Origin of the sequence: Pseudomonas sp. 10C3, assembly GCF_036346185.1 — a bacterium.
GTDB lineage: Bacteria > Pseudomonadota > Gammaproteobacteria > Pseudomonadales > Pseudomonadaceae > Aquipseudomonas.
The window spans coordinates 1-57,671 of the sequence record NZ_JASJVE010000005.1; the positions used below are offsets into that span (position 1 = coordinate 1).

48 protein-coding genes, 1 tRNA gene and 6 pseudogenes (1 of these 55 running past the window's edge) are annotated in these 57,671 nt (G+C 56.4%); 10 read left to right on the plus strand and 45 right to left on the minus strand.

The window, feature by feature from the left end:
- The first annotated feature begins 754 nt into the window (after positions 1-754).
- Both QN399_RS05950 and QN399_RS05955 read left to right on the plus strand, forming a co-directional pair.
- The gene (locus QN399_RS05950; protein ID WP_330200688.1) at positions 755-1,558 is read left to right on the plus strand and encodes a hypothetical protein; all 804 of its coding nucleotides are present in this window, start codon (positions 755-757) and stop codon (positions 1,556-1,558) included.
- 422 nt (positions 1,559-1,980) lie between these two features.
- Positions 1,981-2,976: pseudogene (locus QN399_RS05955) on the plus strand (tyrosine-type recombinase/integrase).
- Between the two features lie 781 nt (positions 2,977-3,757).
- On the opposite strand, the pseudogene QN399_RS05960 reads toward QN399_RS05955, so the two are convergent.
- From QN399_RS05960 to QN399_RS05970, 3 genes and pseudogenes are all read right to left on the minus strand, one after another.
- Positions 3,758-4,087 (minus strand): annotated as a pseudogene (locus QN399_RS05960) (glycosyltransferase); the annotation flags it as partial.
- Positions 4,088-4,331 (minus strand): annotated as a pseudogene (locus QN399_RS05965) (IS5/IS1182 family transposase); the annotation flags it as partial.
- Positions 4,332-4,454: 123 nt separating this feature from the next.
- Positions 4,455-5,840 (minus strand): TAL effector repeat-containing protein, encoded by a 1,386-nt coding sequence (locus QN399_RS05970; protein ID WP_330200689.1) that lies wholly within the window; start codon positions 5,838-5,840, stop codon positions 4,455-4,457.
- Positions 5,841-6,920: 1,080 nt separating this feature from the next.
- Here QN399_RS05970 and QN399_RS05975 point away from each other — a divergent pair.
- Positions 6,921-7,901 (plus strand): annotated as a pseudogene (locus tag QN399_RS05975) (MFS transporter); the annotation flags it as partial.
- A 228-nt stretch (positions 7,902-8,129) separates the two neighbouring features.
- Here the strand turns inward: QN399_RS05975 and QN399_RS05980 are convergent.
- The 5 genes and pseudogenes from QN399_RS05980 to QN399_RS06000 form a co-directional block, all read right to left on the minus strand.
- On the minus strand, positions 8,130-8,528 hold the full coding sequence (locus tag QN399_RS05980; protein WP_330200690.1) for an AbrB/MazE/SpoVT family DNA-binding domain-containing protein: 399 nt from the start codon (positions 8,526-8,528) through the stop codon (positions 8,130-8,132).
- Positions 8,529-8,633: 105 nt separating this feature from the next.
- The gene (locus QN399_RS05985; RefSeq protein ID WP_330200691.1) at positions 8,634-8,987 is read right to left on the minus strand and encodes a hypothetical protein; all 354 of its coding nucleotides are present in this window, start codon (positions 8,985-8,987) and stop codon (positions 8,634-8,636) included.
- 261 nt (positions 8,988-9,248) lie between these two features.
- On the minus strand, positions 9,249-9,476 hold the full coding sequence (locus QN399_RS05990) for a hypothetical protein (protein ID WP_330200692.1): 228 nt from the start codon (positions 9,474-9,476) through the stop codon (positions 9,249-9,251).
- A 65-nt stretch (positions 9,477-9,541) separates the two neighbouring features.
- Positions 9,542-10,351, minus strand: a pseudogene (gene istA, locus QN399_RS05995) (IS21-like element ISPpu27 family transposase); the annotation flags it as partial.
- A gap of 1,199 nt (positions 10,352-11,550) precedes the next feature.
- Complete coding sequence (locus QN399_RS06000; protein WP_330200693.1) at positions 11,551-12,183, minus strand: dTMP kinase; 633 nt, start codon at positions 12,181-12,183, stop codon at positions 11,551-11,553.
- 202 nt (positions 12,184-12,385) lie between these two features.
- Between QN399_RS06000 and QN399_RS06005 the strand changes: the two are divergent.
- Positions 12,386-12,565 (plus strand): annotated as a pseudogene (locus tag QN399_RS06005) (IS21 family transposase); the annotation flags it as partial.
- A 588-nt stretch (positions 12,566-13,153) separates the two neighbouring features.
- Positions 13,154-14,497 (plus strand): OprD family outer membrane porin, encoded by a 1,344-nt coding sequence (locus QN399_RS06010; protein WP_322179302.1) that lies wholly within the window; start codon positions 13,154-13,156, stop codon positions 14,495-14,497.
- A gap of 271 nt (positions 14,498-14,768) precedes the next feature.
- Here QN399_RS06010 and QN399_RS06015 read toward each other — a convergent pair whose 3' ends face one another.
- From QN399_RS06015 to QN399_RS06025, 3 genes are all read right to left on the minus strand, one after another.
- A complete protein-coding gene (locus QN399_RS06015) occupies positions 14,769-14,933 on the minus strand; it encodes a hypothetical protein (protein ID WP_322183154.1) in 165 nt (54 codons plus the stop codon).
- 182 nt (positions 14,934-15,115) lie between these two features.
- On the minus strand, positions 15,116-16,081 hold the full coding sequence (locus QN399_RS06020) for a methyl-accepting chemotaxis protein (protein ID WP_322179303.1): 966 nt from the start codon (positions 16,079-16,081) through the stop codon (positions 15,116-15,118).
- Positions 16,082-16,312: 231 nt separating this feature from the next.
- Positions 16,313-17,314, minus strand: a complete 1,002-nt coding sequence (locus QN399_RS06025; RefSeq protein WP_322217768.1) for an AraC family transcriptional regulator — start codon at positions 17,312-17,314, stop codon at positions 16,313-16,315.
- 184 nt (positions 17,315-17,498) lie between these two features.
- On the opposite strand from QN399_RS06025, the gene QN399_RS06030 reads away from it, so the two are divergent.
- Genes QN399_RS06030 through QN399_RS06040 form a run of 3 tightly spaced genes read left to right on the plus strand, consistent with a single transcriptional unit; the run spans position 17,499 to position 20,158 of the window.
- The gene (locus QN399_RS06030; RefSeq protein ID WP_330200694.1) at positions 17,499-18,680 is read left to right on the plus strand and encodes an acetyl-CoA C-acyltransferase family protein; all 1,182 of its coding nucleotides are present in this window, start codon (positions 17,499-17,501) and stop codon (positions 18,678-18,680) included.
- A gap of 10 nt (positions 18,681-18,690) precedes the next feature.
- Entirely contained in the window at positions 18,691-19,542 is an 852-nt protein-coding gene (locus QN399_RS06035; RefSeq protein ID WP_322179306.1) for a 3-hydroxybutyryl-CoA dehydrogenase, read from the plus strand.
- Entirely contained in the window at positions 19,529-20,158 is a 630-nt protein-coding gene (locus QN399_RS06040) for a TetR/AcrR family transcriptional regulator (protein WP_330200695.1), read from the plus strand. Before QN399_RS06035 ends, QN399_RS06040 begins: the two co-directional genes overlap by 14 nt.
- On the opposite strand, the gene QN399_RS26785 is transcribed toward QN399_RS06040, so the two are convergent.
- Positions 20,044-20,295: a helix-turn-helix domain-containing protein gene (locus QN399_RS26785; RefSeq protein WP_369125130.1), complete on the minus strand. Its 252-nt coding sequence runs from the start codon at positions 20,293-20,295 to the stop codon at positions 20,044-20,046. The genes QN399_RS06040 and QN399_RS26785 overlap by 115 nt on opposite strands.
- Positions 20,296-20,782: 487 nt before the next feature.
- Between QN399_RS26785 and QN399_RS26790 the strand changes: the two genes are divergently transcribed.
- Positions 20,783-20,983, plus strand: a complete 201-nt coding sequence (locus QN399_RS26790) for a DUF2061 domain-containing protein (RefSeq protein WP_369124880.1) — start codon at positions 20,783-20,785, stop codon at positions 20,981-20,983.
- A 130-nt stretch (positions 20,984-21,113) separates the two neighbouring features.
- Here the strand turns inward: QN399_RS26790 and QN399_RS06045 are convergent, their stop codons facing one another.
- The 23 genes from QN399_RS06045 to QN399_RS06155 all read right to left on the minus strand — a co-directional run bounded on the left by QN399_RS06045 (position 21,114) and on the right by QN399_RS06155 (position 44,584).
- A complete protein-coding gene (locus tag QN399_RS06045; RefSeq protein ID WP_322179308.1) occupies positions 21,114-21,272 on the minus strand; it encodes a hypothetical protein in 159 nt (52 codons plus the stop codon).
- 35 nt (positions 21,273-21,307) lie between these two features.
- A complete protein-coding gene (locus tag QN399_RS06050; RefSeq protein WP_330200696.1) occupies positions 21,308-21,604 on the minus strand; it encodes a 2Fe-2S iron-sulfur cluster-binding protein in 297 nt (98 codons plus the stop codon).
- A gap of 92 nt (positions 21,605-21,696) precedes the next feature.
- Entirely contained in the window at positions 21,697-22,125 is a 429-nt protein-coding gene (locus QN399_RS06055; RefSeq protein ID WP_322216176.1) for a tautomerase family protein, read from the minus strand.
- 58 nt (positions 22,126-22,183) lie between these two features.
- A complete protein-coding gene (locus QN399_RS06060) occupies positions 22,184-22,939 on the minus strand; it encodes an SDR family oxidoreductase (protein WP_322216172.1) in 756 nt (251 codons plus the stop codon).
- Positions 22,940-22,997: 58 nt separating this feature from the next.
- Positions 22,998-24,053 carry a 4-hydroxy-2-oxovalerate aldolase gene (gene dmpG / locus QN399_RS06065; protein WP_322179312.1) on the minus strand — a complete coding sequence of 352 codons (1,056 nt, stop codon included), beginning with the start codon at positions 24,051-24,053 and terminating at the stop codon, positions 22,998-23,000.
- The gene (locus QN399_RS06070; protein WP_322179313.1) at positions 24,053-24,967 is read right to left on the minus strand and encodes an acetaldehyde dehydrogenase (acetylating); all 915 of its coding nucleotides are present in this window, start codon (positions 24,965-24,967) and stop codon (positions 24,053-24,055) included. The genes dmpG and QN399_RS06070 overlap by 1 nt, the downstream gene beginning before the upstream one ends.
- Positions 24,964-25,176, minus strand: coding sequence for a tautomerase family protein (locus tag QN399_RS06075; RefSeq protein ID WP_322179314.1), 213 nt, complete (start codon positions 25,174-25,176; stop codon positions 24,964-24,966). Before QN399_RS06075 ends, QN399_RS06070 begins: the two co-directional genes overlap by 4 nt.
- 24 nt (positions 25,177-25,200) lie before the next feature.
- Positions 25,201-26,004, minus strand: coding sequence for a 2-oxo-3-hexenedioate decarboxylase (gene dmpH / locus QN399_RS06080; protein WP_322179315.1), 804 nt, complete (start codon positions 26,002-26,004; stop codon positions 25,201-25,203).
- A complete protein-coding gene (dmpE, locus tag QN399_RS06085; RefSeq protein WP_322179316.1) occupies positions 26,001-26,798 on the minus strand; it encodes a 2-oxopent-4-enoate hydratase in 798 nt (265 codons plus the stop codon). The genes dmpH and dmpE overlap by 4 nt, the downstream gene beginning before the upstream one ends.
- Before the next feature lie 7 nt (positions 26,799-26,805).
- Positions 26,806-28,266 carry a 2-hydroxymuconic semialdehyde dehydrogenase gene (locus tag QN399_RS06090; RefSeq protein WP_330200697.1) on the minus strand — a complete coding sequence of 487 codons (1,461 nt, stop codon included), beginning with the start codon at positions 28,264-28,266 and terminating at the stop codon, positions 26,806-26,808.
- A 214-nt stretch (positions 28,267-28,480) separates the two neighbouring features.
- Positions 28,481-29,542 carry a phenol 2-monooxygenase domain-containing protein gene (locus tag QN399_RS06095; protein ID WP_322216166.1) on the minus strand — a complete coding sequence of 354 codons (1,062 nt, stop codon included), beginning with the start codon at positions 29,540-29,542 and terminating at the stop codon, positions 28,481-28,483.
- 15 nt (positions 29,543-29,557) lie between these two features.
- Positions 29,558-29,914, minus strand: coding sequence for a phenol hydroxylase subunit P4 (locus QN399_RS06100; protein WP_322179318.1), 357 nt, complete (start codon positions 29,912-29,914; stop codon positions 29,558-29,560).
- A gap of 64 nt (positions 29,915-29,978) precedes the next feature.
- On the minus strand, positions 29,979-31,499 hold the full coding sequence (locus tag QN399_RS06105; protein ID WP_322179319.1) for a YHS domain-containing protein: 1,521 nt from the start codon (positions 31,497-31,499) through the stop codon (positions 29,979-29,981).
- Positions 31,500-31,514: 15 nt separating this feature from the next.
- A complete protein-coding gene (locus QN399_RS06110) occupies positions 31,515-31,784 on the minus strand; it encodes an MmoB/DmpM family protein (RefSeq protein WP_322179320.1) in 270 nt (89 codons plus the stop codon).
- 9 nt (positions 31,785-31,793) lie between these two features.
- Positions 31,794-32,786, minus strand: coding sequence for an aromatic/alkene monooxygenase hydroxylase subunit beta (locus QN399_RS06115; RefSeq protein ID WP_322179321.1), 993 nt, complete (start codon positions 32,784-32,786; stop codon positions 31,794-31,796).
- 47 nt (positions 32,787-32,833) lie between these two features.
- Positions 32,834-33,127 (minus strand): phenol hydroxylase subunit, encoded by a 294-nt coding sequence (locus QN399_RS06120; RefSeq protein WP_330200698.1) that lies wholly within the window; start codon positions 33,125-33,127, stop codon positions 32,834-32,836.
- A gap of 10 nt (positions 33,128-33,137) precedes the next feature.
- Positions 33,138-34,067 carry a catechol 2,3-dioxygenase gene (locus QN399_RS06125; RefSeq protein WP_219061755.1) on the minus strand — a complete coding sequence of 310 codons (930 nt, stop codon included), beginning with the start codon at positions 34,065-34,067 and terminating at the stop codon, positions 33,138-33,140.
- A 454-nt stretch (positions 34,068-34,521) separates the two neighbouring features.
- Complete coding sequence (locus QN399_RS06130) at positions 34,522-36,201, minus strand: sigma 54-interacting transcriptional regulator (RefSeq protein WP_330200699.1); 1,680 nt, start codon at positions 36,199-36,201, stop codon at positions 34,522-34,524.
- A 122-nt stretch (positions 36,202-36,323) separates the two neighbouring features.
- Positions 36,324-37,811 (minus strand): methyl-accepting chemotaxis protein, encoded by a 1,488-nt coding sequence (locus QN399_RS06135; RefSeq protein ID WP_322179324.1) that lies wholly within the window; start codon positions 37,809-37,811, stop codon positions 36,324-36,326.
- Positions 37,812-37,834: 23 nt separating this feature from the next.
- Positions 37,835-40,234, minus strand: a complete 2,400-nt coding sequence (locus tag QN399_RS06140; RefSeq protein WP_322179325.1) for an MMPL family transporter — start codon at positions 40,232-40,234, stop codon at positions 37,835-37,837.
- Positions 40,234-41,247 (minus strand): YCF48-related protein, encoded by a 1,014-nt coding sequence (locus QN399_RS06145; protein WP_330200700.1) that lies wholly within the window; start codon positions 41,245-41,247, stop codon positions 40,234-40,236. The genes QN399_RS06140 and QN399_RS06145 overlap by 1 nt, the downstream gene beginning before the upstream one ends.
- A 235-nt stretch (positions 41,248-41,482) precedes the next feature.
- Complete coding sequence (locus QN399_RS06150; protein WP_330200701.1) at positions 41,483-42,838, minus strand: DUF1329 domain-containing protein; 1,356 nt, start codon at positions 42,836-42,838, stop codon at positions 41,483-41,485.
- Between the two features lie 33 nt (positions 42,839-42,871).
- Positions 42,872-44,584 carry a DUF1302 domain-containing protein gene (locus QN399_RS06155; RefSeq protein WP_330200702.1) on the minus strand — a complete coding sequence of 571 codons (1,713 nt, stop codon included), beginning with the start codon at positions 44,582-44,584 and terminating at the stop codon, positions 42,872-42,874.
- Positions 44,585-44,935: 351 nt separating this feature from the next.
- Here QN399_RS06155 and QN399_RS06160 point away from each other — a divergent pair, with 351 nt between their 5' ends.
- Positions 44,936-45,835, plus strand: coding sequence for a LysR substrate-binding domain-containing protein (locus QN399_RS06160; RefSeq protein ID WP_322179328.1), 900 nt, complete (start codon positions 44,936-44,938; stop codon positions 45,833-45,835).
- A gap of 29 nt (positions 45,836-45,864) precedes the next feature.
- On the opposite strand, the gene QN399_RS06165 is transcribed toward QN399_RS06160, so the two are convergent.
- The 10 genes from QN399_RS06165 to QN399_RS06210 all read right to left on the minus strand — a co-directional run.
- Positions 45,865-45,960, minus strand: a tRNA-Sec gene (locus tag QN399_RS06165).
- A 12-nt stretch (positions 45,961-45,972) separates the two neighbouring features.
- Entirely contained in the window at positions 45,973-47,886 is a 1,914-nt protein-coding gene (selB, locus tag QN399_RS06170) for a selenocysteine-specific translation elongation factor (RefSeq protein WP_330200703.1), read from the minus strand.
- Positions 47,883-49,313 carry an L-seryl-tRNA(Sec) selenium transferase gene (selA, locus tag QN399_RS06175; protein WP_330200704.1) on the minus strand — a complete coding sequence of 477 codons (1,431 nt, stop codon included), beginning with the start codon at positions 49,311-49,313 and terminating at the stop codon, positions 47,883-47,885. The genes selB and selA overlap by 4 nt, the downstream gene beginning before the upstream one ends.
- Before the next feature lie 67 nt (positions 49,314-49,380).
- Complete coding sequence (gene fdhE / locus QN399_RS06180; protein ID WP_322179331.1) at positions 49,381-50,307, minus strand: formate dehydrogenase accessory protein FdhE; 927 nt, start codon at positions 50,305-50,307, stop codon at positions 49,381-49,383.
- A 4-nt stretch (positions 50,308-50,311) separates the two neighbouring features.
- Positions 50,312-50,977 carry a formate dehydrogenase subunit gamma gene (locus QN399_RS06185; protein ID WP_322179332.1) on the minus strand — a complete coding sequence of 222 codons (666 nt, stop codon included), beginning with the start codon at positions 50,975-50,977 and terminating at the stop codon, positions 50,312-50,314.
- Positions 50,974-51,924, minus strand: coding sequence for a formate dehydrogenase subunit beta (fdxH, locus tag QN399_RS06190; RefSeq protein WP_322179333.1), 951 nt, complete (start codon positions 51,922-51,924; stop codon positions 50,974-50,976). Before fdxH ends, QN399_RS06185 begins: the two co-directional genes overlap by 4 nt.
- Positions 51,925-54,990, minus strand: coding sequence for a formate dehydrogenase-N subunit alpha (gene fdnG / locus QN399_RS06195; RefSeq protein ID WP_330200705.1), 3,066 nt, complete (start codon positions 54,988-54,990; stop codon positions 51,925-51,927).
- A 182-nt stretch (positions 54,991-55,172) separates the two neighbouring features.
- Positions 55,173-55,721, minus strand: a complete 549-nt coding sequence (locus tag QN399_RS06200) for a cupin domain-containing protein (protein WP_322179335.1) — start codon at positions 55,719-55,721, stop codon at positions 55,173-55,175.
- A gap of 141 nt (positions 55,722-55,862) precedes the next feature.
- The gene (locus QN399_RS06205; RefSeq protein ID WP_323565828.1) at positions 55,863-57,146 is read right to left on the minus strand and encodes an FAD-binding oxidoreductase; all 1,284 of its coding nucleotides are present in this window, start codon (positions 57,144-57,146) and stop codon (positions 55,863-55,865) included.
- A 54-nt stretch (positions 57,147-57,200) separates the two neighbouring features.
- Positions 57,201-57,671 carry the end of an aldehyde dehydrogenase gene (locus QN399_RS06210; RefSeq protein WP_330200706.1) on the minus strand. It continues 1,020 nt past the right edge of the window, so the window shows 471 of its 1,491 coding nt (coding positions 1,021-1,491); the start codon falls outside the window, past its right edge; its stop codon occupies positions 57,201-57,203.

The following is a 57,671-nucleotide window of genomic DNA, read 5'->3' on the forward strand; positions in this document are numbered from 1 at the left end:
CCCCCCCCCCCCCCCCCCCCCCCCCCCCCCCCTTTTTTTTTTTAACCCACAACCCGCAATCCGCGATGTGTATAAGAGACAGAACGAATACAGGGTTGAACTCGTCGACGATGGCTCCGTGGGGTGCGCCAATCGCAACGACCTTATCCGCTGGGCCATTAATCAGGTTCAACCTCACATGTATGTGCTCCTGCCGAATAACGGCACCTCGAACCAGCAGTGCTTTGGAGCCACGTTCACAGGACACGACGGGGCATCTCGCGAGGCGTATGCCGTGTTTCATCTCGACACCCTTATCAGCACGGGCTACAGGGGCCCTGAGACGCGAGGTGACCTGATCTCTGCCGCGTCACCGAATCCCGCTCGCCTGGCATCCCCGCCCAGGAGACCACGCCATGACCTGACGCAAGCGCAGAGGGACGACCGTGCCGAACAGTCATCCAACCCCACCACAGCAAGGCCTGGTCATCAGTACAAATCCTATAATGAGGGAAAGATTGATGATCAAGGCTTCAGTTTTGAGCAGATGACGGCTGCAGCCTCCGCGTCCCGCCGTCAGGGCCATGAGTCGCCGCCCAGCGCAGGTCCCTCGGGCACAAGAGCGACAGCCACTGGACCGGGTAGATATTCCTCCTATACCTCTACAAGATTTCTGCTGGGGCCTTCCGGTCGGGTCCATCGGGCACCTGTGCAGCCCGAACACCAAGCAGTGATGGCGCAACTGCCCACAACCCTTTCCTCGCAACAGCGCTCTGTGATTTCACGATTTCTGTGCCATCTTGAGCAGCAGAGTCTGAGCTGGTCAGCGCTGGCGCCTGCTGCGGACGAAGTGCGCCCAGCAGCGTTGGAGGCGGCGGTCAATATGGCCATTACGCAATACAGACTTGACGGAGGCACGCGCGGGGCAATTAACCTCGCCTTCAACTTGGTTCTGCTGGGGCCTTTCGGTCGGGCCCATCGGGTCAAACTGACACCTGTGCGGCCCGAACACCAAGCAGTGATGGCGCAACTGCCCTTAACCCTTTCCTCGCAACAGCACTCTGCGATTTCACGATTTCTGTGCCATCTCGAGCAGCAGAGTCTGAACTGGTCAGCGCTGGCGCCTGCTGCGGGCGAACTGCGCCCAGCAGCGTTGGAGGCGGCGGTCAATACGGCCATTACGCAACACGGACTTAACGGAAGCACGCGCGGGGCAATTAACCTCGCCTTCAACTTGGTTCTGCTGGGGCCTTCCGGTGTAGTCCGACTGATACCTGTGCGGCCCGAACACCAAGCAGTGATGGCGCAACTGCCCACAACCCTTACCCGGCAACAGCACTCTTACATTTCACGATTTCTGTGCCATCTCGAGCAGCAGAGTCTGAACTGGTCAGCGCTGGCGCCTGCTGCGGACGAAGTGCGCCCAGCAGCGTTGGAGGCGGCGGTCAATACGGCCATTACGCAACACGGACTTGGCGGAGGCACGCGCGGGGCAATTAACCTCGCCTTCAACTTGGTTCTGCTGGGGCCTTTCGGTCGGGCCCATCGGGTCAAACTGACACCTGTGCGATTCGATTAGTGGGTCATGCCGAGGTAACGTTGGCCCTGAGTCAGCTGCCGGTAAGGCGTGGTCTTCTGCGCTTGAATCCTTTGGTGTGAGAGCCTGGATTCTACCGGTGGCTGGCTCTCTGCCTCTCGTTTCAAGCGTTGCACTTATTCTATGAACTCAGGCCGACTAAATTCATAGTTAACGCTGTATGAACCTCGTGACAATACGACTAGGAAGAACCAGATCAACTCTATCTACCGCTTTGACGACCTTGCACCGAATTACGTTAGGTATCGACCAAGTTATCCGCACGAGGTCGTGGCCTTTGTTCACGACATGCTCATGATCCCTCCCGCCTCGATGGTAGCCGACATCGGCGCTGGCACCGGTATCTCGGCGACGTTATTTCTTGATGCCGGGCATTCTGTAATCGCCGTTGAGCCAAATTCGGCATCGCCGCCGACACGGCGGCCAACACCCTGCGCAGCTACCGCAGAGCCCTCGCCTACTGGTCGGCCTGGCTGCAGCTGCGCTATGGCCAGGCGCTGGGCGATGCCCCACTGCCGCCGGCGGTGGCAGTACAATTCGTCCTCAATCATTTGGCTCGACCACTAGACGACGGCAGTTGGGCGCAACTGTTGCCGCCCGCAATCGATGCGGCGCGGGTCAAGGCCAAGCCCGGAGCCCTGGCGTTCAACACGGTCAGTCATCGGCTGGCGGTACTGGGTCAATGGCATCGCCTGCACGGCTGGGACAACCCGGCCGAAGCGCCTGTGTTGAAGACCCTGCTGCGCGAGGCGCGCAAAGCGCAGACCCGCCAGGGGCTGTTAGTACGCAAGAAGACCGACGTCGTGCTCGAACCGCTGCAGGCGCTGCTCGCCACCTGCAGCGACGGCGTGCGCGGAGTCCGCGGCCGCGCCCTGCTCCTGCTGGCCTGCAGGTCAGCGATGTGCGGCGGCTGGACACCGACTCCTGGCTCTACGCCTTGGGCGCGACCAAGACCGACACCAGTGGAATCCGCACATTCGCCGCGAGAAGCCGCTGCGCGGACCAGCGGCGCACGCCCTCGCTGCCTGGCTGGGCGCGGCGCCGGCCGCATCCGACCCGCTCGACTGTACAAGGGCGGCAAGGTCGGCACCGCAGCGCTGTCGGCGGACTAGGTGGCACGCATCTTCCAGCGCCGGGCGAAGCTGGCGGGACTGGAGGGGGATTGGGCCGCGCACAGTTTGCGCTCGGGCTTTGTGGCCGAGGCTGGACGCCAGGGGGTGCCGCTGGGCGAGGTGATGGCCATGACCGAACACCGCAGCGTGACCACGGTGATGGGTTATTTCCAGGCGGGTTCGTTGCTCAGCAGCCGTGCCACGTCATTGCTGGTGGATGGTGAAGCGCTCACGCAAGGCGGCCCGCCGAAGGCTGAAACCACCGAAACCGACCTAGGCGAACAATGACACTCCCGGGATTCGGCGGTATTACCGGCCAGATGGTTTGTTACAAGTACGCCGCCGGGGTGGCCTTGCCATCAACGGGCACTGACGCTAGCAATTGCAACGCTGCACTGGGCCGTGCGAGTCATTAAAGCGACAACAATGGAAATGATGAGTGTACTCATTCTTAGATACCTTTATGTTGGTCACGATCAAATCGATCGAACCGGCTTCCTAGCTAGGAAGTTAACCACATGATTACAGAGAAAAATACGCTGTCCACGTCGTGGACTTCGTTCAGTTGCTGGTCGTTCTTGTAGTACCACGACACAGCCTACGGCTTCTCCCCCCCCACCATGTCAAGGTGACTTGGTGGCAGTACGTAACTTATTGAATTTTAAAGAAAACATAGTCAGTCTAGCTCAACCAAAAACCGACCATTACACCCTATAAGAATCAATAAGTTAGCGGTGAGTTTTGCAAGCGAAAAACAGCTCAATCCCCTCCCCCGGCGCCCTGCCGACCAAACACAATCTCAATCACGCGACTTGCAATACCACGACTGCGCATAAAGGCAGCCGTCAATCTCTTCCACGCCACTCAGTGCGAATCGGTAGCCATTCCGGCTCACAAACTTGCATTGACCTGACTGAGCATAGATCTCGCCCTCCGGCACGGCTAAGCGACACCATGCAATTTCAGCTACCGAATCAAAAAATACATGACGGCATTCAGGTAACTGTCTATCCCTCCGGGACGGCGCCAGAGCACAAACCTCCTGAGCCGAAAGCCAAAACAAGGCGCCTCAAAGTGAAAATGCATGCTTTTCAATAAGAAGAGCATCGATATGTTGAGAGATCAGGTTTGCCGATTTTTTCCAAGAGAATCGGTCTACATTGGATCGACCCAGCTTTTTCAGAATTTGACGCAACGCAAGCTCATTGAGGATCAGGTCCATTGCCGAGGCAATATCAGAAACACTGAGAGGATCGAAATAGAGCGCGCTGCGATGCAGAACCTCAGGCATCGCAGCGACATCCGAAGCGAGTACTGGACAATCACAGGCCTGAGCCTCTAGTGGTGGGATACCAAAACCTTCATACAGAGAGGGAATTATAAAAGCCGTCGCTCCCTGGCAGCCCCGGCATTTCGAACTCCAGAAACGGTGTAACTTCAGGCCTTTTTCAACGTAGGAATAGCGCCAAATCAGCGCCTGTCCAGCCGGGCAAATGTATTCTTTTTTTTGCCGCGTCATAGATGAAGGCATCATTATTGAAGCGCCCGTCTGCTTTGCCTACTGAGGTCATCGGCTTGGGCACATAGGCGGTGATGTCTGTATCGTGGCACGCCAGGATTTCTTCGCTTTTGAAGTGCCACTGGATGCAAGCTCAGTCGCAGTTAATGCGAGCACAGGTGCTGCTTCAATCGCAATTAATCCGAGCCTGAAATAGCGTTGATTGCAAGCATGGCCGTTTTCGATTGCAAGCCGCTATAGGTACGGCTCAATGACCGGCCGATGCTATTTCGTCTACCTTGCTTTGGAGCCCTCCAGAGGCACCCCGGTGTTCTGTCGCCAGTGCAAGTATCTGGGCTTGAGAAACGCCGCCAGCGCTCAATATAGGATGGACCTCCAAAAGTGTTTCCATCGTTTTTCTGCCACCGCCGGTGCTTGCAATCTTTACCAGATCGTCCCCGCTGAAGCCGGCTTGCCGCAGGGCCGGGCCGTTCGCTTGCAGCGCCTGCAGGGCTGGTGCACCACCGATGTGGGCTGCGACCTTGACCAGGTCGGCCGCGCTGAAGCCGACTTGTCGCAGGGCCGGGCCCGTGTCCCGCAGAGCCTGCAAGGCTTGTGCAGCGCCACCGTTAGCCGCGACTTTGACCAGGTCGGCCGCGCTGAAGCCGGCTTGCCGCAGGGCCGGGCCCGTGTCCAGCAGCACCTGCAAGGCTTGTGCAGCGCCACCGTTAGCCGCGACCTTGAGCAGGTCGGCCGCGCTGAAGCCGGCTTGCCGCAGGGCCGGGCCCTTGTCCCGCAGCGCCTGCAAGGCGCTCTTACCACCATGATGGGCCGCGATATTGATTACATTCTCGCGACTCATCATGCCTTGGAACTGGTCGAGATTCTGCTGTACAAAGTCAAGCGTGGTCCTACTTGCCCTTTTTTGGATTTTGTCTTGGTCAGCGGTGCTCAAGGCGTGGGATGAAGAACCCGCCGATTGAGTGGAGGCCCCTGAGCGCAAAGAGGGTGCTGGATAGGGATTGACCCTAGCGATATGAGCGGCTCGGGTCCAGCTAGGCCCGGGGATGTCCGCCGCCGCGCCGGCCGAGCCGTCATGGGAAAAGACCATGGATGGGGTGCTGGTCGATGCACCCGAAGGCAGAGAATCGCCCGAAAAATACTGAGGATTGTGTTTCAGAATCATTGCCTGTGCCAATTGTCCAACCGGATATTGCGTGGCTAAATGGCTGGAAACCGATGGCTGCTGTCCGCCCATGACGGAGGATGAATCGTCGTGCGTGATGGGAGGAATAGACAGATAGATAGATGCGGTTGGCGAGCTGATGCGAATGACGTCGTATAGAGATTGTTCGTTTAATCGTGCCTGAACAGTAAAATCGCCTGCTGCCGTTATATAGTGAGCATCCGCGCCTTGGGTGGATTGAAGGTGCAGCGCGTTATCGGCTATAGAATTGATTGCCAACATTGCCAGAAGCTGATGGCTTCCATTGGCCTGTTCTAGCACATACAGCGTGTTCCGGCTCATCCCGGCAAGCGAGAGTCCATTAGGGTGATTGTGCTGAGCTTGTGAACCAGACGGTTCTAGCGGCTGACCGGCATTGATTGACGCTGTGTGGTGCTGTGCAGAGACACCTGATTGAATGGGATTCATCGCTGCCTGGACCTATTGTGGGTGATGTGATCGGCCGAAATCGAGATGAACGACCTGGATCCCAGTGGGTGGTCAGAATGGCCTAAGGGGTTCCGACTGGGCTAAGCGGCGAGAAATCATCAGGGAAAATCTCCAGTTCCAAAATGAAGTCTAGCGTCAGGATCGAAGCTACAACCTTCTTTTTGCTTTCCTGGTTCCTGAAATCGCTAAAAAGCTAGCGCAACGCAGGGAATGGTAACTGTAGAGATGAGGCTGTTGGCACACAGAAATCTTGCGCCCATCTCCTCCGAAAGAGGTGAGGATTCCACCGAAAGCCAGTCTTTTTGTAGGGGTAAAAACGATCAAAAATAAAAAGGGGCCGCGAGATAAAATCTCGCAACCCCTTGAATCATATGGTCGGGACGGAGTGATTCGAACACTCGCTCCCTAGCACCCCATGCTGGGGACTAAATACGTATAACATGTTGTTTTATAAGGAATACACATCATATTCTGGGTGGCAAATCATCCGCTTTTTTGTGCTTATGCAAACGGAAACATGCGGGCTCCAGAAGAGGTTTTGCGCGGGCCCCGACCTCTACACTAGTGGCTCAATCGGGCGAAACACATGTGGCAATTACTTGCAGCACAATAGAAAGGCCGATCAGGGCGCCTGCCCATCTCAGGAGTGCGGCATTTCGCTTTTCGTCATTGGAGCCTTCGAGCTCCCACAATTTCAACTCTTCGTCGCTTGGGAATGTTGCTTGCTATCCCTTGCTGCAGAATAGTGATCTGTTAGGAAGGTCTCTGGCAGCGCTGATTGAGCCTGGCTGATCGCCATAGCTTTCATGTCGATCCGTGTGGCGAGGCATAGCGCGAGCAGTTGGCACGCGAATGACGCGAGGTTCAGGGCTTTAACAACGGTCATGGTGCGGCTCGATCCGAGTGGCCTGACATCTTGCCACGCGCCACCGGGGGGTTAAAATTCCCCCGACTCCACCAAATAAGCGTTACAAATCATGCATTTAGAGTTTATCGCAAGTGCCTTTTTTGTGCCTGGCAGGGTTGTTTTGGCTCGGTTATGCCAGCTTAATGACAGCTTTCGTCACATCTAGATCTATCCAGAGCCACGGTGGCTTTCCCCAAAAAATGCGTCAGGACACATTCCCTGTCTATCGACCATGTACGAGCACTACCACCATGCGGCTGGTGCCGGATGACCAAGTGACACACGCGTTGGCAGTCGTCAATGGCGGTAATGCCCTGGCCACAGTGATTGCCGCGCCCCTTGGCAGCTTTCTAGGTGCGCTGATCGGCTGGCGGGGTGCGTCTTTTTGTATTGTGCCGGTCGCCGCAATTGCAGCCATATGGCTTCTGCTCAGTTTCCCCAAAATGAAGACCGAGCGTCGTTCCGCCAGCGGCAATCTATTCAGACTAATGAAGAGTGCGCCGGTGGCATTGGGCAGGCTGGCGGTCAGTGTGTTTTTCACGGGGCAGTTCATGCTGTTCACCTATTTACGACCGTTTCTGGAAGCTGTCACCCACGTCAGCGCTTCCGTGCTGTCGCTCATGCTGTTCGTTTTAGGGGCAACTGGCCTCGCGGGTACTTTCCTGATTGAAGGCTTCCTGAAGAAAGGCATGTATCGGACGTTGATCGCCATTCCCATGCTGATGGCCGTCATTGCCCTTGCGCTCATCGGGTTTGGAAACTCGGTGATAACTGCAACCGTCTTGCTCGGCTTCTGGGGCCTGGTTGCAACAGCAGCACCGGTAGGTTGGTGGTTATGGCTCGCAAAAACACTGCCAAATGACACGGAAGCGGGAGGTGCACTGATGGTGGCCATTGTTCAACTGGCAATTGGTTCCGGCGCGACCATTGGCGGTCTGGCATTCGATCTTAGTGGGTATCGAGCGACTTTCGAGTTGAGCGCTGCGGTGCTGGTGGTTGCGGCCGTGTTTGCCTACCTGGCTGGACGTGCATCATCAAGAACGCTTGCAGCTACTGGGGATGCCCCAGCCTGCGGCACACAAGAACACCCTAGACAGTATCAAAGCGCTCTCGGAAATCGACTTTCGCAATAACCTAGAAGAGGTTCGAATTGCCGACGCTGGTTTACCCCGGAGTGCCAATCGCTTTGCCCCAGATGGGTATGCGCATTTTGCTATCTGGTCGGGTGCTGTCGTAAGGCCAAAACTACCTGCCACGTCACAAACTGGCCCCGGTGTATCGCGGCCATGCCAATTATAGGAACAGACGCTACTGGCCCATTGTTGCAACATCGGCAGGAGATGGATCCCTCAACGCCAGAATTATTCGCTATCCTGAAAAATCATTTTGCTGAGCACAATCACACCATCTACGCGCTTGCGGATATTAAGTACGTCACCTTCTTGCCAACCCATTTCCTGCACCAGCTCATCAGGCAAGCTAACGATCTGATCGCCGCTGCCGTCACGGGCATCAATCAATGTTGACTGAAAGCGGCTCTCGCCCAGGGCCTGCAACAGTAACAGCAGGTCACCTCCGTTCGACACAAAACCACGTGCACTGATCAGTCCGTATTGTTCCAGCAAATCGGCAGCAGCATCGAGCACTTCTGTCGGCACAACGTCGGTCGAGCGGATTAGCTCAGTGACATCGCCAGCAGCGTGCTGCACCGCTGGCATCGCTGAAAGGATTTGTTCAATACGGTGTCGCAGGTCGTCCATGACGCCTCCTTAGGTGCTGAAAACCAATGTGCAAGCAGTTCAAATAACAACCTTTTACGCCGTATGCCAATCTCGTGATCACTCACCTATACACCCCGCCGCCGATCAGTTCGTATGCTCATCACAACGGACGCTGACCCAGCGCGTTCCTACCAATTGCCCAGGCATTCCACAGACCTCACAAACCGACAAAGACGCCTCTTGCGCGTTGTCGACCGCTGCGCGGCACCTGCCGTCACCGCCTTCATAGTAGAGACGCAATCCACCAAACTTCTCCTTGATCTGTCGTACCATTACCGGAGGAACATCAGGGTTCTCATTGAGGTAATTCGTGAGGCTTCGACAGAGCTCATCAAGCAACTCTAACCATCCCGGATAACACGCAATTTCACGCATATGCTCGCCAGAAAACATCTCGGGATAGCGCCTTCGTAATAACGGCAGCAAATCACCTGTCATCAGCCTCCACTCCCATTGCTCGACGAATATGTGGATCTCTCAGCGTGGCTAACTCAGGCATGCTGATAAGCTTTCTGGCACCTCGGCTGGCGAGTGTATACAGCGTGTTTTTGCTTTCAAAACAGGAGCCGTTGACCAGGCGGAGTGAGCTGGGCAGCGCACGCTATACCGCCGTTTTCCTATCCGCTTTCGCTTGCCGCCGCATATCTCGCAAATTGTCAGGGAAGTCTCCATCGCCTTGTCCACCATTTCCCAGCAGACCTAGTCGCCACCTCGATAGTGAATCCACAGCCCGCCCCACTCTTCTTTTACCCGTACTATGATGTTCGCTGGAACTTCAGGATGCACATCAAGGTAGCCCTGGAGCGTCTGGCAAAATTTGTCCAGCAATGTCCACCAGCCGGTCATACATGCGATTGCACGTATGACCAGATCATCAAGAAGCAGGCGGTATCGCCCAGGCAAAACCGTCAGGAGATCATCGCCCATCGTCGACCCGAAATTCGCCGCCGCACTGCTGTGATAACGCGAATACTGCAGGTACCTCAGCAGAGGCCGAGCCAGGCATTCAGTTCCTCGAAGGTGTGGAACATGCAGTTTTGAGCGTCAAGCCAAATACGCCGTCGACTGTCTTGAACGTTCTTCTCGACAATGCCCTTTTCCCAGCCAGAGGCTACGTTGCAGAAATCCGGATCGAACAGGTAGTGCGCACACATCACGGAAAACCGTGCATTGACCGTGCGGCCCTTGCCTTTATTGACCTTGTCGACAGCCGTTTTCATGTTGTCGTAGATGCCGCGACGCGGCACGCCACCTAACGCTCCGAACGAGCGCGTATGTGCATCGAATAGCATCTCGTGACCTTGGCTAGGGTACGCAACCAACCAGAATGCGCGACTGGCGCACAGCTTCATGTGGGAGACCTGGATGCGTCGAAACAGGCCTCCGATCAGCAGCCCTTCTTCGCTCCAGTCAAATTAAAAAGCTTCACCGAGCGCAAACGTCAGCGGTACAAAAGCGCGTAAAGACTTGCCTTGTTCACCTCGCCACGAGCGTACAAACGCCGTGAGCTGGCTGTAGCCACCGTCATAACCCTCGGCCTTGATCTGCTCGAAAAGTGCTTTGGCGCTTCTGCGATTGTGCTTTGCCCGGAACGAATCGGCTTTCAGCGCCTGTTCCAGCGTGTCGTGGAAAGGGCTGAGTTTGTTGAAGGTCGCGCACCGCTGGTACGCCGGCTGAGTAGCTTCGGGCGCTCTGACCCATTTTCGGATGGTGTTTCTCGACAGCCCGGTACGCTTGGCTATCTGGTGCAGCGAGAGCTTGTCGCGGAAGTACATCCGCCGGATTTTTCCCAACATTTCCATGCTGATCACCCTGTGTTCTCCTGCTCGGAAAGTGAGCAGAAGCAGTTGAACACCTGGGTCAGTTTTCAGTCGGCAGAACAGCCTTTACTGGGTCAGTTTTCGGTCAGCGGCAACACGTGAAACGCTCAGCAGCTAGGCTGTGACGAGCTACTTCGTCAGCGGCGCTTTTAGTATTCAGGGCGGCCTTGGATTGGGCGACAAACTCCTTTGCAATTTCTTTCATAAAACATTGCTCACGCTTATTGAATTCCTATTAACGGAGCACGCCAGTTGCAGGCATACCCACGTCGCCAATAAGTCTTCGGTCTATTGCTTCAGGCTTTTAAAGAGCGGTGATTTACTTCCCGATGTGTCTGGGCCTAATTAGTTAACAACGAGAGGCTCGGCAGTGTCAACCCACTAACTTTCCCAGGCCGGCCGAACTAAACAACGCATTTAAATATATATTGAAAAGTGGAGAAAGCCCCCAGCATTAATAATTGATTATTGTGAAACCCACGCGCCTCGGCTTTTACAGAAGTGCGAGTATTATTTTCCGGTTATTTTATCCAGTATAAATTTCTAGTCTTATGACTTACCGCTAGGGACTTCCGATTAAGTATGTTGTGGCACTTCGAACGGTTCGGGTCGATACCCATCTAAAAAACAGATGTAAATAGTTTGTTTTTCGGATATTGGCGAATCCAAGCTAAAATTAGCACGGGATGGCTACGAGTTAGTTATATATTGGGGTTTTACGATGGGAGAATTATGGTAATAATGGCTTGTCATTATTTTGCTAAACGATGGCAAATCGATGGATAACGCATACATTGGTTATTGCGAAGTTCTGTCCGAATCAATCGTCGGACTTCCCTGGAATCGGTGAAATCAATGAGCGGAAATTCCAGCTAAATTTGCTTTCTTCATCGGAGAAGGCCTGGAATAGTCCACTCACGTGCGAAGTTAACGCTTGAAAGCTATGTAAATCAGGTGGTTATGGGTTTCCGGTAAAATCGCGACTCCCCCATTTCCTCTTGACATACATTTCCAGCAATCGACGCTCGATCCGTCTGATCGTGTAAGACCCACCCCGGGCAGCTTCGGCTCAGAGTTCGATGACAGGCGCCCAAATAAAAGCATCAGCCGGCTACCGCTGCGGCGATAAATCAGCACTTCGATCCTGCTAACGATCTATATCTACGGCTATCTCAACCGCATCAAGGCCATTCGCCTGTGGGGTATCGAAGGACTCTATAGATCTCAGAAATCACCTGCATCGTTGCGTCTTCGATCGTTCCTTCATTACGGCATAAAACCCAGCCGTGATCTGCAATCGCTCGCTCAAACGCCCTGGTACAAGCAACATGTTCTTCCAGCTTATGGATCACAGTACTGCTCAGCCCACGCGGTCGTGCCGCTGCCCTTGCCCATGAAATATCAGGGGCAGTGACAACCCCAACATGGAGGTCTGGTACTCGTACGTTCCGATCAACGTTCAACTGTAGAATCTCTGCAAACGGGACTATCCGGCGAAACGCGGCATCAGACGGGTACCAGCGATCGATCAAGATGATGCTGCCTGGTGGCTGTTTAGGCAGTACGTGCTGGGAAATCCAAGCACGGCTATCAGCAAAGCGCTCACAAACCCCCAACTCCAAATCCCGGGTGGGATTTCTGACGAGTTTGTTAACGAGGGCCATTGTTTCAGCCCTATAGGGATCGCTTTTTTTCTCGCAAAGTCGGATCACCTTTTTGTTGTCGGCCCTCAGTACTTTCGTAACGGCCTCCAAAAGCGTGGTTTTGCCGGCTCCCTTGGGGCCATCTAGAGAAACAAACAGCGGACGATTCATTCTTCACATAACGATTGATATACGGTTATTTTTGCCCTGTTCGTTCGCTGGAACCGCTTGGCGCGACTGCGCGAATCGAGCGGAGGGACCTTATGAACAGACATTGATGAACACTCTAACTTAGTTTCTGGCTAACGGATCTCAAAATCCTGGGTTACAGCCGCTTATGAACATCGGTCATCGCCCAGTTGTTAAATAGCGAAATTGGCTGGGCTCGCACGTGCGCTGCTTCGCTTTTCTCGGAGGGACATCCTAGAGACTGGTGCCGGACAACCTGCGCAGCAGCGTCAGCAAAGCGCATCGCTACGAGCAGGACATCAACCCCAGCTACCGTGATCTGGCCGAGCATTACGGGGTCGCCGTATTGCTCGCTCGCGCAAAACCGAGCACATGTCCAAGAGTCACCGCGACAACGGCTAATCGGCTGGCTATCGATACATCGGCTCCTTAACGAAATGAATTACCCCGCATTTAGGAAACAGTGTTTATCACAAACCGGTCTACTCACTGTTTCAACACTGCCTTAGAATCCGCAGGCTTCACAAAGGCTATTCCAAGACCTGCTTTCGACAGCACCTAGGGAAACGCTGAAAAAGTCTCCTTTCTGGAAAGCCATCAAGATGGAAGCCGCGTATTTCTTGGTCTAATTTTTTTGCCAAGGCTTTTTCAGGCCATTCCTAGCGGAAAACCAGTCCATACAAGACGGCCGCATTTAGTTATATCGGAGTTAGAAATTAGCGTAAAAATCGCGTTAATCACAATGGTACTTGCCAGCCTATGATGCTGCCTTTGCCAAGAGCGATCAGACCACGCAGGTAGAAATTATTTCTATTCGGGCACTTATCTACCCGGTCACACCGTTTAACCACCGGATGAAAAATAACACCGCGCCAGTCCATTACTTACTGACAGATAGCACTGGCGCGTCACGCTTGTTAATAATTCATAATAAATACACTTTGGGGCAACTATGCACAGCAAATCACTGTCGGCCACGTTGGCGCTGACGAGCCTAACCGTGGGTCTTGGATTAACCTCCACCGCGCGGGCAGACTTTATCGAAGACAGTAAGTTATCGCTGGGCATGCGTAACTTCTTTTTCAACGCGGATAACCACTCCGGTGGTGCAGATCAAAAAGAATGGGCGCAGGGGTTTAAGCTCGATTATATTTCGGGGTTTACCGAAGGCACTGTCGGTTTTGGCGTAGACCTTGAAGGCATGCTCGGGCTGCACCTCGACGGCGGCAAAGGCATGCACCCGGCGATCAATACCTTTACTCCGAGCAAAAGCGACGGTTCGGCGGAATCCACTTGGGCCAGTGCTGGTGCTACGGTCAAGGCACGCTTCTCCAAGTCTGAAATTCGCTATGGCAACACCCTGACCCCAAATCTGCCCATCCTGGTGGCCAACGATGGGCGCCTGCAGCTGCAGACCTTCGAGGGCGGCATGATCACCTCCAAGGAAATCGATAACCTGACGCTGACGGGTGGCCAGATCGAAAGCGTCAAAGGCCGCGCCTCGACCAACAGCACCGGCTTGTCGGTGTCCGGCGCCACGCACGGCAGCAATAAATTCCGCTTTGCCGGTGGCGACTGGAAGGTCAACAAAGACCTAACCTTGCAGTACTACTACGCCAACCTGGAGAACTTCTACTCGCAGAACTTCTTGGGACTGGTGCATGTGCTACCGATCACCAACGACTCTTCGTTCAAGACCGATCTGCGCTATTTCAACAGCACCTCGGACGGACGCAACGGTGAGGTTGGCTACGCGTTCAACAACAACGGTGGTTACGCGAAGAACACCGGCAAGGTGGACAACAACACCTGGAGCTCGATGTTCACCTACTCTTTAGGTAACCAATCGCTGATGCTGGGCCGAACTCAGGTCTCTGACAACGGTGGTTTCGTCTGGAACAACGACGCCAGCGTGGTTAACAAGTACGGTAGAAACGAAGGCGAAGGCGGTTATAGTTTCTACCTGTTCAACGACGCTACAGTCGGAAGTTTCGCCCGAGCGGGTGAGAACACCAACTTCGGCCAGTACAGCTATAACTTTGCCAGTCTTGGCGTTTCCGGCCTGAAGGCGTCAATCAGCTACCTGCGGGGCGACGGTATCAAAGCGGCCGACGGCCATGGGCCCGATCAGCACGAGTCGGAAATCGACACGCGCGTCGACTATGTGGTGCAAACCGGCCCATTGAAAGGCTTCGGCACTACCCTGCGCCACGGCACCTACCACGCTGGGAACACTGGGACTGCTGACCTGGATCAGACCCGTCTGTTCTTCAACTACACCTACAATTTCTTCTGATCGATCGCGGCAGAGGTGGCAGCTACCTGAGCTAATGGTTGCCACCCAAGGATTACTTAGCGTTGATCACTAGCAAAAAAAACAGGATTATCGACATCAAAGTCTTTCAACCTTAAGTATTCAACCAGGTAGATGTCAGCAGGAATCCTGCCAGAGACCAGCCGCCACCCTCCTCGCTCTTTCGATATAAGTACTCAGTGAAGCTGAGTATTTATATCCGTCATTGGCAAGAACTAAATTTCGATTTTACGCCCAGTTTACCGGCAGCCAATTAAGCCGAGGTACTGACCATCGAACCCGTGGTGGTGCTGCCTTCATCCTGCAATGCCTGCAACAACGCCGCCGTGGCGGTCTGCAACGACCCTGAGGTGGTCGCGGTTTTACTCGAAGGCGTCGAAAGGGTCTGGTTGATCGAAACAGAGGTGATGCTAACCATGAGACTTATCCTGTTTGGGTTTAGGTTAAATCCATCATCGACATCGTTTAGATGGACTTGAGATCGACTGTGTACCTGTTTGGTAAACAAACGGGTACACAGTCCTTTGCCCTACGCGCTCAGACGCGTCGTCACTTCATTCAAGTGCCCCGAACCGTGTGTCTTCAGGGAGCAGCACGGTTTCATGCGACTATCCGTTTCGCCTCCAATGACAATTCATGCAGGCTGGCCAATCGCTGCATGATGCGCTCGACCACTACTACCCGCGCTATTGCACCATTTTGAAGTTCACCCATTGAGTGCAACGCGACCTCGGCCTTTTCCAGGCCCAACCGCGTCGACCCCGCCAAGTGCTCGATACCCTGGCGCGCATTCTCGGCAGACTGTTCCAGGCCCGTGGCGATGTGTCGGATCTGCGCACTGGAATCGGCGGCCTGGCGAGACAGATTGCGCACCTCGTCTGCTACCACGGCGAATCCTCGACCATGACTACCCGCCCGTGCGGCCTCGATGGCCGCATTTAATGCCAGCAAATTGGTCTGTCGGGCAATGTCCTGAATGCTCCCGACAATGGCGCCAATTCGTACCGACTGACTGCTCAGCTCGTTGAACACCTGATCGAGACCCTGCATATAGAGATTCAGATCGCCGAGCACACTCGCCGATGACTGCATGCTTTGCGCACTCGACTTCACCCGTTCGCCAGCAGTCCGCGCCAACTGATCGGCGAAGCGCATGTCCTCCTCGGTTTGCAGTACTGCTTGGGTCAACTGCTCCAGGGTGGCCTGAACGTGTGCCCCCGGCCACACAGGGTTGGGTATCTGAGCCTGCGTTTGCACAACGGCCACCGGAGCACTGAGTACCGGAACCTCCAACTCGCGCTTTGGCGGTTCCTGTCGCACAACCGCAAGTTGCCGATGATAGAGCGCGGATGCGAGCAGCAACGCGAGGTTTATTCCGCCGGCCAGCAGCAGGCGCTCATTATCACCCCAGGCCAACACCACTGCGCCCACGCCTGCAACCATCAACAGCAAACCGGCCCATATTTTACGTGCCCTATGAGCAGCCATGCTGATCACAGCGGCGTTCAGGTGTAACTGAAGATCAGCAGGTTTTTCGATAACCTCATGTACGTCGATATTGCGCATGGCATCCGTCTCTCGTTGTTGTTTTTAGAACGGCGGACGAGAAGTCCATCGCTTTTGTTGAGGCCATGCGAGGCTATGGAGGCGAAACAAAACGCAATATCCGACCTGTGCAGATATCTATCCGTTTTGTGCAGAGGTGGCGTCATGGCGCCCAAGGAGCGCGGAAACTGACCCGGCGCAAGGGTCAGGCAAACGTTTTCAGCAGAAGGTTGACGTAATGGCTTTTAGACCTCACCGGCGACGACGAAAGGCTCCAGGGCTCTCCCCGGTCCATTGCTTGAACGCTCGATGGAACGCGCTGGGTTCCCGGAACCCCGCCTCCTGAGCGATTTCGGCGATGCTCATGGACGTCGTACGCAATCGTTCGAAGGCAATGGATCGACGCATTTCATCCTTGATCTGTTGGTAGGTAAACCCTTCACGCTCTAACGCACGCCGCAGGCTGCTGAGGTTAATCGCAAACTCTGCGGCAAGCTGTTCGAGCGTCGGCCAGTGATCGTAGCCGCAGGATTTCAAGCGTTGATGAATTCGGGCGCTGTATCCCTCTCTGTTACGAAAACGGATAAAAACCGACTGCGGAGCGTTACGTAAAAAGGTGTACAGCGATTGTCGATCCTGAATGACCGGAAGCTTCAAGCATTCAGGATCCAGTTCGATTTCCGTGATATTCGCGTCAAACTCCACGTAAGCACCCCACAGCAAGTGCTCATCACCGTGTCCAGGCAACGAATGTTCGAATTGCACGCGACTGATGGGCATGCGCCTGCCTGCCAGCCAGCACATCAACCCAACGATCAGAACCATGAAGGTCTCAATCACGATGGCCCGCAAATGTTCATCCTTGCTGGTACAACGCATGACCACCACCCTGCGTTTACCGCGGGCCTGTACTTCGCATTCAATGTCACGCAGGAACAGTTTGAAGTAGTCCAGCGACTGCTTTAGCGCCTTCTCTACTGTAGGAACCTGGATCAATCCTCGGCAGATCAGGGCGAAACTGCCCAAGGGCATGCCATGGGAGTCCAAACCAAAAAACTCGTCGTCAAGCTCCTTCACCACGGCCAGCCAAAGCGCGGCGAAGTTTGTCGCGGCTACCCGTTCAGGCAGTTCATCCAGCGAGCGCTCCGCGAACCCTGCCTGCTCTAAAAGACGAGCGGTTTCCACTGGCCGGCCACTAAATTGATAGAGCAGCGCCTTGGCGAAGTAGGAAGAAACGGAGTGTTTTTCGTTCATGGATACTGGGTTGCCTATGGCAAAAAATAGCAGTTTTGCTGAGCGGTTTTGGCATAGGCCCGGCGCCTGCTCGCCCCTTAGACTGTCCACCTGATTAGCAGTATCCCAGATGTCGGCTGCGGCGCCATTACCTGATTTCGGTAAGACCGCTTGAAAACCCGTCATCCCTACAAGGAATAACTCCATGAACACCCCTGATATTTACGTTGTCGGTGCCGCACGCACTGCAATCGGCACCTTTGGCGGATCGCTCAAAGATGTGCCGATGGCCGATCTGGCAACCACGGCCGTCAAGGCTGCCTTGCAACGCAGTGGCGTCGATCCTGCGCACGTCGAACATGTCGTGATGGGCAATGTCATTCCGACCGAGCCCCAGGATGCCTACATCTCCAGAGTCGCGGCGATGAACGCCGGCATCCCGAAGGAAACGCCCGCCTACAACGTCAACCGCCTGTGCGGTTCCGGTTTGCAAGCGATCATCTCGGCTGCACAAACCTTGCTGCTGGGCGACGCTGAAATCGCCATTGGCGCAGGAGTCGAGGCCATGAGCCGTGGCCTGTACATTCTGCCCGCCGCTCGATGGGGCGCTCGCATGGGCAACACCCAGGCCATTGACTACATGCTCGGCATTCTGCACGACCCCTTCCAGGGTTTTCACATGGGCATCACCGCCGAGAATATTGCCGAACGCAATGGCATCAGCCGCGAGATGCAGGATGCCCTGGCCATGGAGGACCAGACTCGGGCGTTTCGTGCCATCGAGGAGGGTCGCTTTATCGAGCAGATCGCTGCCGTTGAAATTCGAAGCCGCAAAGGCACCCAACTGTTCAATATCGACGAGCACCCTCGTGCTACCTCTCTGGAGCAACTGGCGCAAATGAAGCCGGCCTTTAAGAAGGATGGCTCGGTCACTGCTGGCAATGCATCCGGTCTGAATGACGGTGCCGCCGCGTTGGTGATGGCCACCGGTGCCGCAGTCAAAGCCAATAACCTGCGTCCCCTCGCCCGCCTGGTCGCTTATGCCCATGCGGGTGTCGAGCCAGAATTGATGGGCCTCGGTCCGATCCCCGCCACGCGTCTTGCGCTCAAGCGTGCGGGTCTGACTGTGGCTGATCTGGACGTTATCGAAGCCAATATCGCGTTCGCCGCGCAGGCGTGCGCTGTGACTCAGGAATTGAATCTGGATCCGGCCAAGGTCAACCCGAACGGTTCGGGCATTGCCCTTGGCCATCCGGTCGGGGCTACCGGCGCGATCATTGCGACCAAAGCTATCCACGAACTGCACCGCATCGGCGGGCGCTATGCGCTGGTGACCATGTGCATTGGTGGCGGCCAAGGCATCGCCGCCATTTTCGAACTCGTTTGAGGGGTTGTAAGTGAGTATTCAAAAACTAGCAGTCATTGGCGCAGGCACCATGGGCAACGGGATTGCCCAAGTGTGTGCACTTGCCGGAATAGACGTGACATTGATTGATATTTCCGATGAGGCGCTCGCAAAAGGTCTGTCGGCGCTGACTACGAATCTCGATCGCCAGCTGCGCAAAGAAACGATTACAGCAGCGGAGATGCAAGGTGCTCTCAACCGGATCTCTCTCAGCACCGACTACGTGGCGTTGAATGGAGCCGAGTTGGTCATTGAAGCGGCAACCGAGAATCTGGAGCTCAAAAAACGCATTCTCAAACGAATCGATGACACCGTGAGTGATGACTGCGTCATCGCAACTAACACGTCATCGCTGTCGATTACCGAATTGGCGGCAGTGGTCAAACACCCGGCTCGCTTCATTGGTCTGCACTTCTTCAACCCTGTACCGATGATGGCATTGCTGGAGGTCATCCGCGGTTTGCAAACGTCGGACATCACCCACGCCTTGGCGCTGAAACTCGCCGAACAGATTGGCAAGAGTGCAGTCACGGCTCGCAACAGCCCGGGCTTCGTGGTCAATCGCATTCTGTGTCCGATGATCAACGAAGCGATCTTCGTTTTGCAGGAAGGCCTGGCCAACGCCAAGGACATCGATACCGGCATGCAATTGGGCTGCAATCACCCTATCGGCCCGCTTGCGCTGGCTGATCTGATCGGCCTGGATACCATGCTGGCGATCATGGAGAGTTTCCATGATGGCTTCAATGACCCGAAATATCGTCCAGCGCAACTGCTCAAGGAAATGGTCGCGGCAGGTTATCTGGGCCGCAAAAGCGGGCGCGGTTTCCATGTCTATACCTGAGCGCTGTTCACGCTTCGCTCAGAGCCGTGACAAGGCACTGGATCTGTTCGCCAGAAAGGGATTCGGCCAGGTTGGCATGCGCGAGCTGGCAACCTATCTCGGGCTCACACCTGGCTCGCTTTACCATCATTATCCAAGCAAACAGCATTTGCTCCTCGACTTGATCGAGGAGCTTTACGAAGAACTGCTGACCACTGTACGTCTGATAGAGCAAAGCCCTGATGACGGGGTGAACACCTTGCAAGTCATTATCCGGGCACACCTGAATCTGTACCGGGAAATGCCGTTGCACTTTCGCCTGGCTGAACGCGACAGTTGTTGTCTGAACGAAGAACAACAACTGCGTGTCAGCCATTTACGCGAACAATATGAGCGCCAACTGCTCGTGGCACTGGGGTATAGAACACTGTTTACCCCGCATCGGCTTCAGGCCGCCGGGCACGCCATTGCCTCATTGCTCAGCAGCGCACCCTCCTGGTTGGTACAGCGCACCCTTGACGATCAGGACCGCGACGAACTGATGGAAGACTTGATGATGGGGGCGATTTGCTCGGTGCTCAGGTCACCGGCCTCCAGCAACGCGCGCGCCGTGTCGATGCGCAAGTTCTGCAAATAGGTTAGCGGCGACTGCTCAAGCACCCTATTGAAGCGGCGTATCAAGGTTCGCTCGCTAACTGCCAACCTCTGTGCCAGATCTGTCATACGTACCTGTTCCGCCAGGTGATCCTGAAGCCACTTCTGTGCGCATTGCATGGCGATGGCCTTTCCCGCAAATTTGTTGAGCACGTGAACAGCTTGTAATAGAAACGTGGCATGTGCGCTTATCGCATACCAGACACTCCGACTCAGTCACCATCGGACGCATTTGCAGATTGACCTGCGGAAATCTCTCGCGGAAATGCCCCTCCAGCCACCAAGTGGTTGTCGCCATTTTGTTATCGAGCAACCCCGTACCAGCGAGCAGTTGGACAAGTTGCTGAAAGCGGATCTTGTGACCTTCAACTTCCCACGGCACTAAAAATGGCGGCATAAAAATACGGCTGAAGCGACAACCACCTTGCAAAACGCCGGGGGTGGGAGGGACACTGAATTAAATTTATGTCTGCCTCTCGAGCAGCGAGGCAGACATACCCGCAACCGCTTGTAGCTGACGCATGTGTGCTAAGTTGAAACTGTTTCTACTCAAAATCTCAACATGGCAGGGCTCACCATGCCTCGAAGCGTCCTTCTACGTAGGTCAATGGTAAAAGCAGTCACCTATCGCGTAATAATTATGTGCCTGGACTTCATGACAATTTTTATATTTACGGGGACGCTGCGGGTGGCTATCGGTTTCATGGTCGTCAGTAATTTATACACCACGTTTGCTTATATTTTTCATGAGCGTCTGTGGGCAAAAATCACCTGGGGAATTGAAGAGCATCAAGATCATACCGGCTAAACAACTCGTGCCGATGCCTTCTGAGGCGCTGTTTAGATCAAAAGCCAGTGTCCTGCGTGGTTAATTCGTTTATCTATTTTAATTATTCGAATACCTGTTTCTGGCAGGCTTAAATTAACGAACTACCCACTCAGGACACTAGCTTCAAGGTGCGCAGCAACAGACGTGCGAAGAAAAATTCTGCAGTGGCCAGTTTCCCGCCATAGAAAGCTTCGTCTTCGCTGAGTTTGGCGAGATCAAATGGCTGACTGACGTAATACGAAAAGGCGCGACCACCTTTTCCACTCAAGGAATGGTGATCTTTCGCCAAGCCACCGCCATGCGTTAAAACTGTTTTTTCATCTTTCCGACAACGTGCACACACAAGTCGCTCTGAGGCATTACACGGCAAGCCAACACCGTGCCGGCCGCCAGTTCTTCTACGCTGACATGTGCGCGACTCATGGTCTTTACCTCAAAGGCACCATTGAGGATCTGAACCTTACAGATACCGCATCCACCGCCACGGCATCCCAATGGAATGCCACGACGGCCAAGACGAGCCATACCATGCAGAACCGACTCACGCTCATCACAGGCGTAATGCTCTCCGGTGTCTTCGATCAATACTTGATATTCCATGGCCCGTTCTCACGCAGTGGAAGTGACTATCGGCAAAAGTCCAAGAGCCTCTAAAGCCGCAGTGGCACACACCTCGTCTTGTTCTTCAGTACTCATCCGAGAACTTCAAGCTTTGCAGCCCGTGCACAGATTTCCTGTTCGCGTAAGACATCTGCGCCAATGCCGCCAATCGACCAGTCCTGTGGTTCAACCCGGATGCACCTGCCCCGCACAACGCTCCGATCAACTGCTAATATTTCGACCAGCAAGGAAGTAAATCCGGTCATTAGCTTCTGACGTTCGTCCAATGGGCGTCCTTCGAGCACGATGAACTCGAAGTACGGCGCATGCAGTCGATGGGTACTGACACAGTGCCCGGCAACAGCAAACTCATCTGCTGCATGCAAGGTGATTATCGCCCGCACCCGGTCCATCGGTGACAGCAAAACCTTGCTGTAAAGATGTGAGGCATCCTGGAGCAAACGCACTTTTTGCTCAGCCGAACAAGACCCTTCAACGAGATGAAAATTTACTACCGGCATTTTTGAGGCCTCATGCATATTCTTATATTTATTGTTTAATCACACGACCCAACGCACATCAGGGCAAGCCGCGACGTCGTCCAGAATCCAGCATCAACGTGGATCCGGTCATCGCGTCAGCCTCGGGGGCTAGCAACAAACTAACGGCCCAGGCCACTTGCTCCGGCGTCGTGAAGGCACCGATGGAGGATTCAAGACACATCTCCTGCAGAACGGTTTCAGTGCTGACACCACGCTGCCTTCCCCGGTCGGCTGCCACTTTGTGCAAACGCTCCGTATCCGCAGGTCCCGGCGCAATAAGATGCGCCGTCACACCTCGCGAGCCATAAGCCAGACTGAGCTGACGTATCGCGTTCGCCAAGGCTGCGTTTGCTACTCCCGCTGAGGCCGCGTATGCCGTGGGTTCAAAACCGTAGTGTCCACCGATAGCGACGAGACGAGATCCTTTGACGAGACTCGCATCCACAGCACGGGTCAGGCGCAACAGACCGCCGACTTTAATATTGACCGCATCTGTCAGCGCAGACGTAGGGGCGTCAAGAACGCCGCCTACGACCGCCACGCCGGGGCCATGGACAATCATCCGCACCGGCCGATCCAGTACGTTTCGGATATGCGCAATGGACTCGTCGGCAGAAATGTCGGCAACACAAGGGATGACCCCAGGATGAATCCGGCTTAGCTCATCAATAGCCGCCGAGCTGCGGGCCACTGCGACGACGTCCAATCCGTTGGCGCACAGTCGCGCAACGATCTGTTTACCAAAGGCACCAGTTGCCCCCACCACCACCGCTAATTCATTACGTGAGTTCATCGTCCACCCGCCGTTAAGTTTCGGGTTCGGAGCATGCACCACATGCCCCGAAGCTTATTCAGGTGGGAAGAACTACTCCACGGTCCCTGGCCATGGTCATTGCCGTGTCGAAGATCATGTCCTCTTGGCCACCGATCATTTTCTTGCGGCCCAACTCGACCAGAATGTCGCGGGCCGGGACGCCAAATTGCAGGCTTGCACGCTTGGCATGCAGGAGGAATGTCGAGTAGACGCCTGCATAGCCGAGAGTCAGTGACTCGCGGTCAACCCGCACGATGTGCTCCATCATGGGTACGATGATGTCTTCTGCTACGTCCATCAGCTTGAACAGGTCCGTGCCGGTTTCGATGCCCATGCGTTCGCACACTGCGGCAAACACTTCCAGCGGCGTATTGCCGGCACCGGCGCCCAAGCCAGCCACGGAACCATCAATGCGGCTAGCGCCCGCTTCGATGGCGGCGATGGAGTTGGCCACGCCCATGCCCAGGTTGTGATGGCCGTGGAAACCGATCTCGGTCTCCGGATTGAGTACCTCACGCAGGGCACCAATACGTGCTTTTACATCGTCAGGCAGCATGTAGCCGGCAGAGTCGGTGACATACACCGTCTGCGCGCCGTAGGACTCCATCAGCTTGCCCTGTCTGGCGATACCTGCAGCATCATTGAGGTGCGCCATCATCAAAAAGCCGGAGGTGTCCATCCCCAACTTGCGGGCATAGGCGATGTGCTGGGGCGAGGTGTCTGCCTCGGTGCAGTGGGTGGCCACATGCACGCTCCGCGCACCGCAGTCGAACGCCGAGTGCAGCTCCTTCATAGTGCCGAGCCCTGGAATGAGCAGGACCGATACTTTGGCCTGTTTCATCTTGGGTGCCACTGCGCTGATGTACTCCTCATTCGTATGAGGGGCAAAACCATGCTGCAGCGAATTGCCGCCCAAACCACCGCCATGGGTGACCTGAATGTAAGGCACGCCAGCGTCATCCAGCGCGGTAGCGACCTTGACCATCTGCTCGACACTGATCTGTTCACGCTTGGCATGCATGCCGTCGCGCAGGCACATGTCGTGCAGGATTACCTTGCGGCCCTTGAGGCTGGAACGGGGGGACTGACTCATTACGCGACCTCCGAAGCTTTAAGCTGAATCTTGCCGGCGAGCATTTCCTCGGCAAACATCTCTGCAGTGCGGGTAGCGGCTGCCGTCATGATGTCCAGATTGCCGGCATAGGTCGGCAGGTAGTCGCCGAGGCCTGCCACTTCCAGGAACACGGAGACTTTCTTGCCTTCAAAAACAGGCCCGTTGACCAGGCGGTAGCCCGGCACGTACTTCTGCACCTCGACGATCATTTGCAGAATCGACTCAGTGATTCGGGCTCTATCCGGCTCGTCATCCGTCAGGCAGTAGATGGTGTTGCGCATCATCATCGGTGGGTCGGCCGGGTTGATAATGGCCAACGCCTTGCCCTTGCGAGCGCCACCGACTTTCACAATGGCGCTTGAGGTGGTGTTGGTAAATTCATCCAGGTTGGCACGGGTGCCCGGGCCAATCGACTTGGACGCCAGGCTGGCGACGATCTCGGCATACTCGACGCTCTGAATACGCGAGACGGCATTGACGATTGGGATAGTGGCCTGGCCAGCGCAGGAGATCATGTTGACGTTCATCTCCAGCTTCTCCGCGTGCTCTCGCAGGTTCACCGGTGGCACGCACAGCGGGCCGATAGCCGCTGGGGTAAGGTCAATCATCAGCACACCGAGAGCGTTTAGCTTGCGGCTGTTTTCGGCATGTACATAGGCGCTGGTAGCGTCAAAGGCGATCTGAATGCCATCTTCAAGCACGTGCGGCAGAAGACCGTCCACGCCTTCATGGGTGGTTTTCAAACCCATGGCACGAGCGCGCACCAAACCCTCGGATTCGGGATCGATACCGACCATCCAGACGGGCTCAAGCACTGGGCTGCGCAAGATTTTGTAGATCAGGTCAGTGCCGATGTTGCCTGAGCCTATGAGTGCACACTTGATCTTCTTCATTGAGATTGTTCCTTATTCTTCGCAGCGCGCTGTGCCATGTTCATACCGGCCACGTAAAACTCGTCGCTACCGTGCTCGGTAATGAGGATGCGCACTGTTTCCGGAGCACACTCCAGACTGTTGCAAACCGCCGTGGTGACTGCGGCTGCAACGCGGCTTTTCTGCTCTGCGGTGCGGCCTTCGACCATGTGCATTTCGATAATTGGCATGCTTGATTCTCTTCGTTTTTGTCGTTATTCAACGAAACGCATCGACACGGTACCCAGCTCCTGAAAGCGAGCCACAATGCTGTCGCCTGGTTTCACCGCAAGGGCCTCGGTGATGCCACCACTCATCACGAAGCTGCCGGCCGGCAGTATCTCGCCCATCTCCGCCAGGATATTCACCAGCATGGCGATGGCTTCGGCCGGATGGCCCATGACTGCCGCAGAAGCACCCATAGCGACGATCTCGCCATTTTTCTCCATCACTACGCCAAGGGTCTTGAGGTCCAGATCATCGACATAACGTGCCCGTCCACCCCCGACAAAGCGCGCGGAAGAACCGTTGTCGGCGATCACACTGGCCAGGTCGAACTTGAATCCGGAAAATCGCGAATCAATGATTTCGACCGCAGGGAGGACATAGTCGGTCGCCGCCAAAACGTCCTGGGCGGTGCAACCAGGCCCCTGCAAGTCACTCTTCATAACAAAAGCCACTTCGCATTCAACCCGTGGATGCACCAGGTCTGAAGTGGAGATGGCCGAACTCTCGGGGCGGGCCATGCGATCGGTCAAAAAGCCGATCGAGGGCACGTTGACACCCATCTGCTGCATCTTGGCTTTTGACGTCAGCCCGGCTTTCCAGCCGACCAGCTTGTGGCCTTTTTCGATGAAGCGACGACGAAGCTCGCTCTGCACGGCATAACCATCGGCGATGGTCATGTTCGGGTATTCGTCGGTCAGCTTGGGAATGGCGTAGGCGCGGGTCTGCGCACCTTCAACCCGCTCGCACAGGCGAACGATGTCCTCACGCAACAGTGTCAGATTGCTGCTCATACTGCGCTCCTCCCGGAAAACTTGACGCGACAGCTACCAAGGCCGCCGACGGTACACACCAACTCATCCCCATCTGTCACCGGTACCAACGAAGACTGGGAACCCGAGAGAATCACCTCGCCTGCCTTGAATGGAATGCCCAATGCACCCAGGGTATTGGCCAGCCAGGCCACAGCATTCGCTGGTGAACCTTGCACCGCAGCACCGACGCCGGTAGAGAACAACTCGCCGTTCTTCTCCAGCACCATGCCTGCCAGGGTGATATCGAGCTTGCGCGGATCGCCCTTGGTTTTACCCAGGACGAATACGCCGCAAGAGGCATTGTCCGCAACGGTGTCCTGGATCTTGATCTGCCAGTCGGTAATGCGTGAATCGACGATCTCGAAACAAGGCACCACGTAGTCAGTCGCACGGATCACGTCCATCGCGGTGATGCCTGGCCCCTTGAGGTCATGCTTCAACACAAAGGCCAACTCGGCTTCGGCTTTCGGCTGAATCAACTGGCCGAGGTCAATGGTGTCGCCCTCTTGAAAAACCATGGCCGAAGTGAGCATGCCGAAGTCCGGCTGATAGACGCCGAGAAAGTCCTGTACAGGCTTGCTGGTCGCACCGATTTTCTTGCCGACGATGGTTTCACCCGCTGCCAGCCGCCGAGCGACGAAGCGCTCCTGGATACGGTAAGCATCCTCAATGGTGATCTCCGGCTCACGGGTGAGCAGTGGCGCAACGGCGCGACGGGAGACGAAAGCTTGGTAAAGCTCATCGCCGTAATGCTCGATCTTTTGCTTGTCCATAAGGGCCTCAGAGTTTCACGCAGATATTTCGGGTTTCGGTGTAGAACTCCAGCGAATGCACGCCGCCTTCGCGACCGATGCCCGACTGTTTGGAGCCGCCAAACGGGGTGCGCAAATCGCGCAGGAACCAGCTGTTGATCCAGGTGATGCCAACGTCGATACGCGCCGCCATGCGGTGGGCACGAGATAAATTAGAGGTCCATATGGTGGTCGACAGGCCGTAATCGGTCGCGTTGGCTTTCTGCACGACTTCGTCCTCGCTGTCGAACGGCGAAATGTGGCAGCACGGCCCGAAAATTTCTTCCTGCACAACGGAAGCTGTTTCAGGCAGGCCGGTCCAGATAGTGGGTTGCACCCAGGCACCTTCGGCCAGATCCGCCGGCATATCAGGCACACCGCCGCCGGTCACCAGAGTGGCGCCCTCCTCCACAGCCTTACGGTAGTAAGACAGCACTTTCTGCTTGTGCTCCTGGCTGATCAGCGGGCCGTAGTTGGCATGATGATCATCGGGACGACCATATTTGACCGCCTCCGCCTTGACCTTAAGGGCCTGGACAAAACGCTCGAAAATCGGCCGCTCGACATACACCCGCTCGGTGCCCAGGCAGACTTGGCCCGAGTTGAGGAATACCGAGCGTGAGAAGCTCTCAACCGCCGCATCAAAGTCGGCATCGGCAAACACGATGCCGGCATTCTTGCCACCCAGTTCGAACGACACATCGCGCATGCCTTCGGAAGCGGCTTTCATGATGGCCGTGCCAGTCCGGGTCTCGCCGGTAAAGGTGATGGCATCGACGTGCGGGTGTTGGGTGACGAACTCGCCAGCGGAGTTGGGCCCGAATCCGTTCACTACGTTGTAGACACCCTTGGGGATACCCACTGCGTTCATCACTTCACCCAGCAGTGCCGCCGTTTGTGGCGACTCTTCGGACGGCTTGACCACCACGGTATTACCGCAGGCCAGCGCCGGACCTACTTTCCAGGTCATCAGCATGAACGGGGCATTCCACGGACAGACCACCCCGATCACCCCCTTGGGGCGGCGAATCGAGTAATTGAAGGCGCCGCGACCATCAGGCGTATCCATCTGGAAGGATTCGCTGGCGACGTTCTTGATCACGTCGGCGAACACTTTGAAGTTGGCCGCCCCGCGCGGGATGAATACGTGCTTCATGACGTGCTCAGGCTGACCGGTGTCGGACATCTCGGCCTCAACGAAGTCGTCGAAGCGGCGGGTGATTTCGTTAGCGACACCGTAGAGCAACTCAATGCGTTGATCCGTGGTAAGACCACCCCACTCGCCCTGTAGCGCATTACGTGCAGCGCTGACGGCGGCATCTACCTCGCCGCGTCCGGCTTCACTGATCGAGCAAATAACACTGTTATCGACCGGTGAACGCTTGTCGAAACGTTTGCCACTGGCAGCGCCGACGAACTCACCGGCGATGAAATTTTCAATCTGGCGCATGGAAGCTCCGGGGTGTTGTTCTGTATGACTACCCGCTGCACCTTCCCCAGGTCAGCGGGTATTAGTCCCTGAAACGAGTCTAGAAAAGCCAGGCAATACCGGCTAATACTTTGTTTTACCAACTCTGATACCTACAGGGTATTGACACTGAGGTAACAAAATCAGCCCACACAAGCTCCCTTGACTAACCTGTTGGGGGCGCTAGTCGGCGCGATCAGATAGCCTTGAACAAGGGACTGCGGACCTGCTGAGCATCCGCCGCCGATATAAACTTCTCGGTATAGATGTCGCGCTCAAACAGGCGTCCCTGCATCAGCGTACTGATGCAGGAGTCAATCATTAAAGGCGGGCCACACAGGTAAGCCTTGTGCCCCCTGAAGTCGTTATTGAAGTGCGCCTTGGCCGCGTCATGGACGAAGCCACGGGAGCCTTCCCAGCCAGAGTCCTCCGGCTCATGGGAGAGCGCAGGCACGTAGTTGAAGTTCGCGTATTGCTGAGCCATGGCGAGGAAATCGTCGTGGTAATACAGCTCGCTACGATGGCGTTGGCCATAAATGAGGGTGATCGGCAGTTCAAAACCTTCCGCCAGCAGATCCAGAATCATTGAGCGCGGGCTGGAAAGCCCGGAACCGCCGCCCATGAAAATTACCGGCATATGCGCCGACTTCTTCACAAAGAAGCGACCGTAGGGGCCGGTAATGCTCATGCGCTCGCCGACCTTCACCTGCTCGTGAACATAACCCGTACCACGACCGCCTGGCACGATACGAATATTCAGCTCAATTTCACCGCCATCCGTAGGTGCACTGGCAATCGAAAATGCCCGGCTGCCGATACCGTCAGGCAACTGCAGATTGATGTATTGACCGGCCTGGAAGTGCATTCCAGCCGGATCGTCGAGCTTGATCCACACGCCCTTGATGGTAGGCGTGAGGGTTTCGATGCGGCTGACCGTACCGGCGAAGTCGCGGACCGGCAGATTCTCGGCATCCGGGTCTTCATCGATTTCCGCCTCAATCACCAGGTCGCTCTCAGCGGTAGCGCAGCAGGCCAGGCACTTCTTCTCTTCGCGCTCAAAATCCATCAGGGCAAAGCTGGAGGCCTCGCCGTGTTCAATCTCGCCATCCACCACCTGAATCTTGCAAGTCGCACACAAGCCGTGGCAGCAGGCGTGTGGCAGGTAGATGCCAGCCCGCAGAGCCGCATCGAGAATGGTCTGACCTTCTTCGATCTCGATGGTCTGACCCAGTGGTTCAATCGTCAGTTCGTAACTCATAGCCCGTCCCCCTTCTCAGCTAACTGCGCAAATAGTGTTGAGGCCCGGCGTACTGAAACGCAGCTGATCTTTGTGGCCGATAGCATTGTCGGCCAGGCTGAGATTGAAGTCGGGCACCCAAGGCCGGTTGCCCTTGAGCCACTCGACAGTGCGCCAGTTAATCGCTGCGGTATCCGGGTCCGCTTGCAGCAGCGGCTCGAGAGCGACCTGAATCAACTCGGCGAAAGTAGTCTGCGGCGGCAGACAAAGCAGGAACGGGGCAGCAAAAAGCAGATGGTGATCCCAGCTGACGTACACCAGCTGTTTGCCGTTGAAATTCTCAACGCGATCACGGGCAACGCCTACGTACTCTTTAAGGGCGACTACAGGCATTTTGTTCTCCTTATTATTGTGTTGGGCGTGGCCGCTTCAACTAACGACCACCCCCTTTAGAGGCTTACTGGTTCGACGTCGCCAGACCACGCCACAGTTCGAAGTTATGGCGGTCCTGGGAATCGGCAAAATCACCATTGTCCTGACCGTCTTTCAGCGAAACCCACTCCATCCAGGCAGCCAGATCACCATTGAGCGGCGCTTGGAAGAGTGCAGGCATGGGCAGCCATGCCTGGATATATTTCTCCGGCTCATTATTGAAAATTTCCAGGCAATGATCAGAGCAGAAGTGATACTTATCGCCTTTGTATTCAACTTCACGGTGGCAAGTAAGCGTCGGATCATTTGGCTCGGTAAATACCGTCGGCAACTGGCAGCACTGGCACAGTTTAGCCAGGCCATAGTTCTTGAACGGCGTACCTGCCGCCGCCAGCTTTTTGATGTGTTCCCAGCGTGGCCGGTAATACTTGTCGAACGTGGTGGGGTACTTGGCAGATAACCATTGCAGGTCCTCATCCGAGGGGATCCATGCATGAAAGGCAGTACCAAAGCTCCACTGGTAAAGACCCAACATGAACTGGTGAGACATGTGGTCGATGCCTGCTTCGGCGTCATCCCAGCTCTTCGGTGGACGAATACCGTAGCGCGCCAGGTCCTTGAACAGCGCACCGCCGTTCTCTGCACCGTAAATATCCCACGCCTCGCGCCACGACATGACGCGCTTGGGCAGCATGTAATCCATCATGGTGCTGACCAGGCCGAGAACCCGGAAGCCACGCCAGAACCACTTGTCGATCCAGCCCTGAACGATGGGCAGGTTGTCCGGATCCTGCTCGAGCATGAACTTGATGCATTCAAGCCCCAAGGTCATGTGCCGCGCTTCATCCGACTGGGCCGAGAAGCCGAAGGTCACCGTGGCCATGTCACCGTTGTAAGCTGCGCCGGACATGAACGGTACGAACAGCAGGTTGGTCAGCACGTATTCGAACGAGAAGCCGATGGCAATCATGAACTCAAACGGACCGGCCGACATCGCATCGTCAAAGAACGAGCGCGCCACAGACGTGTACCAGATGCGGTCACGCTGATCAGCAAACGCATGGAAGCCGTTGTAGAACTTGTTGTAATTGGACAGTGCGTGGACTTGCGTCTGGGCGTGGCGAATTTCATCAATGGCCTGCATCTGGCAGGCCACTTGCGTCCCCACACCGCGAAACTCACGGCCCACACGGGCAAACCCTTTATGCGCGGCGTACTCACCCGGACTGATGGCCTGCAGAAATATTTTCAAGGCCGACAGGTAGCGTGCATCGGTAATATTCAGATGGCCGTTATTCTGCGCATGGGCGTCGATAATCGCGTAAAACTTACGCTCTTTTTCCGCCTGATACTTCCAGTACGCATCCATGGTCAAGCGGAACGGATCTTCCCACTTGTTCCAGTCATGGATCTTCAGCCCTTCATAGGCAATGTAGGGAAAGAGTTCTTCCTCGGTGCGATAAGACGGTTCCCACGCCAGGTCGCGCGTCAACAACCGGTACTTTTCTTTCGCATTCATTTTTTTATTATTTGCTTTCATGTCCATGCTAAATATTCTCGCTTAGTTGCCCCAGGTCAGGGTCAAGGAGTCTTCGTCTTCAACGACGTTGCCGGAGAGCGTGATCAGGTTGATATTCAGCTCTTGCATATCAAAGCTGCGACCCATCTGTTCTTCAATGGTTTCTCGGCGAATGACCAAGCGGCCAGGCGCATTGATTTTGACCATCGCCGGTTCGCGATTGACCACGGCCTCGGGGTTATCTATTTCAATCGCCTCGATAATGGGGCGAGTCTCTTCATTGGTTTGCAATGCAATAAACACAGTCGACATAGAAACCTCTCAGACCACGACGCCGGTTTTTTCAAGGCGAGCCTTGAAGACGATCAATTGCTCAGCCATGACCTCATCGGCCTGGCCCGCAAAAACCTGCCCGATCACCGGCAGCAAGGCGGCTGCAGCGCGATCACGCCAAACGGCTGTCCAGGCCTGTAATTGCTCGCGGTTTTGCTCGGACTCAGCGGCCGCTACCTTCATGACCGCATCGACCCATTTGCGGGTCTCCTCAAACCAGTCGCTCATGAATTGAGTCAGCATGGCCACCGCCGAGCCGCCATTGGCCGCAAACCGGTCATCCACGATGCGCCCGTACACCAGCGGATAGAGCAAGCCATCCAGGGCCACGTTTTGCGCAACAAACAGCTCGAACGGATCGCGTACCGCCATGCAGTCCTCGGTATAACGACGCAGTGCTTGCCAGGCGTCTCCTTCCATCCAGGCGGCCTTGCCCTCTTCCAGGGCTTCGGTGCCACCCAGCAGCAGACCAATCCGCGACAGGTATTGAGCCGAACCCAGGTTATCCATCGCGTGGTACATACACGGCTGGGTAAACACCGTGCTGTAGCCGTAACCGCAGATAAAGGTGTTGTTGAGATTGGCGCCCCAGGCAGCGTGACGCAGCGGCACCAACAGATTGAGCGCGGAGCTGCGCAGATCGTCTGAAAGCATGTCGGCCAGGCCGCGGGTTTCAACGAAGTTGAAGTTCGCTTCGGTGTTCTCTTGCTGACGCGCGCGCGCCAGCGTGTAGGTGCTGTAGTAAAACTGGCGCGGGTCTTTCAAGGCGTACCAGTCGCGCATCACGATCTTGGTGATGCTGGCGTCGTAAAGCGCCTGCTCCGGGTCCCAGGTCGGCAGGTAGTGCAGATTTTCCTCAGGCTGGATGTCGTAGCTGCCTTCCTGATAGCGCGAAGAGGGCTTGTCGCCAAAACGACGGGCCAAGTGATCAAACGTCTGTCGCAATGGCTGGATGCTGACCGTGCGAAGATCTATATGCATGTGTATCTCCCACAAGCGTTTCACCTGAGGTGAAACGCCCAATTCGATTAGTTTTTGAAACGAACCTGTGTGGCGTCAGCGAGTCGCCAATCCCAATCAGCCGAAGCATCTTCCTCGTCCGTAGACGCAGTCGGCGCGGGCATCAACGCAACCTTGTTGGTGGCGCAGAACTCGGCGAATGCTTCATGAGTCAGGATCATTTCAACGAATAGCCCAGGCTCGCCAATGGCGAAGTCGAACTCGACAAAGCGGCTCCCGCGATTGCCGGTAACCCGTACAAAACGCTTTTGCGTATCCAGGTCGGCCGGCTGCATTTCCAGTGACTCATCGGGCAAAGCCATAGATGTGCCCTCAGGTCACTACAGTCAGAAAGGTCTCGTGCAGTTTGCGCTGCGGGTAGTCGAGGCCTTGGGCGAAGTTGTCGTAGGTCCAAGACAGCGGCTCGTAATCTGGATAAGGGTGGTAGCCGCCCATGAAGGTTTCAAAACGATTGCCTGAGGGATCCCACGCATAGATGGTGCAGCCGCGGGTTACGCCATGACGGGTAGGGCCAATATCAACGTTCACTTCGTTCATCGACATGATGTCGCCGGCACGCAACACTTGCTCCCACGACTCGAGGAGGAATGAGCAGTGGTGCAGCTTGCCCTTCTCCGGATACTCGACGAAGGCGATGTCATGGACTTTGTGCGAGCAGGACAACCAGATGCCCATGTCGCTGTCGCCATCCGGGCTGAGTACGCGCTCAACCAGAAAGAAGCCCAAGACGTCGGTGAAGATCTTCTTCACTTCGGCGATATTCGGGCCATACAGCAAGCAATGGTCCAGCTGGATAGGGGCGATGCCATGTTCGCGCTGAGCATTCCACGGAGCCGGGTTGACTTGGGGAATGCCGTTACCTATACGGGTTTTCTCCGCATACAACTCGATCAGATGGCCGGATGGCAACTCGAAGCGCACGCGCTCGCCGGTTTCCAGCATTTCACCGGCCGGGATGCGTGTAGTGACCAAACCGTATGCTTGCAGGTCGGCATCAAGTTTTTCCAGAGTGGCCTTGTCCAACACCTTGAAGCCAAAGAAATCGATGCCAGCGGTGTCCGCCTCACGAATCACATAGCAGTTGTGATCACGCTCGTCCCAGCATTTAAAGTACACGCGCCCCTGGTCATCACGCCCGGTTTCCACCAGGCCCAGCACGTTGCGGTAAAAGTGGATGCCTTCTTCAAGGTTCAACACGCGCACCTGGGCATGCCCTGGACGCAATACACCTGTCATCGCCATTTGTTGTCTCCATTATTGGCTAGATGAGGTTGGCTCTACGCGTGCCCTTTCGGGCTAGCGACAAGCCGGACTTACAGTCTCGATCTAACTTTGCATAGAGGATGCCAATAACTTCAACTAATTGATTTATATGGTTTTTAATAGATAAACAAAAGAATAAGCCCCCCTCACAGGATGACGTTTCTGTCCATTCGCCACCCACGCCTTACAAAAACGTAAGGCCGCACATCAGCAAAACGCGATATCCCGAGCAAAACGATGTCCACCCACTGGCAAATGAGCCTGGAGTGACCGTTAGATGGGCAAAAAAAACACGTCGGGCGACGTGTTTGGCATAAGGCTTTTTAAAAAACAGGCATTCCTTCCGCCTTCACGGTCATGTCACAGGAATGCCTGGATTAAAGAGCACCTATGGATTGATAGGTGTACGCTTTTGTCAGGCGCTATCCGGGGCCTATTCGATATCACCCAATACCTGTTTTACCCGATACGCCAACTGACGACGGGTTATGCCGAGTAGACGTGCCGCGTGGGTGAGGTTGCCATTGGCCCGCAAAACAGCGAGCTGCAAAAGACGAGCTTCATGTACCTGAAGATCGAAGCCCTCATCCAGTAAACTATCGTAAAGTTTATCTTTCCTGGCTTCATCCGCATTCCCCACCTTCCCCTGCCTGTCAATTACAGCACCGAGCGCAGTCACGGGAGCCATACCAGGGAACAGATGTTCCACCTCAATTTGTCCCCCTGAAGGAGCAAGCAAAACAGAACGCTCAACCAGGTTTTCAAGCTCACGGACATTGCCCGGCCAGTCATAGGCCATCAGCTCTTGCATCGCCAGATCGCTGATACCGTGAATAGTCTTGTGATAGAGCGGTGAGTATTTTTCGATAAGCACCGAGACCAGCACCGGAATATCCGACTTGCGCTTGCGCAGGGGGGGGATTTCTAATGGATAGGTCGCCAGGCGGTAGTAGAGGTCGGCGCGAAAACGACCATCGGCAATGGCTTGTTGCAGATTGACGTTGGTGGCGGCAACCAGCCGCACACTGACCTTGCGGGGCTTATCGTCGCCCAGTCGCTCGACTTCTCCGGTTTGCAGTACCCGCAAGAGTTTCACCTGGGCCGAAGGGGAAAGCTCACCCAGTTCATCAAGGAATAACGTGCCACCATCGGCTCGCTCGAACTTGCCGGGTCGTGAATTCTGCGCGCCGGTATAGGCTCCTTTCTGCACACCAAAAAGCTCTGATTCGATCAGGTCATTGGGAATCGCTGCACAGTTGATGGCTACAAACGGTTTATCTGCACGATCACTGTTTTCGTGCAGCCACTGGGCAAATACCTCTTTGCCGACCCCGGTTTCACCCAAGAGTAAAACCGTTATAGGACTGCTGGCTGCCTTACTGAGCAAACTGAAAGCAGCACTAAACGCTGGGGAGCTGCCCACCAGCTTGCCAGGCGGACGCTGTTCGCGCTGACGACCACGCACTTGCCACAGCTCCTCTTGCAACTGTTCAAAAGAAGTCTCCTTATCCTTTGGCTCCAGACAGTGTTCGAGGAAAGCGTCATCTCCCCAGTCTTCCACCGGTTTGCCAACCAGCACGCAGTTAGGGTCACCACAACACACGCATTTGGTTTCACGAAAAACAATGAAGCGCTTGAAGAATCGAGAGGTATAACCCGATGCATAGCCCGACAGGTGCCAGCAAGCAGCCTCATCGCCAGCACCGAATAATTGCAGATGCGATTCAGCTTCCCATGAGTTTTCACATTTCACTTCGCCGAAAAATGTCCCTTTTTCCCAGTCTATTTTTGCTTCGGTGATGGTTGATCGAACCAGACCTTCAAACGCGTGCAGCTCAGGGCCGATCTTGAAAACGTCAAAGTCGTCACCCTCGCCATAGAGCTTTTGCGCAAGGTCGGCATCATGCTGGCCAGCTGCAAAACCCATGCGAAACAAAAGTCCTTTGGCGCGCTTGGACCCAAGCGACTCAAACAACTCTTGGCGCAAGGCCCCGAAGGCCTTGGCGTGAAGCAGCAGCATGCGGTTTTCGTCGAGCCAGATCTGCCCGCTCTCGATATTAAAGCGCAGCCGTGAACGCAAATTGAAGCGTTCGGCAAGGGGTTGCTCGATCATGAACATTCCTAAAACGTAACGAAGCACGAGCCTTTCGATCTTGAGGACGGTAAAACTCACCAAAATCGATTGCGTTTTTTATTGTGCGTGCGATCTGAAGCGTTCGCTGCATGGGTCTTAGTTTATGCGGATAACGCGACACACGCCTCTTTGACTTTTAGGTAAGCGTTTCTGATCAAAGGAGTCGTGCGCTCACGTATCTGTTTCAGCTTCCCGCCTTGGGCAGCATTGAGCAGTTCATCACGAAGCACGCGATAGCCGTCCAAAGCTTCCCGCAAACGGGAGAAATGAGCTTTACGTGCTTCACCCCCTGCCCCTCCATCCAATTGCGCACGCCCCAGCAGATGATCGATTTCTGTGTCCAGAGAGCGTATCCGCTCTATATGCGGCAGCATCTGCGAGGTAGCGCGGGCATTCAAAACCATTATGTTGTGAGCACGAACTTCTTCGATTGCGTCAATCATGGAGGCCAGCGCATTACGACTGACATCTATTTTGTTCGCCAATACTTTCAGATCCACCAGACCCAACATCAATTGGCGTAAGCCCGCATTGCAGTCGTTGACCCGGTTATCCAGCTCGCTCGCCAAGCGGGCCACACCACCAGAGTCTTCCAGCAATTGCCCGGTCTTCTGCACTTCGACACTGGCACGCTGGGCAATCTCCTCCACCGCGCTAACGGTATTTTGCGCAGTACCTGCAATACCCTTCAGCACACCGCAAGCATCGTCGGCTTGTTTCACACCCTCGGTGGCTTCCTGGCGAGCCTGAGCCAGGCGCTGTTCAAGACGGTCAATACCGTCGCCGATCAGAGCGATGATTTCTCCGACGCCCAGTGTGGCGTCGCCTGTGCTCTCAGCCAGCTTGCGGACTTCATCAGCGACCACACTGAAACCCCGGCCTTGTTCACCCGCTCGGGCAGCCTCAATAGCGGCATTGAGCGCCAACAAATTAGTTTGCCCGGCGATGCTCCTGATAATGGCAACGATCTCGCTGATGCGTGCAATTTGATGACGAACACCATCAAACTCCTCACCCACTCCTGCCACCACATTGGCCAGATCGACCATCGCGGCGGCCACCTGCTGCACCTGCTCGCCACCACCAGACACCTGATTGCGAGCATCGGTAGTGGACGAGGCCAGTGCAATGGCCTCGCCCGACGTGGTCCGCGCGCGCTCAGCCATACCTTGGACTTCGACCATTGAGTTCACCGCCAACTCTGACTGCCGATCCGCCGTGCCAATGGCCTCGGTGAAACCCGAGACCAAGGTGCCTGCGGAAATCGTCAACTCCGAGGCCAGTACATTCATGCGCTGAACCGACTCGACCTTGTCTTGTAATACCACCAGCAAGCGCGCCATCGAATCCTGCATGCTTGTCGGTGCGGGCTGAGGATCTGCCAGCATCACAAGGGTGTTGTTCAGCGCAGCCGCGATCGCTCGTTCACGTCGCGAACTACCACTTAGCAGCCCCCATGCAAGCAGCGCCGTCAAAATGGCCCAAAGCCAATGCAGTCCGCCTACGTCAAACCCTCCAAGCATTGCGCCAGTTGCCAGAAAAATGGTGTTGATCAGATCACGGCCATGACCGCTCCATATAGTGCTCATAGTCAATGCACCCTTCTCGCCGGTCAGATCGCAACGCCCTGTTTGGGCTTCAACAAAAAGTGGGCCAGCGCGGGTAACAAGATCAGCGCTCCGAGCATGTTCCAGACAAACATGAACGCCAGCAAAATACCCATGTCAGCCTGGAACTTGATCGGCGACCAGACCCACGTCGCGACCGCAATCCCCAAGGTGATACCGGTTAACACCACCACCTTGCCGGTAAAGATCAACGCCTTGTAGTAAGCCTCCGAGAGCGACATGCCCTCCTTCATCCGCGCCAGCGTCACGGTCATCACGTACAGCGCGTAGTCCACGCCTATACCCACACCGAGGGCGATCACTGGCAGAGTGGCAACCTTGACGCCGATATTCAGCCACACCATCAACGCCTCACACAGTACGGAAGTAATCATCAGCGGCACCACCGCACAGACAACCGCACGCCATGAGCGAAAGGTAATGAACGCCAGCACGATCACCGCCGCGTAGACCAGGAACAGCATTTGAACGTTGGCCTTTTTCACCACGATATTGGTGGCGGCCTCAATGCCGGCGTTGCCCGCGGCATTGAGAAAGCGGATGTCATCGCTGTTGTATTTAGCCGCGAAGCCTTCGACCACGCCGACCACGCTTGTCAACGTATCGGCTTTATGGTCCTTGAGGTAGGCATACACCGTGAGCAAGTCGCAATTCTGGTTGAACATCTCACGCGGGGCGCGAGTAATAATGGCATTGAGCATGTCTTGCGAACGTGGCACTTCGAACCATTTGAGACTGCCTTCGTTCATCCCTGCGTTAGCCACCTTGGCGATACCTGCCAGCGAACTGATGGCCTCGACCCCAGGCAGTTTCTGCAATTCATGCGACAGCGCATCGACAGCCATCAGCGTGCTGTAGTGAGCACACGCGTATTGCGGTGTCTTGACCATGATGATGAACACATCACTGCTCGCCGCGTAGTTGTCCACCATAAAGGCGTTATCACGGTTGTAACGCGAATCCGCACGCAGCTCCGGTGCGCCAGGATCGGTATCGCCAATTTTCAGATGGGTGCTCACCATCAGACCGATGATGCCCAAAACCAGGCCCACTGCCACGGCCACGGTCGCCCAGAAGCGTCGGGTAAACAGGTCGAGGAACGCCCAGAACGGATGCTTCCTGTGCTGTGTGTCGTTGTTTTCCGACAGTTCTGCCTTGAGGCTGCGCTTCGCTGCCGCAGGGCTGACTCCCGTGTAAGAAAGCAGGATTGGCAGCAGCACAAGGTTGGTGAAAATCAGCACAGCGACGCCGATACTCGCCGTGATAGCAAGATCCCGTATGACCTGGATGTCTATCACCATCAACACAGCGAAACCGACCGCATCGGCCAGCAACGCGGTCATGCCCGCCAGGAACAAGCGTCGAAAGGTATAGCGCGCAGCCACCCATCGGTGCGTCCCACGACCGACGTCCTGCATGATGCCGTTCATCTTCTGCGCACCGTGGCTCATGCCAATAGCGAACACCAGAAAAGGCACCAGGATCGAGTAAGGATCAAGCTCGTAACCAAGCGTAGGTAAAAGACCCAGTAGCCATACCACCGCGACCATTGAACAGAACACCACCAGCAAGGTGCTACGCAGGCAGCGGGTGTACCAAAAAAGTACCGCAGTGCAGATGACGATGGCTGCGGCAAAGAACACCAGGACCTGTCTCAGGCCATCAATCAGGTCACCCACTACCTTGGCGAAGCCGGTAATGTGGATTGCAATTTTGTCCGACTCGTATTTGGTGCGCAATTGCTCAACACGCAGGGAGAGTGCGTGATAGTCAATCCGCTCGCCGGTTTCAGAGACTTTTTCCTGAAGGGGAACCAGCACGATGCTCGACTTATAGTTCGCCGCCACCAACTGGCCAACTTCACCTGAGCGCTCGACGTTTATTCGGACCTGCTCAAGGCTTGGCACAGACCCATCATAGTTATCGGGAATAACCGGCCCGCCGTCCAAACCTTCTTCGGTCACGCCTGTCCAGCGTACGGCTGGTGCCCACAGCGACTTCATATAAGGGCGGTCGACACCCGGCAGCAGGAAGACTTCATCACTAAGTTTGCGTACCGTTTCCAGATACTCAGCACTGAAAATATTACCGTCTTTGGCCTCCACCGCAATGCGTAGCGTGTTGCCCATGCCAGACAGCTGCTTGCGGTTTTCCAGGAAGTTGACAATGTAAGGATGACCCGTAGGGATCATCTTCTCGAATGCCGCATTGAGCGAGAGCCCACGCGCCTGATAACCCAGCAACAGCGTGATGAACAAACACAGTGCAACGATCACTATGCGGTTGTTGAACAACAACCGTTCACAAAGTGTTCCTGATTGTTTATCGAACGCCTGCAGGTCGCTTATGACAGCTTCCGAGGGAATAAGCTGCGCATGATTCATTATTGAACTCCCGAAACTAATGTACCCGGCTCAATCCGGGACAGCCCGCGCTCGCCGAAAATGATCAGAGCACCCTCCGCCGACTCGACTACACCGCTGAGCCCGGCTTGCGCTTGGGTTTTGAGAGCCACAAAACTGCGGCCGTCGTCAGTACTGCGTAACAGGCGTCCACTTTCGTCAGCGAGCAGCAAAGAACCGTCGTGCAGTCGTCTTGCGGCGGTAAGTGTCACCGATTGTTCCGGCGCCACCCGTTGCCAGTTGGCCCCGTGATCCGGACTGCGCCAGGCATTGCCGCGTAGACCGTAGGCCAGCAGCGTATCGCCCTCAAGATTCAGCACACCGAAGAAGGTGCCCTTGTAGGGTGTGGAGATCTCACTGAAATGGCTGCCTCCATCTATTGAGCGAAATAACACGCCTTGTTCACCGGCTATCAGCAATTCTTGATGATTGATCTGTACCTGATAAAGGTGCTTGCCACGTGGGTTAGGGATTCGTCCAACCAGCGATTGCCAGCTCTGGCCGCCGTCTGCAGTGGTGAGTGCTATGCCGTAAGCACCCACCACATAGCCATGCTGCTCATCACTAAACCGCACGCTCAAAAAAGGCTTGTCCGGACCATCGCTTATCAGGAACCCGGCACTACGCACCTCTGCGGCAGCGCCCTCTTGGCCAGCATCGGCGCGCTGGCGGGCATCGTCGAGAATCACCTGCGCGACTTCCTGGCCGTCAAGCTGACGCTGCCAGGTTTCGCCGGCATCGGTGCTGTGCAAGACCACACCGCTGTGCCCCACCGCCCAACCCTGGGTTGGTGTCGGGAAGTCCACGTCGGTCAGCAGCACACTTACCGGCACGCTCTTGGCTTGACGCCATGAATGCCCTGCGTCGTCGGAAAGCAGAACGCTGCCGCGCTCGCCGACAGCGACCAGGCGCTGGCCTGCCTGGGCCACGGCCAGTAACAAACCCTGCCGTGCCCGTGTGTTCTGTTGTGCAGGAAGGTCGAGCACATCGGGCACGACCGATTGTCCTGCTGCAACGCAAAGGCTGGCCAGGCAGGAAAGACAAAGTGTGGCGACGGCAAAGGCCGTCGACCTTTTGAGCGCATTTAACATGTGCATCTGACGTACTCGAATACATCCTTCTGCCCGTATCTCAGCGTCAAGCACTGCATGGATGAGGCAAAAAAATGATGAGAAGAGACTGTCGCCACTGTGCCTGCGGGGCTCAGTGGCGACACTGCAAGCGCGTGATTTAACGTACGCCTTCGGCACCTACCGAGTCGCCGGTGAAGTAGGTCTCGGGCTTGCGTCCGACCACATGAAAAGTGGCCTCGCTAAGTGATTGCGATGAACTCATGGTATTGGCCTGCAAGTTGAATACATGCGCGGGCTTGAGTTCCAGCATTGGCACTGATGGCAACACGAACGGCGTAATCTGAGTGGTACGCCACAGCTTGCCTTCACTGTCATAGCCATCCATCAGCAACACCATCCAGGAGTCTTCGTCGAGGTAGTAACGACGCTTGGGCACCGCATGACGCTTGCCAGCGGCAACGGTCGCCTCCACTTCCCACACGCGGTGCAACTCCCAACGCACCTTGTCAGGATTCAAATGGTGCTTGCCGTAGGCCTGATCCAGCGAAGCGGTGACCACTTCATTGGTGTTGTAAGGTACGTACATCTCCCGCTTGCCCACCAACTTCCAGTCATAGCGGTCGACATGCCCCATCAAGCCCATGACTTCATCGAAGTAGTTCGCACCTGATGCCACGAAGTCAGGCGTGTCATACGCCACTGTCGGTGCTCGGCGCACACGCCGCTGGCCGACCAGGTACTGCCATGCCTGACGTGCCTGACTGACGTTGATGCTGTCACGAAACACCAGAGATTCCCCGGCCTTGAAGGGCGGTGCAATGGTGCTGAAACGCTGCAGGAAGTATTCGCCGCTCCATTTGTCTGCCGAACCATCTTTGTAGTAGTACGGGTATTGATTGGACTGGTCATTCATTGTCGCCATGGCCCGCGAGCCATCGGAAGTCAAAATGATGTTTTTGAAGTTGGAGACTTCAGTGGCTTCACTTTCGACGCGCAACAAGTGGTTCCAAATAGCCTCAACCCCTGATTTTGGAATCGGGAACGGCACGCCGCCATAGCAACCCTGCAAGGACATGCCATTGTCTTGAACCTTGCACTGGGTGGCATTTTTCATCGTGTTGTCATAGACATACTGCGGCGCTGCCGCCGTACGATGAGTGGGGTAAACATCCAGGCGAAAAGAATCAGGGTACTTCTTCAGCAACGCTTGAGTGCCTTCGGACAATTTATCCGCGTACGGCCCCATATTCTGTGCAGTGATCTTTGTCTGCGGCTTCTCATCCGCAAACAACTTGACGGGGATATCACCGACTTTTTCACTGGACGCCGACAATCCCTTGACCCCGCTCCAGGCCGGGATACTGCCGTCCTTATTTGCCGACATCTCTCCGCCGAGCGGTGTCAGGCTGCTTTTAAGCTTCGCAGCTTCGTCTGCGCTCACGGCAGCGTGTGCCATCTGCGTGGTTATAAAACTGGCAACCAACGCCGCCCATAAAACGGTTTTCTTATACATTGTGGTACCCCTCAGGCGGGAAAAAATTCAAACTTAAAAAGTGCGTTGAACCGACAACGAAATGAAATCACGGTCGCCGTGGAAGTTCTGGTAGGAAAGTTCGGGAACGTTGGTGTCGTACTTGATAACTGAACCGGCAGGCCCGTAGTAATGCGTGTAGTTGAGGCTGGTCTGCCAGGTTTTCATGTAATCACCTTTCAACCCAACGGTGACGTTGCCACCATGTTCTGAGGGCATTAGCACACCATTGACTGCAGAACGGCCAGAAATCCCATAGCTCACACCGATCGGAGCCTGCAGGTCCAGCCCAGGGGCAACCTGAAAGTACTCGGGCGTAAAGATGAATTGCAGCGCGCTCGCGTCACGCGTTGCCGATGGGTCCAACTGATCTCGATTTTCAGTGACGCTCAAGAGTCGGTTAAAGGCAAGTTCACCGATAACGGATGCGCCATCCCAAAACGGCGTAGCCGCCAAAACATCAATCGCTGACAAATTGGCATGCAGAGTGCGGCCCACAGGGAAGGCCGCTTTGCTGTCGCCATTTGCCCCCAGGCTAGAGGGCACGATCACCGTATTCCCGGAGGCTACCAACGGCATGTTGCTACGGAAAGAAACCTCTCCAGCGACGTTGGCTTCACCGACCAGGGTACTGAAGCTAGCGCCTATCGTACGGATATTCTCGCCGAAGACCTCCTCGTAAGAGCCGGTATCGGGGTGAACATAAAACTGAGGCATCTTGTCGTGGAACTGCGCCGCGTAAATACCGTATTCCACATCGCCTGTACTAAATTTTAGCTGGACGCCGCCCTGCCCCGAATTCTTGGCATCAATATCACGACCCCGGGAGAACGAGACCCCCGGCCCCATGATCAGCGACTCGCCGCCGTTATCAATGAAGTCGGCAAAACTGAAGTAACTGCCTGCGGCGGGCAAACGGCTTTTGCGCCATTCCAACTGGTAATAGGCGCCAATGGACACGTTTGAATTGATCTGCAATTGCCCAGAGAGCTGATCAATGGGCCGAAGAATCTCCTTGAACTGAGAGTTGGGAACTGAAAGCGCCTTGATCAAGTCGAGCGACGTTTGTGCTGCCGCAATACCGTTACTGCCGAAGAACAGGCTTTCACCGTAGAGCTGGGTAAAACGGCCCGCTTTAACGTTGAGCTGCATATCCGCTGGGGTAAAACTACCGTAAACGAACGAGTCCAACATCTCAGCGTCACGCCCCTGTAGTTTCTGGGTCGCGTGAGTGAAATGGTCATAACTGGCAGAGCGGGAATTCACCAGCGCGCCATTCAACGCGCCTGGGTTGTCGTTGGAATGGTTATAGACATCGTCATACCAGGCGGCACCGCTGAGGCGCAGACCGAAGTTACGCTTGAATCGCAGATCGAATTCAGACAACAGATCAAGGCGGTCGGAAATCAACCCACGGTCAAAGTTTAGATCACCATCGTTGGTGTTGGCCTGAACACCGGTTGAGTTATTCGCGACCTTGGAGTCTGCACCGCGAACCCGCCATGCAGCGCTGTATTTGATTGTGTTATCCAATGACATCTGAATGTCAGGATTACCGGAATCGATCTGAAATGCATAGGTTGCACTGCTCATCGACAATCCAGCGAGTACGCCAAGTGCCAGTGCTGATCGATAGCGAAAGGAAGCATTTGGTTGATAGGTATTGTTACCCATATCGTCTCCTCGATTTTTTTTGTTTTTGTAATTTCGTGCTGACGCCGCGAACATTTGCTTCGCGCTTACCGACAGCCGATGTACACGAAACTATGGGTCTTGAGGGTTACCGTCCAATACCAAAAACCTGCCAACCTGATACCTATCAGGTATCGCTATGCACGTTATGGCTAGCCGTCGTGGAGGGTCTCCCGTTCAGGTGCGGGCTGCGGTGACACACGGGCATCAGGAGGATCAATGAATCAAGCATTGACGGAGCATGCTTGATGGTTCTTCCAGCGCGTTCAACCGGCCAACGCGATGGTGGCAAAATGTATTGGTTGAATGCGTGGAACTCCAATACCATGATCGCCTCCCCTCAGTGCCTCTCGCGTACTGAGCAATCACCCGAAAGGTTTACCGCACATGGATCTACGCCATATTCGCTACTTCATCGCTGTTGCGGAGGAACTGAATATGCGCCGGGCATCCATCCGTTTACACATCTCCCAGCCTCCGTTGACTCGACAGATCCAGCAGCTTGAAGATGAGTTGGGCGTACAGTTATTCATTCGCACACCACGCGGTATGGAACTGACTCAGGCCGGTGAGTTGTTCCTCGCTGAAGCTCGCAATATTCACTCAGTGGTCGAGCAGGCAACCGAACGTACGCAAAGAGCCGGTCAGGGGAAGCTGGGCAAGCTCGATATCGGCATCTTTGGCTCGGGCATTCTTGATACCATCCCTAAGTTGCTATTGGCATTCCGCAACACCCATCCAGACGTAAAAATTGTTTTGCACAACATGAATAAGGACGAACAAATTGAAGCCTTGCGTCAACGTCGAATCGACGCGGGCTTCAACCGATTTATCACGCCGTCGTCCGACATTTCCAATGAGCTCGTTATCACGGAAAAGCTGTTACTGGCAGTCAACGAAAATCATCCTCTGGCACGCGAAACTATCGTCCCGTTTCACTGCCTGGCCAATCATCCATTGATCCTGTTTCCCACGGGCTCGCGTCCAAACTTTGTCGATAAAGTCATGAGCATGTGTGAAAAAGCGGGGTTCATCCCACAGGTTGCGCAGGAGGTGGGCGATACCGTGACCGGAGTGGCCTTGGTGGCAAGTAACTTTGGCGTCTGCTTGGTGCCGGAGTCGGCCTCAGTGCTTGCTCTGCCGGGCGTGGTTTACCGGGCCCTGAGCGAGGAGCCCGATAACGCTCAAGTCGACTTGAGTTGCATTTACCGGACCGATGACCGTTCTCCGATTCTCAGTTCATTTCTAGAAATAGTTCGGGATTTTCGCACACGAAGAACGCCTTGATCTGAGGACTCCGTCTGTGCGGGGTGAAATGGCGGAAGGCAGCGGGAGTCGAACCTGCCCGGGAACGGATGCCGTCCCCAACCGGGTTTGAAGCCCGGCCGCGCCACCGGGCGCGATTGCCTTCCTTGAAATCAGTCTCACGAACTCTGTGCGAGTGCATTATCCGGACGGATACGGCGCTGGTCGCCGAGCCGTCGGGTCAAGCCAATACGGTCGAAGAACTCGAGAATCTGGATACTGCGCTTGCGGCCGATGCCCACTGCATCGCGAAATGCGGCTGCCGGTATCACTGGATTATCCGCGGACAGTTGCAACAGCATAGCTGCCAACTGGCGTACCGTGGCGTCAGTGTAAAACAGGTCGCGTACCACTTGATGGACCTGCCCCAACCGCGCCAATTTGCGCAGCAGCAAGCGCACGGCCGCTTCATCATGATGAGTCGCATTGGCCAGATCGCGGACCCAGGGCGAGTCGAAACCCGCCTGTTCGAACAGCGGCTTCAGCTGCAGCCACAGCACCTCGTCTTCTTCGCTCAGACGCACCTGGTGTTCGGGTAAATGCAACCAAGGGCCACTGGCGGCAATGGCGCCGCCGGCCAGCAATTCGTCGAGCAGGCTGATGAAGGTCGGTCGGTCCAGCGACATGCCTGCGAATCGACGCAAACGATCACGGTCCGGTCCCAATTGGTCGGGTTCCAGTTGATGAAAGCGCGCGAGTTGCTCCAGCATCCGGGCTTTCAGGGCCTGCCAATGGGCATCGCTGAACAATCGCGGCCCTTGGCGCGTGGCAATCACGAGGATATCGGCCGGTAGCTGCCACGTGGCGCGCAGGCGATTGAACTGGCGCTCAAGGCGTTGTGGGTCGAGCCCTGCGTCGCTATTGCCGAACAGCGTCGGCAAGACCTGTTCCAGGGTGTTGGTGTCGGCCAAGGCCTGTAGCTGTGCCAGCCGGGCCGGACTGCGCCGCTGGCGTGCCGGTGCAAACGGGTCGAGCACCCGCCCCCCGCCAAGGGTGCGTTGGGCGCTCTGGTCACGCAGGACCAGGTGATCACCCTGCACCGCCTGCAGTGGCGCATTCACCAACAATTGCGCGAACATTCGGTGCCCCGGCGCCAGGCTTTCACCCTCCAGTAATGCGACCCGAGCGGTGACATCTTGAGTGCCCAGGTGTACGTGCACCGGGCTGAAATGTGTAAAGGTACGCGTCTCGCTGGCAAGCAGTTGCATGTCGATGTCCAGACGTTGGGTGGGCGCATACAGCCACTCGGCCAGCAACCAGTCGCCACGATGGATCTGCTCCAGGGCCAGGCGCTCGGCGCTCAGGTTTAACGCCAACCGTTGCCCGGCCGATCCTTCGACGGCGGCCTGGTTCTGCGCATGCAGACCGCGCACCCGCACGGGCTTGCCGGATGCGCCCAGCAGCAACGTGTCGCCCACTGTTACCTGTCCGGCCAAGGCCGTCCCGGTCACCACGATGCCGGTACCGGCAACGCTAAAGGCACGATCGATGGCCAAGCGGAAACCGCCACAGGCAATGTGTTGCTGAATTTCGCGCTGTGCATCCAGCAATGCCTGACGCAGGGTCTCGATACCCTCCCCGGTCACGCTCGACAACACGATCTGCTGCGCCCCAGCATAGGGCCCGGGCGCGAGCAACGTTTCGACCTCGACCTGAACCGCCCGCACCCGTGCCGCGTTCACCCGGTCGCACTTGCTGATCGCCACCAGCGCCCGAGGGATCCCCAGCAGCTCGATGATCGCCAAATGCTCGCGGGTCTGAGGCATCACCCCATCATCCGCAGCCACCACCAGCAACACCAAGTCAATGCCCTGAATACCGGCGAGCATGTTGTGGATGAAGCGCTCATGACCGGGCACGTCAATAAAACCGGTAAGCGCCGCTCCGGGCTCCAGCACCGCGTAAATGAAACCCAGGTCGATGGTGATGCCACGCTCGCGCTCTTCCCGGCGGCGGTCACCTGACTGACCGGTCAAGGCCTTGAGCAAGGCGGTCTTGCCGTGATCGATGTGCCCTGCAGTGCCAACGATCACCCTGCCCGGCCCTGCCCTTGCAGTTGATCAAGCTGAGCCAACCAGGCCGTCTCATCGTCAAGCTGGCGCAGATCTAACCATAGGGCGTCGTCGTCGATGCGCCCGAGCACTGGAATGGGCAAGCCCCGCAATGTCGCCTCCAGCCCCTGCAACCAACGCCCGCGCAGCCGTTTAGGCGCGTGCGGTGTCAGGCACAATGCGGCGCTGGGCAGTCGGGCCACGGGCTGGCTACCGCTGCCGATCATGCTCAGCGCTGGCAACGCCGCGACGCCCCAGTCGTCGCCCAACACGTGCGCCAGTAAAGGGCGCAAGCGTTCAGCCTGAGCGAAAATATCGGTCTGGGGACGGGTGAGCAGGCGCAAGGTAGGCAGGCGTTCAGCCAGTCGGTCGGGGTCGCGGTACAAACCCAGTACCGCTTCGAGGGCCGCCAGGGTCAGTTTGTCTACCCGCAACGCACGCTTGAGCGGGTTCTTCTTGATTCGTGCGATCAGGTCCTTGCGGCCTACGATCAAGCCGGCCTGGGGGCCTCCCAGCAACTTGTCGCCGCTGAAGGTCACTATATCGGCACCGTCGATCAGCGCCTGACGCACCGTGGGTTCCGCGGGCAGTCCCCAGCGGGTCAAGTCCAACAGACTGCCGCTGCCCAGATCTTCGAGCAATGGCAGGCCGTGACGGTGGGCGAGTTGCGCCAGTTCGGCGGTGGGCACCTGAGCGGTGAACCCCTGAATGCTGTAATTGCTGGTGTGCACGCGCATCAACAGACCACTACGAGGTCCAATGGCGGCTTCGTAGTCACGGGCATGGGTGCGGTTGGTGGTGCCCACTTCATGTAGCTTGACCCCGGCCCGGGCCATGATGTCGGGAATGCGAAATGCGCCGCCGATTTCGATCAACTCGCCACGGGAGATAATGCCTTCTTTGCGCGCGCCCAGACTGTTGAGCGCAAGCAAGACGGCGGCAGCGTTGTTGTTGACCACCGTCACCGCTTCCGCGCCGGTCAGTTCGCGAATCAGGCCTTCAATCAAGTCGTCGCGGTCACCGCGTTTGCCGGTTTGCAAGTCGAATTCCAGATTGAGCGGATAGCGCGCAGCCTGTTGCATGGCCTCAATGGCTTCCTCCGGCAACAGCGCCCGCCCGAGGTTGGTGTGCAGCACCGTACCGGTGAGATTGAACACCCGTCGCACCCGGCTGGCGTGCTGGTTTGCCAGGCGTTCGCCTACCCTCCCTGCCAATACCTGCGCCGTGAGTTCAACCGCATCAAGCTGACCCCGCTGAACCGATTCGCGCAGGTCATCAAGCAATTGTCGCAGGGTGGCGAGCAATGCATCGCGGCCATACCGTTCTGCCAGTGGCTGGCAGGCGGGGCTGCGCAGCAGACTGTCTATCGAGGGCAGGCGCAAGACGCTGGAGGCAGGATTGGAGGGCATTCAGGGCTCCGGGAATGACGCGGAAGTGGGTCCGTGTATACAGAAAGCCTGAGTGTAGCCGCTGTGCTCAACCTCCTCCCGGTGTGAGCATCAGGTTTGGCGCTTGGCGTTGGTAGCCATCCAGGTCCAGACGCATGTCCAGCGTCAGGCTGGTCAGGTCCGCCGAAAGCGCCTCGGCTTCTGCATCATTTTCCAGGTAAAGCAGTTTCAGGTAGCTGTTGCAGCCGGGACAGATTTCAGCCCGCAGGGGCGCCTGATTGGCTGCATAGCGGTCATCTTCGAAGCTGACATATTTCAGCCCCTTGCTCTGTTCGCAGTAGATGCATTTGACCCGCACCACATGCCATTCGCAGGCACATAACGAACACACCAGGTAGCGCAATCCGTTGTACTTGCCACGGTGGCGAATCACCCCCGCCATGGCTGGCGAACCGCAGGCCGGGCATTGGCCGAGACTGTCGCAGGGCTTCAGGTCCACGGTTGGCATGTGCAGCAACCAGTGACTCCAGGCGGCCTGCAAGGCTGCACCGAGAAACGGCACCAGCGCTGCGGGCACCCCCTCAAACTGACCGCTGAGCAATGCGATGGCCCACGCCCTGCGCTGCCCGGCACTGGCGTTGCGCAAGGTCGCGAGGGCATTTTGCACTGGCGGCTGGGGCGGTGCCTGATAACGCAGTAGCAAGGCGTCCAGATACGGCTGCCAACCGTCCTCGCGCACCAGACTGTCGGCGGCCAGCGGCGGCAAGCCGTGTTGCTGACATAAAAGCACGTGCTCGGGGTCTGGGATTATGGCTGACGGCGGTTGATCCATCAGGCTCTGCTGGACGCGGCAAAGAGAGGCTATCAGCATCAGATAGTCGGCCAGCGGATGCCCATGGCCCACCTGTTCCAGACGTTGGGCACGTAACGTGAACAGAGTGTGCGGTGGCAGGTACAGAAACGGCGGCGCACTGGCTGACGCTTCGATCTGTCCGGGCTCTAGTATCGTGCTCAAGAACTCATCCCTTTTTGGTTATCGGACGGTCGGGACGCTCAACACGGTTGTCATCGCGAGTTACCTCGCGGTACCAGAGCTCATGGTGTTTCTTTGCCCAGGCACTGCTGACCCAGCCATGCAGCATGGCGTTCACAGAACCCTTGATCCAGATGCCCGCATAGATATGCACGATGATGCTCAGTATCAGCACAAAGGCCGCCACCGCATGCAACAGCATCGCCAGGCGAATGGCCGTGATACTGAAGTAGTTGCTGAAATAGACGCGCCAGATCACCAGACCGCTGAACAACAGCACCCACATGCAGATCAGTAAAGTCCAGAACAGCAGTTTCTGCCCAGGGTTGTACTTACCGATTGGCGGTACGCCCTCCTCTTCGTTACGCATTACACGGTTAATCCGCTTGAGCCACAGGCGGTCGTTGGCGATAAAGAAGTTAGCCCGCCAGAAACGGATAACCAGCCCCAGAAACAGCAGGAACATCAGGACGCCCATGAAGGGGTGCAGGATGCGTGTCCAGGGTCCGCCGCCAAACACGTGGCTGAGCCAGAACAGCGCCGGGTGAAACAATGCCAATCCTGACAGGGCCGCCATGAAAAACAGAATCGCTACCAGCCAATGGTGGGTGCGTTGATTGGCGGTGTAACGCAGGATCGGTTTGTGGTTCATGGTCTGTCCTCCCCGCGAGAGCCTGGGTTATGCGGATCATAGACATGCACGGCCGGGTCGACTTCGTGCACGCTGGGGTCCTTGCCTGCCTGATGTTCGTCTTCCTCGACCCGCTGCGGACCAATGCGCACGTAATGGAAAAAGCCCGCCAGCACCGCCGCCCCCATGGCCAGCAACGCCAGGGGTTTGCTCACGCCTTTCCAGAGGTCCACGAACGGGCTGATCACCGGGTCCTTCGGCAAGCCCGCGTAGAGCGAAGGATCGTCGGCGTGGTGCAGCACGTACATCACATGGGTACCACCGACCCCGGAAGGATCGTACAGACCCGCGTGCTCGAAGCCCCGGGACTTAAGGTCCACGATGCGTTCGGCGGCGTGCTCTTTCATGTCCTCTTTGCTGCCGAACACGATTGCTCCGGTCGGGCAGGTCTTGACGCAAGCGGGCTCCAGACCTACTGCCACCCGGTCCGAGCACAGCGTGCACTTGTAGGCCTTGTGATCCTTCCGCGAGATGCGCGGGACATCGAAGGGGCAGCCGGTGATGCAATAGCCGCAGCCGATGCAATGGTCCTGATTGAAGTCGACGATGCCGTTGGCGAGTTTGACGATTGCCCCCGGACTCGGGCATGCCTTCAGGCAGCCAGGGTCAGCGCAATGCATGCAACCATCCTTGCGGATTAGCCATTCCAGGTTGCCGGCCGTGTTTTCATGCTCAGTGAAGCGCATCAGCGTCCAGGTCTCGGCGCTGAGGTCCTGGGGGTTGTCGTAAGTCCCGTGGTTGTGGCCGACCTCGTCGCGCAGTTCATTCCATTCCGAACAGGCAACCTGACACGCCTTGCAACCGATGCACTTGGTGGTGTCGATCAGCTTGGCCACTTCCTCTTGCTGACGCACCGAGGGCGGTACGGTGGTGGTGGCCGAGCGGGCGATAATGTCTTGGCTGGCCATCTAGATTTTCTCCACGTTGACCAGGAATGACTTGGATTCCGGAGTCTGGGAATTGCCGTCACCGAGGAATGGCACCAGGGTATTGGTCAGGTAGCCATGGCGGGTGAGCCCGGTAAAGCCCCAGTGCAGCGGGATGCCGATATGGTGCACCGTCTGGTTGTTGACTTGCAGCGGTCGAATCCGTTTAGTCACCACCGCCACCGCCTCGATATGCCCGCGCTTGGAGCTGACCCGTACCCGGTCGCCCGCGACGATGCCCTTTTCCTTGGCCAGGACTTCGCCAATCTCGACAAATTGCTCGGGTTGGGCAATTGCGTTGAGCCGGCAATGCTTGGTCCAAAAGTGAAAGTGCTCTGTCAGCCGGTAACTGGTAGCGGCATAGGGGAAGTCCTTGGCCGTCCCGAGCGAGTCCCAGACTGAATCGAAAATACGGGCAGCCGGATTGCTCGTGACCTTTTTGTTGTTGGGGTGCAGCGGGTTGATGCCGATAGGCGTCTCGAACGGCTCGTAATGTTCCGGGAACGGCCCTTCGGCCATTTTGTCGACGGCAAAGAAACGCGCCACCCCTTCGGGGTTCATGATGAAGGGATTCATGCCCGCTTCTGGCGCCACATCGGCCTTGTAGTCGGGAACGTCAGTGCCGGTCCAGACCTTGCCGGTCCACCACAGTAGACGCTTGTTCTCGGCCCAGGGTTTGCCCTGCGGATCGGCCGAGGCGCGGTTGTAGAGAATGCGTCGGTTCATCGGCCAGGCCCACGCCCACCCTAGGTGCTGCTTCATGCCATAAGGGTCGCTGTTGTCGCGGCGGGCCATCTGGTTGCCCTGTTCGGTCCAGCTGCCGCAGAAAATCCAGCAGCCTGATGCGGTGCTGCCGTCGTCCTTGAGCTGGGCGAAACCGGGCAGCTGCTGGCCGCTCTTGACCACCGCGCCGCTGGCATCGGTAAAGTCGGCGGTAGCGCTGCCATTGATTTCCCGGGCCAACTCCTCGGGTGATGGCTCGTCCGGAATCTTGTAGGGCCAACTGAGCTTGAGGATCGGGTCGGGAAATGCACCGCCGTGGGCCTGATAGCGCTGGCGCAGACGCAGGAACAGCTCGGTCATGATCTGCACGTCGGTGCGGGCTTCTCCAGGGCCGTCGGCGCCTTTCCAGTGCCATTGCAACCAGCGACTGCTGTTCACCAGCGAGCCGTCTTCTTCGGCGAAACAGGTGGTGGGCAGACGTATGACTTCGGTCTGGATACTGGCGGTATTGACGTCATTGTAGGGCCCGACATTGCGCCAGAACTCTGAGGTTTCGGTTGCCAGCGGGTCCATTACCACCAGCCATTTGAGCTTGGCCAACGCTGCGGTTACCCGATTTTTGTCAGGCAACGCCGCGATGGGGTTGAAGCCCTGGCACATGTAGCCGTTGACCTTGCCCTGGCCCATCATGTCGAACATTTTCAGGATGTCGTAGCTGGGGATGTCGAGTTTGGGCAGCCAATCGTAGCCCCAGTGGTTTTCCACCGTGGCGTTGGCGCCGTACCAGGATTTCATCAGGCTGACGTGGAACTTGCCGTAGTTCTGCCAGTAGGACAACTGCCCTGGACGCAACGGCTTTAGCGCACGCTTGGCAACATAGGCGTCGTAGTCCTGTTCGCCATCGCTCGGCAGTGTCAGGTAGCCGGGCAGCGAGTTTGACAAGAGTCCGAGGTCCGTCAGGCCCTGGATGTTGGAGTGCCCGCGCAAGGCATTGACCCCGCCGCCTGGCATGCCGACGTTGCCCAGCAACAGTTGCACCATGGCCGCGCTGCGGATCATTTGTGAGCCGACCGAATGCTGCGTCCAGCCCAGGGCATAGAGAATCGTCATGGTTTTGCCCGGTTGCGCGCAGGTGGCAATCTCGGTCCATATCTTGACCATGGCGTCTTGCGGCATGCCGCAGATCTGACTGGCCAGCTCCGGGGTATAGCGGCTGTAGTGGTGCTTCATCAACTGATAGACACAGCGCGGGTCTTGCAGGGTCGGATCGACTTTAGCAAAGCCATCCTCACCGAGTTCGTAACCCCAGCTTGATTTATCGGTATAGGTCCGTTTGGCCGCGTCGTAGCCGGTGAACAAGCCGTCTTCGAAGCCGAAGCCCGCCTTCACAATGAACGACACGTCCGTATAGGCCCGCACGTATTCGTGCTGGATCTGGTCTTCAGTCAGCAAGTAGTTGATCAGCCCACCCATGAACGCTATGTCGCTGCCGGTACGAATTGGCGCGTAATAGTCGGCCACTGAGGCGGTACGGGTAAACCGTGGGTCGACCACGATCAGCCGCGCCTGATTGTGCGCTTTGGCTTCAGTCACCCATTTGAAGCCACACGGGTGAGCTTCGGCAGCATTACCACCCATGACCAGGATCAAGTTCGCGTTGGCGATATCGGTCCACGTATTGGTCATGGCTCCACGGCCGTACGTCGGGGCAAGACTTGCCACCGTCGGACCGTGTCAGACACGCGCCTGGTTATCGAACCCCAGCATGCCAAGACTTCGAATGACCTTATGGGTCAGGTACCCTGCCTCGTTGGACGCCGCAGAGGCGGCGAGAAAACCCACCGACAGCCAGCGGTTAACCGTCTGGCCCTGGGCGTTCTTCTCGATGAAGTTGGCATCACGGTCCGCCTTCATCAGGTCGGCGACACGGTCGAGCGCTTCATCCCAGGACACCCGCATCCACTCATCGCTACCCGCCTTGCGCACCTGCGGGTATTGCAAACGGTCTGGACTGTGGATGAAGTCCAGCAAGCCAGCGCCTTTAGGACACAAAGTGCCGCGGTTGACCGGATGGTCAGCATCGCCTTCGATGTGGATGATGCTTTGGGCGACGTTCTTGGCCGTATCGCCCTGGCTGTACATGATCAAGCCGCAGCCCACCGAACAATAGGGGCAGGTGTTACGGGTTTCATGGGTGTGGGCCAGCTTGAAGTGACGCACGTGCTCGGCGAAGGCTGGCTCCGGGGCCATGCCTAGCGCGGCCAGGCTTGAGCCGCCAAGTCCAACAGCGGCGACCTTGAAGAACTGACGACGGTTGAGATCCATCGTGTACTCCTGATCAGGTGGAGGACACTCTGGACGTGGCCGGGGTGTCTTGGACGATCACGCTTGCGTCGACGGCGCGGCCGCCGACACTTGATACTTTAGTCAAGATTGCAAGCGCTGTAATGAAACCGGATCGCCGGTGATCGCCAACTGCCAGCCATCCCTGATCAAGGTGCTGGATATCAGAAGTTCGCGGGGGTGTTCGCGCTGATGATCTCAGCCTCGTCCTGCCCGATATTCTGGAACCGGTGAGGCAAGGTGGTGGAGAAATAGTAACCGTCACCGGCATTGAGCACGCTGACCTGGCCATCAACCGTCAACTCGACCGTGCCGCGTGTCACCAGTCCGCACTCCTCGCCTTCGGCATGCACGATGGGTTCCTCGCCAGAACTCGCGCCTGGTGCGTATTGCTCGCGCAAAAAACGCATCTGCCGACTCGCCACGGTCGCACCTATGAGCAACAGACGCAGGCCATTACGGCCCAGATCGGGTTGTTCATTGGCGCGGAAGACGTAGCGGTCCTCCCGAGGGGGTTGATCAAAGGTAAAGAAATCCGCCAGCGACATGGGTATGCCGCCGAGCAATTTCTTCAGAGAGCTGACTGAAGGGCTTACACGATTCTGCTCAATCAGGGAGACCGTGGCATTCGTGACGCCGCTACGCCTGGCCAGCTCGCGCTGAGACAGTTTGTAGCTTTCACGTACTAATTTGAGTCGTGTCCCCGTGTCCATGGCAGCCTTATGTGAAAAATACTCAAAGGGTAGAGCGTCGAGTATTAAATCACGTTTGTTCATAGAGCTCAGCCGATTGCATAAGTGGCCGACAAAAAGAACGGCGGCCTGCGTTGAACGGGCCGCCGCAATCAATGTGTGCTAGATGCCGAACCGGTCACGCATGGCGTAATACGTGGCACCCAGGGCCGTAAGTGGAACCTGGAATGCCCTGCCACCCATCATCGGCATGTGCGGGAGCGATGCAAACGCGTCGAAGCGTTCCGCGTCACCACGGATCATCTCCGAGATCAGTTTCCCGGCCAGGTGCGAGCAGGTCACGCCATGCCCGCTGTAGCCTTGCATGTAGTAGGCATTTTTTTCAACACGACCGAACTGGGGCATGCGGGACATGGTCAGCAAGAAGTTGCCTGTCCAGCGGTAATCAATTTTGACCCCTTTCAACTGCGGAAACGTCTTGAGAATTTTGGGCAGGATCAGTTGCTCAATGTCTTTTGGCTCGCGGGCACCGTAAACCACCCCACCCCCGTAAAGCAGGCGGTTGTCCGCCGTGAGCCGGAAGTAATCGAGCAGGTAGTTACAGTCTTCGACACAGTAATTATGAGTGATCAGGCTCTTGGCAACTTTCTCCGACAACGGCTCGGTCACGACGATTTGTGAACCGCACGGCATGCTCTTGCGCGTCACGCGCGGGTCCAGGTCTTCGTTCAGGTAAGCGTTGCCCGCAATCAGCAGGTACTTTGCTCTGACCTGGCCTTTGGCCGTGCTCACAACGATAGGCTCGCCGTAAGCGATGTTGATCGCGGCCGACTGCTCGAAGATTTTACCGCCCAGCCGAATGATGGCCGCCGCTTCACCCAGCGCCAGGTTCAACGGATGAACGTGCCCACCCGACATGTCCAGAAGGCCACCGACATAATTATCAGTACCGACTTCTTTAGCAATGTCGGCGGCACTGAGCATCTGCAGTTGCTGGTTTCCGTAGCGCTCCCAATGACTTTTTTGCCCTGCAAGACCTTTGAGTTGCTTCTTGTTGAGCGCAGCGAAAATGCCGCCTTGGCGGTAATCGCATTGGATGTCGTATTGCTTGATTCGCTGGCGGATGATGTCTCCCCCCTCGAAAATCATGCTTCCCAGCACTTGCGCGGTTTTATCGCCGTAACGCTGTTCGATGACATCGACGTCACGGCTGTACGAGTTGACCAGTTGACCGCCGTTGCGACCGCTCGCCCCGAAGCCCACTTTGGCGCTTTCCAGGACGGTCACGCTGTAGCCTGCTTCGGTGAGAAACAGCGCCGATGACAAGCCGGTGTATCCCGCGCCGATCACACAGACATCGCATTCGATAACCTGGTCAAGAATCGGGAAATCGCCGACGTTGTTCCGGGTCGCGGCGTAGTAGCTATTTACGTAAGGTTGCATGATTGAATTCCTCGGCGGGACACACATCTGCGCATGTGTCCGCCTTTTTCAAGAGGTTTAAAGCTTGATCCAGGTTGCCTTGAGCTCGGTGTACTTATCGAACGCATGCAATGACTTGTCTCGACCGTTGCCCGATTGCTTGAATCCGCCAAAGGGCGCGGTCATATCGCCGCCGTCGTACTGGTTGACCCAGACACTGCCGGCCCGAAGGCCTCTGGCAACGCGGTGAGCCTTGCTCAAGTCCCGCGTCCAGACGCCCGCCGCCAAGCCAAAGATGCTGTCGTTGGCGATGCTCAACGCTTCTTCGACCTCGTCGAAGGTGATGACCGATAGCACCGGACCGAAGATCTCTTCCTGGGCAATGGTCATCGCATTGGTCACACCCTCGAAGATCGTCGGTTCGATATACAGGCCGCCGGTGTCCTCAAGAATTCTATTGCCGCCCGCGAGTAACCGGGCGCCTTCCTTCTTGCCGACTTCGATGTACCTGAGTACGGACTCAAGCTGACGCTCATCGACCACTGCGCC

Excerpts from the sequence above, each read along its gene's own strand:
- QN399_RS06185 (WP_322179332.1), bottom strand. The coding sequence starts at position 50,977 with ATGAACCACAAACCGATCCTGCGTTACACCGCCAATCAACGCACCCAC.
- QN399_RS06055 (WP_322216176.1), bottom strand. The coding sequence starts at position 22,125 with ATGCCGGTAGTAAATTTTCATCTCGTTGAAGGGTCTTGTTCGGCTGAG.
- QN399_RS06100 (WP_322179318.1), bottom strand. The coding sequence starts at position 29,914 with ATGCCTGTAGTCGCCCTTAAAGAGTACGTAGGCGTTGCCCGTGATCGC.
- QN399_RS06030 (WP_330200694.1), top strand. The coding sequence starts at position 17,499 with ATGAACACCCCTGATATTTACGTTGTCGGTGCCGCACGCACTGCAATC.
- QN399_RS06110 (WP_322179320.1), bottom strand. The coding sequence starts at position 31,784 with ATGTCGACTGTGTTTATTGCATTGCAAACCAATGAAGAGACTCGCCCC.
- QN399_RS06200 (WP_322179335.1), bottom strand. The coding sequence starts at position 55,721 with ATGGACACGGGGACACGACTCAAATTAGTACGTGAAAGCTACAAACTG.
- QN399_RS06140 (WP_322179325.1), bottom strand. The coding sequence starts at position 40,234 with ATGAATCATGCGCAGCTTATTCCCTCGGAAGCTGTCATAAGCGACCTG.
- dmpG (WP_322179312.1), bottom strand. The coding sequence starts at position 24,053 with ATGAGTCAGTCCCCCCGTTCCAGCCTCAAGGGCCGCAAGGTAATCCTG.
- QN399_RS06135 (WP_322179324.1), bottom strand. The coding sequence starts at position 37,811 with ATGAGCACTATATGGAGCGGTCATGGCCGTGATCTGATCAACACCATT.
- QN399_RS06130 (WP_330200699.1), bottom strand. The coding sequence starts at position 36,201 with ATGATCGAGCAACCCCTTGCCGAACGCTTCAATTTGCGTTCACGGCTG.
- selA (WP_330200704.1), bottom strand. The coding sequence starts at position 49,313 with ATGCCCTCCAATCCTGCCTCCAGCGTCTTGCGCCTGCCCTCGATAGAC.
- QN399_RS05990 (WP_330200692.1), bottom strand. The coding sequence starts at position 9,476 with ATGGGCGATGATCTCCTGACGGTTTTGCCTGGGCGATACCGCCTGCTT.
- QN399_RS06020 (WP_322179303.1), bottom strand. The coding sequence starts at position 16,081 with ATGCGCAATATCGACGTACATGAGGTTATCGAAAAACCTGCTGATCTT.
- QN399_RS06015 (WP_322183154.1), bottom strand. The coding sequence starts at position 14,933 with ATGGTTAGCATCACCTCTGTTTCGATCAACCAGACCCTTTCGACGCCT.
- QN399_RS06010 (WP_322179302.1), top strand. The coding sequence starts at position 13,154 with ATGCACAGCAAATCACTGTCGGCCACGTTGGCGCTGACGAGCCTAACC.
- QN399_RS06050 (WP_330200696.1), bottom strand. The coding sequence starts at position 21,604 with ATGGAATATCAAGTATTGATCGAAGACACCGGAGAGCATTACGCCTGT.
- QN399_RS06090 (WP_330200697.1), bottom strand. The coding sequence starts at position 28,266 with ATGCGCCAGATTGAAAATTTCATCGCCGGTGAGTTCGTCGGCGCTGCC.
- QN399_RS06060 (WP_322216172.1), bottom strand. The coding sequence starts at position 22,939 with ATGAACTCACGTAATGAATTAGCGGTGGTGGTGGGGGCAACTGGTGCC.
- QN399_RS06000 (WP_330200693.1), bottom strand. The coding sequence starts at position 12,183 with ATGAATCGTCCGCTGTTTGTTTCTCTAGATGGCCCCAAGGGAGCCGGC.
- QN399_RS06025 (WP_322217768.1), bottom strand. The coding sequence starts at position 17,314 with ATGAACGAAAAACACTCCGTTTCTTCCTACTTCGCCAAGGCGCTGCTC.
- QN399_RS06095 (WP_322216166.1), bottom strand. The coding sequence starts at position 29,542 with ATGAGTTACGAACTGACGATTGAACCACTGGGTCAGACCATCGAGATC.
- QN399_RS06120 (WP_330200698.1), bottom strand. The coding sequence starts at position 33,127 with ATGGCTTTGCCCGATGAGTCACTGGAAATGCAGCCGGCCGACCTGGAT.
- QN399_RS26785 (WP_369125130.1), bottom strand. The coding sequence starts at position 20,295 with ATGCAATGCGCACAGAAGTGGCTTCAGGATCACCTGGCGGAACAGGTA.
- QN399_RS06125 (WP_219061755.1), bottom strand. The coding sequence starts at position 34,067 with ATGGCGATGACAGGTGTATTGCGTCCAGGGCATGCCCAGGTGCGCGTG.
- QN399_RS06105 (WP_322179319.1), bottom strand. The coding sequence starts at position 31,499 with ATGGACATGAAAGCAAATAATAAAAAAATGAATGCGAAAGAAAAGTAC.
- QN399_RS06160 (WP_322179328.1), top strand. The coding sequence starts at position 44,936 with ATGGATCTACGCCATATTCGCTACTTCATCGCTGTTGCGGAGGAACTG.
- QN399_RS06040 (WP_330200695.1), top strand. The coding sequence starts at position 19,529 with ATGTCTATACCTGAGCGCTGTTCACGCTTCGCTCAGAGCCGTGACAAG.
- QN399_RS06115 (WP_322179321.1), bottom strand. The coding sequence starts at position 32,786 with ATGCATATAGATCTTCGCACGGTCAGCATCCAGCCATTGCGACAGACG.
- dmpE (WP_322179316.1), bottom strand. The coding sequence starts at position 26,798 with ATGGACAAGCAAAAGATCGAGCATTACGGCGATGAGCTTTACCAAGCT.
- QN399_RS05980 (WP_330200690.1), bottom strand. The coding sequence starts at position 8,528 with ATGGACGACCTGCGACACCGTATTGAACAAATCCTTTCAGCGATGCCA.
- QN399_RS06075 (WP_322179314.1), bottom strand. The coding sequence starts at position 25,176 with ATGCCAATTATCGAAATGCACATGGTCGAAGGCCGCACCGCAGAGCAG.
- QN399_RS26790 (WP_369124880.1), top strand. The coding sequence starts at position 20,783 with ATGGTAAAAGCAGTCACCTATCGCGTAATAATTATGTGCCTGGACTTC.
- dmpH (WP_322179315.1), bottom strand. The coding sequence starts at position 26,004 with ATGAGCAGCAATCTGACACTGTTGCGTGAGGACATCGTTCGCCTGTGC.
- fdxH (WP_322179333.1), bottom strand. The coding sequence starts at position 51,924 with ATGGCCAGCCAAGACATTATCGCCCGCTCGGCCACCACCACCGTACCG.
- QN399_RS05970 (WP_330200689.1), bottom strand. The coding sequence starts at position 5,840 with ATGAATCCCATTCAATCAGGTGTCTCTGCACAGCACCACACAGCGTCA.
- QN399_RS06155 (WP_330200702.1), bottom strand. The coding sequence starts at position 44,584 with ATGTTCGCGGCGTCAGCACGAAATTACAAAAACAAAAAAAATCGAGGA.
- QN399_RS06150 (WP_330200701.1), bottom strand. The coding sequence starts at position 42,838 with ATGTATAAGAAAACCGTTTTATGGGCGGCGTTGGTTGCCAGTTTTATA.
- QN399_RS06070 (WP_322179313.1), bottom strand. The coding sequence starts at position 24,967 with ATGAAGAAGATCAAGTGTGCACTCATAGGCTCAGGCAACATCGGCACT.
- QN399_RS05985 (WP_330200691.1), bottom strand. The coding sequence starts at position 8,987 with ATGACAGGTGATTTGCTGCCGTTATTACGAAGGCGCTATCCCGAGATG.